Source organism: Streptomyces sp. NPDC091371 (assembly GCF_040684275.1).
Classification (GTDB): domain Bacteria; phylum Actinomycetota; class Actinomycetes; order Streptomycetales; family Streptomycetaceae; genus Streptomyces.
Genome location: NZ_JBFBFP010000014.1, coordinates 115,032 through 172,702, shown reverse-complemented (window position 1 = coordinate 172,702; position 57,671 = coordinate 115,032). Strand labels below are relative to the sequence as shown.

Genomic DNA, 57,671 nt, shown 5'->3' with positions numbered 1-57,671 from the left:
CGTGCCGGGCTGGAGCTGCTCGGAGGAGAGGTCGCGCACGTCCGTGTCGGCATCGGCGGCACGGGCGGCCGCCACCACCTCCCGTACGGCACGGTCGAGCAGCAGATCCTCCTGGCCCACCGCGAGGGTGAGCGGGGCGAGCGGATCGTCGGTTGAGTTCTTCCTGGTGGCCATCGCCTCCAGCATCCCACGCCGCACTGACAGCCCACCCCCGCACGGCCTGCCCCGACGGATCCTTGAGAATGGTCGCGTGAACGTGCGACATGTACTCGTCCTGCCCGACCGCGACGCCGCCGAGGAGGTGGCGCAGGAGGCCGTGGACCGCTTCGGCCTCCCGGAGGAGCCGCAGTTGGTCCGCGACGCCCTGGCCGGCGAGGACGATGCCGAGGACGCCCAGTGGCTGGTGGTCGTCGAGGATCCGCGCGAACGGCTCGACCCGACCGCCCTGGACTCCCTCGCCGCCGAGTACGAGGGCTGGCTGGAGGCGCCGTAGGCGCCGGGGCCCCCTCGGGCCCCTCAGGCCTTGTGGACGGCCTGGACGTCCAGCGTCACTTCCACGCTCGATCCGATCGCCGCGATCCCCTGCGCCAGCATCGACTGCCAGTTCAGGGCGAAGTCCTCGCGCTGGAGTTCGGCGGTGGCCCGGCAGGCGGCCCGCGGCTCGCCCTCCAGGCCCGTGCCGAGGCCCAGGTACCGGGTGTCGAGGGTGACGGAACGGCTCACCCCGTGGAGGGTGAGGGCGCCCGCGACGGCCCAGCGGCTGCCGCTGCGGTGGATGAACCGTTCGCTGTAGAACTCCACCGTCGGGTAGCGGACCGCGTCCAGGAAGTCCCCCGAGCGCAGGTGGTCGTCCCGCATCCGCATCCCGGTGTCGATGCTCGCCGCGTCGATGATCACGTGCATGGAGGAGTCCTCCATGCGTTCGGCGATCCGCACCGCGCCGGCGAACGTGTTGAACCGGCCGCGGATCCGGGCCATGCCGATGTGGCGGGCCGTGAAGCCGATCGTCGAATGCGTCGGGTCGAGCTCCCAGTGGCCTGGCTGCGGCAGCAGCGGCGGCTCCACCACGTCGAGGACGATCTCCCCGGTGCCGGGCTGCGCCGGGCCGCCCACCAGCGTCGCCCCGTGGAACGGCGCGTACCCCTCGGCGGTGACGGAGAGCCGGTACTCCCCTTCGGGCACGGTCGCCGTGATCCCGCCGTACGGGTCGGTCTCGCCGCTGACGATCCGTCGGCCGATCGGGTCGGTGACCTCGAACTTCGCCTGCCTGACCGGCTGGTGGACGCTGTCGAGCACACGGCAGCTGAGCAGCCGCGCCGTCGGCGGCAGGGTCAGTGTCGCGGATGTGTGCGGACTGGAACCTCCGGCCGTATCCATCCCCCGTCGACGACCGAACATGGCTGATGCACCCCCGTGCTGTGTGGACTTGGACCGTGTTGGCGAAGACGCATTCGATCATGCTGTCGGGTTGTGGGCAAACAGAATGGTCGCGCCCGGTATGCCCGCGCCGCCCGCGCCGCCGATTGGCCGGAAATGCCCGCAGCAGCGCACCGGATCCGGTGACCGCGACGGAGCCGTCGGTATCGGTGCGCAGCACGGTCGCCCCGGACTTCCGCAGCCGGGCCAACGTGCCGGGTGCGGGGTGTCCGTAGCGGTTGCCCGCGCCGACGGGGACGATCGCGAGGCGCGGCCGGATCCGGTCCTGCAGCCCGGGATCCTGGTGCGCGGAACCGTGGTGGGCCACCTTGAGGACGTCCACCGGCCCGAGCTCCGGATGGTCCCTCAGCAGCGCCTGCTGGGCGGGTGGTTCCAGGTCGCCGAGCAGGAGCAGGGTCACTCCGCCGCCGCGCACCAGCAGGGCGACGCTCGCGTCGTTGGGCCCCTCGGGCGGTGGTCCGGCGGGCGGCGGCCACAGCACCTGCCATTCCAGCGGCCCCGCCCGGCGCCGCTCCCCCGCCACCGCCCGCACCACGGGCACTCCCGCGGCGGCCGCCGTCCGGCGGACGAACTGGGCCTGCCCGGACGGCTCTTCCAGCCCGGTGGTCTGGATCACCCCGATGGACCTGCCCCGCAGCACCCCGGACAGCCCCGCCACGTGGTCGGCGTGAAAGTGCGTCAGCAGCAGCATCGGCACCCGCCGCACCCCCAGCGCCCGCAGGCAGGCGTCCACCGGGCCGGGCTCCGGGCCGGCGTCCACCACGAGGGCCTCCCCCGGGCCGACGGCGAGTACGGCGGCGTCCCCCTGCCCGACCGCGCACTGGACGTAACTCCAGTCGGGCGGAGGCCAGCCCGTGAGGGTACGGGTCAACTGCGGCGGCCGCAGCACGGCCAGGAGCAGCACCACCGCCAGGGCGGAGCAGAGCCACCGCCGGCGGCGCCCGAACCGGGCGACCAGGGCCGCCCCGGCCAGTGTCACCGCGGCCAGCAGCAGTCCGCCGCCGAGCCCGCCCGGCCAGGACAGCTCCGCCCCCGGCAGCCGCGCCCCGGCACGGGCCACGGCGGCGATCCACCCGGCCGGCACCCCCGCGCACCGGGCCAGCAGCTCCGCCGCGGGCATCCACAGCGGAGCCACCGCGAGGGCGGCGAAGCCGAGCACCGTCGCCGGACCCGCCGCCAGCTCGGCCAGCAGGTTGCACGGCACGGCCACCAGGCCGACCCGGGCCGAGAGCACGGCGACCACCGGCGCGCACACCGCCTGGGCGGCCGCGGCGGCCCCCAGCGCCTCGGCGAGCCGCGGCGGCGTCCCCCGCCGCCGCAGGGCCTCGCTCCACCGGGGTGCCAGGGTCAGCAGCGCCCCGGTGGCCAGGACGGAGAGCAGGAATCCGTAACCGCGGGCCAGCCACGGGTCGTACAGCACCAGCAGCAGGACGGCGGCGGCCAGCGCCGGGAGGAGGGACCTGCGCCGCCCCGTGGCGATGGCCAGCAAGGTCACGGCCCCGCAGGCCGCGGCCCGCAGCACGCTGGGCTCCGGCCTGCACACCACCACGAACCCCAGCGTCAGCGCGGCCCCGCACAGGGCGGTGGCCCGCAGCGAGAGCCCGAGCCGCGGCGCCAGCCCGCGCCGCTCGGCCCGCTGCGCGCGGGCCGGGGGCCCGATGAGCAGGAACAGCACCACGGTCAGGTTGGACCCCGAGACGGCCAGCAGGTGCAGCAGGTCGGTGCTCCGGAAGGCCTCCCGCAGGTCGGGCGGCACCCGGGAGGTGTCCCCGACGACCAGCCCGGGCAGCAGTGCCCTCGCATCCGGCGGCAGCCCCTCGCTCGCCTCCCGCAGCCCTGCCCGCAGCCGCCCGGCGATCCGCTGCGCGGCATCGGGGCCGCCGGTCACCCCGGGCGGGGTGTCACCGGCCGGGCGGAGCAGCGCCACGGCCCGCTCCCCGCCCCTGGCCGGGGCCAGCCGGGCGACGACCGCCACCCGGGTGGAGGGCAGCAGCCGCGCCCATCCCGGATGACCGGCCAGCACCCGTACCGGCGTCTCGACCCGGGTCCGCACCCCGTCGGGCCCGGTCACCCCCGTCACCACCGCGTCCAGCACCACCAGAGGAGGCCCGCTGCCGCCCCGGGAGACCTGCGGATCGGAGCCGACGGTCAACTCCGTGAGCACGCGGGCGTGCTCACGGGCCAGCCCCTCGACCGGCCCGGCCCGCGCCTCGGCCCGCTGCAGCCCGGCCACCCCGGCGCCGGCGGCCGCGCACAGGAGGGCGGCGGCCACGGCAGGGGCGACCCGCCACAGCGGCCCCGGGCGCCGGTACCCGGCCAGGATCAGCATCCCCGCGCCGGCCACGCCCAGCCCCACCCCGGCCGCGGTCCAGGAGCCCGGCGCGTCCAACGCCAGGGCGGCCGCCCCCCAAGCCGCCACGGCAGGCACCGCGAGGCGCAGATCGGCCGGCCCCGGATCCGCCCGCCCCGAGCCCGCGCGGCCCCCGGAGCGGCCCTCAGGGCGATCCTCGGAGCGGCCCCCGAATCGAACCTCGGGGCGGACCTCGGGGCGGTTCACGGCCGCACCAGGGCACGCAGATCGGCGAAGCGGCGCTCACCGATGCCGTTGACCTGGCGGAGGTCCTCCACGGAGCGGAAGCCCCCGCGGACGGTGCGGAAGTCCACGATGTGCTGCGCCAGCACGGGCCCCACCCCCGGCAGCCCGTCCAGCTGGTCGACCGTGGCCGAGCCGAGACTGAGCGGCGCGGACCCCCCGCCGACGCCCCCGCCCTGAGCCGCCGCCGGGGCACCCACCAGCACCTGCTCGCCGTCCACCAGCACCCGGGCCCGGTTCAGCCCGGTGGTGTCCGTACCCGGCCGCACACCCCCCGCGGCGGCCAGCGCGTCCTCGACGCGCGAGCCGGCGGGCAGCCGCCGCACTCCGGGATCCCGGACCTTCCCGCTGACGTCCACCACGATCCGCACGGCGGCCCCCACCGGAGCCGCGTCCACGGCCGCCGACGGCACCGCCCCCGGGGCGACCACCGCAGGAGCCGTCACCGCACGCGGCCGGGCGGACCAGTACTGCTGCGCCGCGAACCCGACGGCGGCGACCAGCACCACCGCGACGGCGCCCACCGCGCGCGGCTCCACCCCGCAGCGGGCCTGGAACCACACCGGCAACCGCTCCCGCACGGCGAGCCCGCGCACGGTCGCCGCGGGCAGCTCCCCGGGCGCCGCGGGCAGCTCCCCGGGCGCCGCGGGCAGCTCCTCGGGCTCCGGGGGCGGCGCCTCGGCCGGCGGCGGACCACTGCCGCCCAGCAGGGCTTCCGCCCGGCGGCGCACCGCCTCCGGATCCGCGTGCGGGGCGTGCGGAGCGTGCCGTCGGCGGTACCGCGGCTGCCCCGGCACCAGGCCGGGCCCACGGCTACGGCTGCGGCTGCGGCTGCGGCTGCGGCCACGCCCGCGGCTGTCGGAGAGACGACTACGACCCGGGCCGCTGGTGGCGCCCGACGGATGCGAGATAAGCGTTCGAAGAGTCATGCCACGACGTTAGGGGCCCGTCCGGAATCCCGTTCGGAGCCCTCAATTCCGGTGGACAGCCAGCCCGTTGTGGATATCTCCGCCACCCGTCCGAGTGAACGGACCCCGCTCAGCGCGGCGAGACGACCGCCGCCAGCAGCCCCGGCCCGGTGTGGGCCCCGATCACCGCGCCGACCTCGCTGACGTGCAGTTCGACCAGGCCCGGGATCCGCTCGCGCAGCCGCTGCGCGAGCTTCTCGGCCCGCTCCGGAGCCGCCAGGTGGTGCACCGCCACGTCGACGCTGGCCGCCCCGGCGCGCTCGACGGCCAGCTCTTCCAGCCGGGCGATGGCCTTGGAGGCCGTGCGCACCTTCTCCAGCATCTCGATCCGCCCCCCGTCCAGCGTCAGCAGCGGCTTCACGGCCAGCGCCGAGCCGAGCAGCGCCTGCGCGGCCCCGATCCGGCCGCCGCGCCGGAGGTAGTCGAGGGTGTCGACGTAGAAGTACGCGGACATGTCCGCCGCCCGCTTCTCGGCGGCGGCCACGGCCTCGTCCACGGAACCGCCCGCCTCGGCCACCTCGGCGGCGGCGAGCGCGCAGAAGCCGAGCGCCATCGCGACCATTCCGGTGTCCACGACCCGCACGGGCACGGCCGCGGTCCGCGAGGCCACCACGGCGGCGTCGTACGTGCCGGAGAACTCGGCGGACAGGTGCAGGCTGACGATGCCGGTCGCCCCGGCGTCGACGGCCGCCTGGTAGGCCCGGACGAACTCCTCCGGGCTGGGGCGCGACGTGGTCACCGAGCGGCGCTTCTGCAGGGCCAGGGCGAGGCTGCGCGCCGAGATCTCGGTGCCTTCCTCGAGCGCCTCGCCGCCCAGCACGACAGTGAGCGGGACGGAGGTGATTCCGTGCCGCGCCATGGCCGGTTGGGGCAGGTAGGCCGTGGAATCGGTGACGATGGCGACATGGCGGGACATGAGCCGGAGGGTACCGCCAGTGGGGGTGCGACGGCAGCCTGACCCCTCGCCGGGGTTGTGCGGCGTCCTTGCGGGGCACCCTGCGGGCTCGCTGCAGGCTCCCGGCGGCCCCTGCGGGGCCTCTCCCCCGACCCCGCCCCTTCCCGAAACCGGGGGCTCCGCCCCCGGCCCCCCGCGCTCAAACGCCGGCGGGGCTGAAAGCTACGTCGTGCTCTCCGGCCTGCGCGTCTTCTGCCAGGGGTACGGAGTCGCCGGCGCCGCCGGATTCAGGGCCGTGGGGGCCGGGGCCGTGGGGGTCGGGGCCGTGGGGGTCGGGGCCGTGGGGGTCGGAGCCGGAGTCGGAGTCGGAGCCTCCTGGCCGGCGGCCTGCGCCGCGTCCCAGGCCGCCGCGGTCGCCGTCAGGTCGTCCACCGGCGGCCGGGACCAGTCACGCAGCGCTCCGGACTCCACCTCGATCTGCTCCGAGAGCACGGACAGGTCGTCCTCCGCGAACCGCCGGGCCCGGTCGCGCGCCGCCCACCGCAGCGAGTCCGCGGCCTGGGTGATCTTGGCCGTGCGCTCCCGCAGATCGGGCAGGAGGTCAGCGGTCCGCTTGCGGTCGGGCTCCTGCTCCAGCCGCTTCAGCTCCTCGTCCAGCTCGCGCCCGTGCGCGCTCAGCCGCTCGAACAGACCGATCGACTCCTTCAGCGAGGCGTCCAACCGGACCCCGTCGTTCAGCGCCTGCTGCGTGGACCGCATCGACGTCCGCAGGTCGATGCGCAGCTGCGCCAGCGCCGCCGTGACCCCGACCTGGCCCAGGCTCTTGGCCCGCAGCGTGGTGTCCTCGACCGTCCGCCGCGCCTGCGTGATCGTACGGTCCACCCCGCGCTTGGCCGCCTGCACCGCCTTGACGGTCGCATACGTCCCCAGGCCCAGGAAGGCGAAAAGCACCATCAGCGCGAAGATGATCAACGCGGCCTCCATGAGTGTCCCTTCCCCAGTTCCCGCAGCTCGTTGTCCGTCACCTCAACCGTAAACGCCACGGGCAGGCCGGGGGTTCCAATCGAACCCCCAACCTGCCCGTACGGGAATACCCCGAGACGCCTCAGATGACGATGTTGACCAGCTTCGGCGCGCGCACGATCACCTTGCGGACCTCCGCGCCCGCCAGCGCCGCCACGACACCCGCATCTGTGACGGCCAGCTTCTCCAGGTCGGCGTCCGAGATCGTCGGCGCCACCTCCAGGCGCGCCTTGACCTTGCCCTTGACCTGCACCACGCACGTCACGGTCTCGTCCACGACGTACGCCGGGTCCGCGACCGGGAAGTCCTGGTGGACGACCGACTCGCCGTGGCCCAGGCGCTGCCACAGCTCCTCCGCGATGTGCGGGGCCAGCGGGGCGACCAGCAGCACCAGCGCCTCGGCCACCGAGCGCTCCAGCGGCCGGCCGGCCTTCGTCAGGAAGTTGTTCAGCTCGGTGATCTTCGCGATGGCGGTGTTGAAGCGCAGCCCCGCCATGTCCGAGCCGGCCCCGTCGATCGCCTTGTGCAGCGCGCGCAGCGTGGCCTCGTCGGGCTCGCCGTCCACGACGGTGACGGCGCCCGTGGACTCGTCGACGATGTTGCGCCACAGCCGCTGCAGCAGCCGGTACTGGCCGACGACGGCGCGGGTGTCCCACGGACGGGAGACGTCCAGCGGGCCCATCGCCATCTCGTACAGGCGCAGCGTGTCGGCGCCGTACTCCTCGCAGATCTCGTCGGGCGTGACGGCGTTCTTCAGGGACTTGCCCATCTTGCCGTGCTCGCGCTTGACCTGCCGGCCCTCGTAGAAGTAGCCGCCGTCGCGCTCCTCGACCTCGGCCGCGGGCACGTAGACGCCCCGCTCGTCGGTGTAGGCGTACGCCTGGATCATGCCCTGGTTGAACAGCTTGTGGAACGGCTCGGCCGAGGAGACGTGCCCCAGGTCGAACAGGACCTTGGACCAGAAGCGCGCGTACAGCAGGTGCAGCACCGCGTGCTCGGCGCCGCCCACGTACAGGTCGACGCCGCCGTGCGGCGCGCCCTCGCGCGGGCCCATCCAGTACTGCTCGATCTCCGGGTCGACCAGGGCCGACGCGTTGTTCGGGTCCAGGTAGCGCAGCTCGTACCAGCAGGAACCGGCCCAGTTCGGCATGGTGTTGGTCTCGCGCCGGTAGGACTTCACGCCGTCGCCCAGGTCCAGCTCGACGTTGACCCACGACTCGTTGCGGGACAGCGGGGTCTCCGGCTTGGAGGTGGCGTCGTCCGGCTCGAAGGTGCGCGGCGAGTAGTCCTCGACCTCGGGCAGTTCCAGCGGCAGCATCGACTCGGGCAGCGAGTGCGCGACGCCGTCCTCGTCGTAGACGATCGGGAAGGGCTCGCCCCAGTAGCGCTGGCGGCTGAACAGCCAGTCGCGCAGCCGGAAGTTGACGGTGCCCTCGCCGATGCCGCGCTCGGCCAGCCAGTCGGTGATCGCGGCCTTCGCCTCGACGACGCCCAGGCCGTCCAGCGAGATGCCCTCGCCCGCGGAGTTGATCAGCTTCGCCTCGTAGGAGGCGAACGCGTCGTCCCACTCGGCCGGGTCGGTGCCGCGCCCGTCCGAGGGCTGTACGACGCACCGCATCGGCAGCTCGAAGGCGCGCGCGAACTCGAAGTCACGGCTGTCGTGCGCCGGGACGGCCATGATCGCGCCGGTGCCGTAGCCCATCAGCACGTAGTCGGCGATGAAGACGGGGACCTTCTGGCCGCTGACCGGGTTGATCGCGTACTCGCCGGTGAAGACGCCGGTCTTCTCCTTGGCGTCGGCCTGCCGCTCGACGTCCGACTTGGCGGCGGAGAAGGCGCGGTACGCGGCCACGGCCTCGGCCGGGGTGGCGTGTCCGCCGGTCCACACCTCGTGGGTGCCCTCGGGCCAGGCGGCCGGGATGAACTTCTCGACCAGCGGGTGCTCGGGCGCCAGCACCATGTAGGTCGCGCCGAACAGCGTGTCCTGGCGGGTGGTGAAGACGGTGATGGCCTCGTCGCCCAGGGCGAAGTCGACGCGCGCGCCCTCGCTGCGGCCGATCCAGTTGCGCTGCTGCAGCTTGATGGCCTCGGGCCAGTCCAGCTCGTCCAGGTCGTCCAGCAGCCGGTCGGCGTACGCGGTGATCCGCATGTTCCACTGGCTCAGCCGGGACTTGAAAACGGGGAAGTTGCCGCGCTCGGACCGGCCGTCGGCGGTGACCTCCTCGTTGGCCAGGACGGTGCCCAGCCCGGGGCACCAGTTCACGGGCGCGTCCGAGGAGTACGCCAGCCGGTACTCGTTCAGTACGTCGGCCCGCTCGCCCGCGGTCAGCCCGGCCCAGGCGCGGCCGCCGGGGACCTCGCGGGAGCCGTCCTCGAAGGCGGCGACCAGCTCGGTGATCGGGCGGGCCTTCTTCGCGTCGGCGTCGTAGTAGGAGTTGTAGATCTGCAGGAAGATCCACTGGGTCCACTTGTAGTAGTCCGGGTCGATCGTCGCGAAGGACCGGCGCTTGTCGTGGCCCAGGCCCAGGCGGCGCAGCTGGACCTTCATGTTCTCGATGTTCGCCTCGGTCGACACGCGCGGGTGCGTGCCGGTCTGCACGGCGTACTGCTCGGCAGGCAGGCCGAAGGCGTCGAAGCCCAGGGTGTGCAGGACGTTGTGGCCGGTCATCCGCTGGTGGCGGGCGAAGACGTCGGTGGCGATGTACCCGAGCGGGTGACCGACGTGCAGGCCCGCGCCGGAGGGGTACGGGAACATGTCCATGATGAACTTCTTGGGCCGCGCGACCACCGAGGGGTCACCGGCCAGGTCACCGGTCGGGTTCGGGGCCTCGTAGGTGCCCTGCGCGTCCCATACGTCCTGCCAGCGTGCCTCGATGTCGGCGGCCATGGCAGCCGTGTAACGGTGCGCCTCGGCCGCCTCGGGGGCCGGGGTGTTCGTCTCGCTCATGATTCCTGAAGCTCCATCGATCGTCTCTGCCGTCTCTGCCTGCCCAAACGAAAAAACCCCTCGCACAGGAGGGGACGCCGCGCCGATGCCGACCGTCTCGTGGGTCGGCGCTGATCAGCGCGGCTCGGTAAGCAGAAGGCGTACGGCACGCATGGCGTCAGGGTACCGCAGGGCCCGCCGCCGACGCCCGGTCGTTCCACACGCCGACACGTTGGCACGTCGACACAACGAGAAGCGGGCCACCCGATCCGGGTGGCCCGCTTCTTCACTGTGGAGCTAAGGAGAATTGAACTCCTGACCTCCTGCATGCCATGCAGGCGCTCTACCAACTGAGCTATAGCCCCTTGTCCCTGCTTGCCGCTTCGGTTCCCCTTGCCGGTTTCCCTTGGCGACGTCCCAAACATTACACGGTCATGGCCCTGGTCCAAAAATCGGTTTCCACCGACCATGGACCACGCCCGATTTGACCCATTTCCTCAGGCTCTCGCGAACTGGTAGAACCGCTTGAGCGTGCAGTGCTCGTCGAGCAGCCGGCCGTAGATCGGCTCGCCCTCCAGCTCGCGGTACGTCTCGATCGGGTCGCCTTTTATGATCAGCGCCCGCGCGCATTCCTCGCACCAGTACTGGTAGTCGGGGTTGACCGGTTCCATGTCCCGCACGATCGGCGTGCCGTTGTTGCACCAGTCGCACCGCCGCCGGTGTGATCCCATCCGTCAGCGACTCCCTCCCGCGTCGGGCCGTCGACTCCCCCTCCGGCCGTCCGATTCTGCCATGCCGGTGCGCGCCTGGTCAGTAAGCGCAAAGGGTACAAAAGCAAGGATCCCGCCCCCTGTTGGGGACGGGATCCTGATTGTGGAGCTAAGGAGAATTGAACTCCTGACCTCCTGCATGCCATGCAGGCGCTCTACCAACTGAGCTATAGCCCCGCGCTCCGCTGCGCTTCCCCCCGTCTCCGGTGTTCTTCGCTGCGAACAAGAAGAACTCTAGCCTGTGACCAGCCGGAAAGTGAAATCCGGGTCGGAGCCCCGGTGGGAAGCGGCAGGGAGCCGCTCCGCCGCAGCCTCAGTCGTCGTCGCCGAGCACCGGTTCCGGCAGGGTGCCGGCGTTGTGCTCCATCAGACGCCAGCCGCGCGCGCCTTCACCGAGGACGGACCAGCAGCAGTTGGAGAGCCCGCCCAGGCCCTCCCAGTGGTACGCGTCCAGGCCCAGCAGGCGGCCGATGGTCGTACGGATGGTGCCGCCGTGGCTGACCACGACCAGCGTGCCGCCCCGCGGCAGCCGGTCGGCGTGCTCCAGCACCACCGGCGCGGCGCGGTCGGCGACCTCGGTCTCCAGCTCCCCGCCGCCGCGGCGCACGGGCTCGCCGCGCTTCCAGGCCGCGTACTGCTCGCCGTACTTCTCGAGGATCTCGTCGTGCGTGAGGCCCTGCCACTCACCGGCGTAGGTCTCGCGCAGCGCCTCGGTGCGCGCCACGGGCAGGCCCGTGACGGCGGCCAGCTCGGCGGCCGTGTCGGAGGCCCGCCGAAGGTCGGAGGCCACGATGGCGTCCGGCTTCAGCGAGGCGAGCAGCCGAGCGGCGCGGCGCGCCTGCGCCACACCCGTCTCGGTCAGCTCGATGTCCGTGGAGCCCTGGAAGCGGCGCTCCAGGTTCCACGAGGTCTGGCCGTGCCGCCAGAGGACTATCTTCCTGCCGGACTTGCCCTTGTCGGTCGTGCTCAGAACAGATCACCGTCCAGGTCGTCGTCACCGGCGGCCTCGCGCAGCTTGGCGTGCTCCTCGGCCTTGCCGATGGTGAGCTTCGCGTCCTCGGGCAGCTCGATCTCGGGGCAGTCCTTCCACAGGCGCTCCAGCGCGTAGAAGACCCGCTCCTCGCTGTGCTGCACGTGGACGACGATGTCGATGTAGTCGAGCAGGATCCAGCGGGCGTCGCGGTCGCCCTCGCGGCGCACCGGCTTGGCGCCGAGCTCCTTGAGCAGGCGCTCCTCGATCTCGTCGACGATCGACTTGACCTGGCGGTCGTTGGGCGCCGAGGCGAGCAGGAAGGCGTCGGTGATCGACAGCACGTCGCTGACGTCGTACGCGATGATGTCGTGCGCGAGCCGGTCGGCCGCCGCCTGGGCGGCGGTGGTGATGAGCTCGATGGAGCGGTCCGTGGCGGTCACTGGCCATGCTTTCGGGTTGGCGGGCAGATCCATACAAGGGTCTCACGTACCGCCGACACCGCCCGCGCGGAAGGTCCCGCGCGGGCGAAGCCCCTCCCCGACCGCGGGTCAGGACGGCTTGTAGTCCTTGCCCAGGATCACCACGACCTCGGCGTTCACCGCGTTCTCGGCCTTCTTCACGGCCGTCTCGGGCAGCCCCAGGGTCTTGGCGACCTCGATCGCCCGGTCCTTGACCGCGTCGTCCTGGTACGTGATCTGCGTGGTCGCGGCCGGCTTGTCGGCCTTGCCTCCGTCGACGAAGGTGTAGCCGCCGTTCAGCAGCGCCGCCTTCGCCGCGACCTGCGTCTTGTCGTCGCCGATGGCGTCCTTGAGGCCCACCCGTGGGGCCGCGCCGGGCTGGCCCGCGGCGACGCTGCCGCCAAGGACCTCCTTGACGACCTTCTTGTTGGCGTCGTCGGTGAGGGTGCCGTCCGCCTTCACCGCGAGGACGTCGGTCCGGTACGCGCCCACCTTGGCGTGTGCGCCGAGCCGCGACAGCAGGGCGCCGAGGGTCTGCGCGTTCAGCGCCGGGTCGAGGATCTGGCCCATGCTCTCGACGGTCACGGCCGCCGACTTCGGGTCGCCCGGGACCTTGCGCAGGACCGCGTGGAGCACCTTGCCGAAGCGCTCCAGCTGCTTGGCCTCCGGCTCCCCCTGGGCGCGGTACGTGGCGTACGCGACGGCCATCGGGCCGCTCAGGCTCTGCTTCTGGCCCTGGCCCACGGCCGGGGCCTTGGCGGCGTCGTCCGCCGGGACCGCGGTGTCGGTGTCGACCTCGATGCCGCCGACCAGGTCGACCAGGTTCTCCAGGAAGGGCGTGTCCAGCCGCCAGGTGCCGCCGATGTGGGTGCCGAGCACCGAGTCGAGGGCCTCGCGGGTGCCGAGGCCGCCCTCGTCGACCGCCTTGCCGAGCGCCGTGGGGCTGCCGTCCTGGCCGGGGACGCCGAGGGAGTTCGGCAGCAGGACGGTGGCGCCCTGCTTGGTGGTGACGTTGTCGACGAGCAGCGCCGTGGCGGTGCCGCCCTTCTTGGTGTTGTGCAGGTGGACGACGATCATGTCGCGCTTCTGCGCCCCGGCGTCGGCGGTCGCCGCGTTCTTCTGCTCCCCGGGGCCGTCCAGGAAGGGCAGCTTGCCCGCGTACCAGAGGTAGCCGATGCCGGCGACGACGAAGAGGGCGAGGACGACGATCAGCGCCACCACCCGGTTGCGGCCGCGGCGGCGGGCCTCCTCACGGCGTTCGGTCCGGCTCTCGGTGAACTTGAGCCAGTCGATGACGTCCTCGGAGTCCTCGTCCGGCTGGTCGATGAAGGCGAACATCTCCGTGCGGTAGTCCCGCCCCGCCTCGGGCTCGCTCTCGGGCCGGCGCGGCTCGGGCACCTGGACGGCCGGGCGCTCGGCGGGGGCGGGCGGTGCCTGGGGCTCCGGGGCGGCCTGCTGCGGGATCCACTGCTGCTGGACCGCCTGCGTGTCGTAGCCGTAGCCGGGCGCCTGCTGGTACTCCTGCCCGCCGTACTGCTGGGGGGCCTGCTGCTGCGGGTAGTACTGCTGGCGGCCGTAGCCCTCGTAGCCGCCGTACTGCTGCTGTTCGTACTGCGGGGCCTGCGGAGCGGGCGGAGCGGGGCGTGCGGGCGCCTGGCCGTACACCGGCCGCCCGTACGCGTCGTAGCCGATGAGCTGCTGCTCCTGGGTGCCGTACGGGTCGTACGGATCCTGTCGGTCGTTCACCGCGGGGCCCCTCTCTCCGGAAGCTCAGGCTCCCCGGTACAGCTCACGCTTGTCGATGTAACGCACGACACCATCGGGCACCAGGTACCAGACGGGATCCCCCTGGGCCACCCTCGCACGGCAGTCCGTGGACGAGATGGCCAGTGCCGGCACCTCGACGAGCGAGACGCCGCCCTCGGGCAGTCCGTCGTCGGTGAGCACGTGGCCCGGCCGGGTGACTCCGATGAAGTGGGCGAGCGAGAACAGCTCGTCGGCGTTGCGCCAGGTCAGGATCTGGGCGAGCGCGTCGGCGCCGGTGATGAAGAACAGGTCGGCGTCGTCGTTCAGCGCCTTCAGATCGCGCAGGGTGTCGATCGTGTACGTCGGCCCGCCGCGGTCGATGTCGATGCGGCTCACCGAGAACTGGGGGTTCGACGCGGTCGCGATGACCGTCATCAGGTAGCGGTCCTCGGCGGGCGAGACCGCGCGCTGCGACTTCTGCCACGGCTCGCCGGTCGGTACGAACACCACCTCGTCGAGGTGGAAAAGGGCGGCCACCTCGCTGGCGGCCACCAGGTGTCCGTGGTGGATCGGGTCGAACGTCCCGCCCATCACGCCGAGCCGGCGCTTGACCGGGCCCGTAGGCACTTCCTGCTCTCCCATGAGCGCAGAGCCTACTGGCCCGGCGGACGCACCGGGCCGGCCTCTAGCGGTCGCGGTTCAGGCGCGTGGTCACCCAGAGCATCAGCATGAGGATGACGAACGCTCCGCCGCCGGTCAGGTACGGGTTGAGGCTGTCGTGGTTGCCGCCGTTCTCGGCCCCCTCCGAGGCGAGGAGGACCAGATCGTGGGCGGTGGAGGCGAGGCTCATCAGGCAGGTACCTATCGAGTCGGGGAGCGGGCGGAGACTTCGCTCACATCGTATGCGGGGGCCTGGGGCACGCTCACGCCGACTCAGGCGTTGGAGAGGATAGACGCATCGCGAGTCGGATCGACCAGGGGAGGGCGCTATGACGGAGACAGGGATCGGACAGGCACCGGCGAGGGACCGAAGGAGGTTCCCCGGCATCTCGTCGCGGGCGTACGAGCATCCGGCGGACCGCTCGGCGCTGGTGGCGCTGCGCAAGCTGAGCGGCTTCGACACGGTCTTCAAGGCGCTGAGCGGGCTGCTGCCCGAGCGGAGCCTGCGGCTGCTGTTCCTGTCGGATTCGGTGCGGGTGGGCGAGACCCAGTTCCCCCACCTGTACGCGATGCTCCGCGACGCCTGTTACATCCTGGACCTGGAGAAGGTCCCGCAGATGTACGTCCAGCAGGAGCCGAAGCCCAACGCGATGTGCATCGGGCTCGACGAGCCGATCATCGTGGTGACCACGGGCCTCGTCGAGCTGCTCGACGAGGAGGAGATGCGGGCGGTGGTGGGCCACGAGGTGGGCCACGCGCTGTCCGGGCACTCCGTGTACCGCACGATCCTGCTCTTCCTGACGAACCTGGCGCTGAAGGTGGCGTGGATCCCACTCGGCAATGTGGCGATCACGGCTCTGGTGACCGGTCTGCGGGAGTGGTTCCGCAAGTCCGAGCTGTCGGCGGACCGGGCCGGACTGCTGGTGGGCCAGGACGTGCAGGCCTCGATGCGGGGCCTGATGAAGATCGCCGGCGGCAACCACCTGCACGAGATGAACGTGGACGCCTTCCTCGCCCAGGCCGAGGAGTACGAGGCGGGCGGGGACCTGCGCGACTCCGTGCTCAAGATCCTCAACATGCTGCCCCGTACGCACCCCTTCACCACGGTCCGGGCGGCCGAGCTGAAGAAGTGGTCCGAGAACCGCGACTTCCAGCGGATCATGGACGGCCACTACCCGCGGCGGGACGAGGACAAGGACACCTCGGTGACCGACTCCTTCCGGCAGTCCGCCTCGCACTACGCCGACTCGGTGCGCACCAGCAAGGACCCGCTGATGAAGCTGGTGGGCGACATCGCGGGCGGCGCGGGCGACCTGGGCGGCAAGCTCCGCGACAAGTTCACGGGAGCCGGTACGGGATCCGGGTCCGGGTCCGCCGGGGGCAAGGACGACCGCGGGGCTACGGACCAGGGCTGACCGCGGTGGCCGCCGGGGTCGGGGGCGGCGCCAGGACGCCGCACAGCCCGGCGGTGCGCCTCGGATGGCCGCTGGTGTACGGGTCGCTCGCGGCCGGTCCCACCGTGGTCGGGCCGGCTCCGGCCAGGACCGGGCGGAAGCCCGCCGCCGGGTCCTGGGAGCAGTCCTGCGGCCCGGCCATGACATAGGCCTGGACCAGCTCCGCCCGGCGGGCGGTGAGGTCCTCGCGGTCGAAGCGCAGCCGCAGCTCGCGCCGGACCGTGAAGAGCGAGGCGCCGTCGGCCGCTGCCGGGACTCCGGTGGCCGGTCGCACGGCGTACACGAAGGTGTGGTCGGTGAACACCTCGAGCACGCCGGGGGCCACCTCCTCGAAGGCGAGGGTTCCGCTGACCCGGACCCGGGAGTCGGCCATGACGGCCGTGCCCGGGTCGAAGCGGACCAGCCAGCCGGTGGCCGCGTGCCGGCCGTCACCGGAGGGCGAGGCCATGCTGCGGTCGAACTGGGCCAGCTGGTCCGGGTCGAGCAGCACCCGCACGGGCCGGGAGGCGGAGCCGGAGAGGATGTCGGGGTCCAGCGAGGACTGCACCAGGTAGTCCTTGGCGATGGACAGCGCGGCGACCACCTCGCCGTCGGTGAAGTGGTGCGTGCGGCGCACGGCCGGCAGGGTGATCCCGGCCGCCCCGACGCGGTAGTCGGCCGCGGGGCTGTTCGCGTACAGGTCGGCCGGACGGCCGGCGGGCACGGCCGCGGCCGGCGCGAGCGGGACGACGGTGCTGGTGAGGGCCGCGGCGGTGCCGCCGGGCGGCGGGACGTACGGATTGCGCAGCCCCATGTACACGGCGAGGGCGAACGCACTGGCGATCAGCAGCACGAGCAGCATGCCCTGTCGGGCGCCCCTGCCCGGCGTGCCGGTCCCCGGGCCGGAGCCGCCGCCCGACCAGATGGAGCGGCTGCGCACGGCCCGGGCGTGCTCGCCCATGCGCTCCTGCGCGGAGTACTCCTGGAGCCGGGCAGCCCGCACGAAGTCCTCGTCGAACACCACGGACCGGTACTCGTCGTCGCCCCCGCCGATGCCCTCGGGGGTGCCGCTGGGTGGATCTCCTGGAACGGCCATCGCTTCTCCCGCTGTTCCCGCTTCAGAGAAGCCCCCACCTCCGGCGAACGCGCGTGGGGTCGTACCTTCAGGGTTGGCGGCCGGAGGGGTACGTAAACGCGCCGACGCCGGTGACTTCCCTCAGGGGCGTGCTGGCGGGCGCCGGGGCGGGATCCGCCTCGCCCGCGGCGCTGCGGTACACGGCGCTGAAGGCGAGCGCGATCATGCCGAGGCCCATCACGAAGGCGAGCACCCAGGCGACCGGGCGCAGCCAGGGCGAGCGGCCGCGGTAGGGGCGCAGGCTGCCTCCGTAGGCCCCGTACGGGCCGTCAGGGTTGAGATGGCCGCGCTCGTGGTCCCAGCCGTGGTCGTCGGCGTCGTACCCGTCGGGGTGGCCGTAACCGTAGCCGTCGTAGTCGTCGTCGCCCGGCCGGCCGGCGGCGACGGCTCGGGCCGCTTCGGCCTCCGCGCGCGCCCGGTCGGCCGCCCGCTGGCGCTCGACGGCGCTCGGTTCATGGATCTCGGCGTTCCGGATGAAGGCCTCGTCGAACACCACGGAGGCGAAGTCCTGTTCCGCGCCTCCGCGGTCGCCTTCATGGTCTTCGGGGGTCCCGTCGTCCGGGAACGGCTTGCCCCCCACGTCGTCCGGCACGGAACCAGCGTAGACCTGGGGGGCTGCTTTGGGCAGGGTGTGCGCCGAATTCCGGCCACACCGTGTTGGCGGAACGATTACCGAACGTGACCGTCGCCGGTGACGATGTACTTGGTGGAGGTGAGCTCGGGAAGGCCCATGGGGCCCCGGGCGTGCAGCTTCTGCGTGGAGATTCCGATCTCGGCGCCGAAGCCGAACTGGCCACCATCGGTGAACCGGGTGGAGGCGTTCACGGCAACCGTGGTCGAGTCGACCAGCTGGGTGAAGCGGCGCGCGGCGGCCTGCGAGGTGGTGACGATCGCCTCGGTGTGGCCGGAGGTCCAGCGGCGGATGTGGGCGACGGCGTCGTCGAGGGAGTCCACGACAGCGGCGGCGATGTCGTAGGAGAGGTACTCCTCGGCCCAGTCCTCGTCGGTGGCGGGCACGGCGGTCGCCTTGGAGTTCTCGGCGGCGGCGAGGACCCGGTCGTCGGCGTGGACGGTGACGCCGGCGTCGGCGAGGGCGTCGAGGGCGCGCGGCAGGAAGGCGTCGGCGATGTCCCGGTGCACGAGGAGGGTCTCGGCGGCGTTGCAGACGGAGGGCCGCTGGGCCTTGGAGTTGATCAGGATGTCCACGGCCATGTCCAGGTCGGCCTGGGCGTCGACGTAGACGTGGCAGTTGCCGGTACCGGTCTCGATGACCGGGACGGTGGACTCCTCCACGACGGTCTTGATGAGGGAGGCCCCGCCGCGCGGGATGAGGACGTCGACCAGGCCGCGGGCGCGCATCAGCTCGCGGACGGAGTCGCGGGACTCGCCGGGGACGAGCTGGATCGAGTCGGCGGGCAGACCGGCGCTCTCGACGGCGTCGCGCAGGATGGCGACGAGCGCGGTGTTGGAGGCGTAGGCGGAGGAGCTGCCGCGCAGGAGAACCGCGTTGCCGGACTTCAGGCACAGGGCGGCGGCGTCGACGGTGACGTTGGGGCGGGCCTCGTAGATGATGCCGACGACGCCGAGCGGGACGCGGATCTGGCGGATGTCGATGCCGTTGGGCAGGGTGTTGCCGCGGACGACCTCGCCGACGGGGTCGGGGAGGGCGGCGACGTCGCGCACGTCGGAGGCGATGGCCGCGACCCGCTCCGGGGTGAGGGTGAGGCGGTCGATGACGGTCTCGCTGGTGCCGGCGGCGCGGGCCTTGTCGGTGTCGACGGCGTTGGCCGCGATGATCTCGGCCGTACGGGCCTCCAGCGCGTCCGCGATCGCCAGCAGGGCGGTGTCCTTGGCGGACCGCGGGAGCGGGGCGATGGCGGCGGCGGCCGTGCGGGCCGCTTGCGCGGTGGCGAGGACGGGTGAGGTGGCGGGTGCGGCATCGAGCGAGGTCATGCCGCCCAGGGTAGTCCCCGGGACGGGGCGGCCGACGGCGGTTTCCAGCCGTCGAGACGGCCCGCCGCTTCCGCCGGGGGCGGGCGTGCGGTGGGCGTCCCCCCGGGGCTCCCGGGCCGCTGCGCGGAGCTGCTCCCCGCCCCGCCCTTCCACCGTTCCCGCCTCAAGCGCCGGCGCGGCTCACTGCACGGCGCTCCGCGCCCGCGCCTCAAACGCCGGCGGGGCTGGGAAGCCCAGCCCGGGTAGGGGACGGCTCGGCGCGTCTAATAGGGGTGGACGCCCACCGGGTGGGCCGGCGGGGGGCCGTAGCCCTCTGCTACGCGTTGGTGGTAGGTGGCGCGGTCGATGACCTCCAGGCCGACGATCTCCCACGGCGGGAGCTGCGCCGAGGAGCGGTGTTCGCCCCACAGCCGCAGGGCGACGGCCGCCGCGTCGTGGAGGTCGCGGGCCTCCTCCCAGTAGCGGATCTCCGCGTGGTCGTCGGCGTAGCGGCTGGTCAGGAGGAAGGGGTGGTCGTGGGCGAGTTGTTCCAGCCCGCGCCGGACCTCGGACAGCGGCGCCGGCTTGCCGGAGACGCTCAGGGTGACGTGCCAGAGGCGGGAGGATTCGTCCCGTTCGCCCCGCCCGTTCTCCTCGCCGCCGTCACCGTCCCCCGTGCCGACGCTGGTCAGCGCTCGTCTCACCAGCCGCCTCCTGTCTCCGCTACGCGCCGCTACGCGTGTCCGCCCGGCCCCTCACAGTTGACCAGTCCACGGGCCGCCGCGCGGCGGTTTTGCCGAACCTCAGCCCTGCAGCAGGACCAGATCGTCCCGGTGGACGACCTCGCGTTCGTACTCGGGTCCGAGTTCCGCCGCGAGGTCGCGGGTGGAGCGGCCGAGGAGCTGCGGGAGCTCCTTGGCGTCGAAGTTGACCAGGCCCCGGGCGATCGGCCGGCCGTCGGCGGAGCGCAGTTCGACCGGGTCGCCCGCCGCGAAGTCGCCCTCGACGGCCGCGATGCCCGCGGGCAGCAGGGAGCTGCCGCGCTGCGTCACCGCGCGGACGGCGCCGTCGTCGAGGACCAGGTGGCCCTGGGGGGTCGACGCGTGCTGGAGCCACAGCAGCCGGTCCGCCGAGCGGCGTCCGGTGGCGTGGAAGAGGGTGCCGGTGCCCCGCCCGGCGAGGGCGTCGGCGGCCTGGCTCGCGGAGGTGAGGACGACGGGGATGCCCGCGGCGGCGGCGATCCGGGCGGCCTCGACCTTGGTGACCATGCCGCCGGTGCCCACGCCCGCCTTGCCGGCGCTGCCGATGGAGACGTGCGCGATGTCCTCGGGGCCGCGGACCTCGTCGATGCGGGTGGTGCCGGGCAGGGACGGGTCTCCGTCGTAGAGGCCGTCCACGTCCGAGAGGAGGACGAGGAGGTCCGCGCGGACGAGGTGGGCGACGAGCGCGGCCAGCCGGTCGTTGTCGCCGAAGCGGATCTCGTCCGTCGCCACGGTGTCGTTCTCGTTGACGACGGGCAGGGCGCCCATCGCGAGGAGCTGGTCGAGGGTGCGGTAGGCGTTGCGGTAGTGGGCGCGGCGGCTGGTGTCGTCGGTGGTCAGCAGCACCTGGCCGACGCGGATGCCGTAGCGGGCGAAGGAGGCGGTGTAGCGGGCGACGAGGAGGCCCTGGCCGACGCTGGCGGCGGCCTGCTGCCGGGCCAGGTCCTTGGGGCGGCGGCGCAGGCCGAGCGGCGAGAGTCCGGCGGCGATGGCGCCGCTGGAGACCAGGACGATCTCCTTCTCGCCGCCGCTGCGGGACTTGGCCAGGACGTCGACCAGCGCGTCCACCCGGTCGGCGTCGAGTCCGCCGGCCGCCGTGGTCAGGGAGGAGGAGCCGACCTTGACCACGATCCTGCGGGCGTCCACGACACCCTGCCTAGCCGCTGACACGTCTGTCCCCTTGCCCCTTGCCGAAATCCCTGACTTTGCCTGCCACCTCAATCTACGGTGCGGCGCGCGGCCGCCGCTCAGGGGTTTCAGACCGTGGACGAGGTTCCGGCCGGCTCCGGCTCGGCCGCGCGGGCGGCGGCCGGGCCCTGGACGAGGATCTTGCGGGAGATGACGAAGGTGAACGGGATGGCCACGACGGCCGCCACGAGCGGGGCGATCCGCGTGTCCATCCCGGCCCACGCCACCAGGGCGTAGAGGCCGACCGACTGGATCACGTAGTTCGTGACGTTGGTCAGCGGGAAGAGCAGGAACTTCTTCCAGGTCGGACGGGTCCGGTAGGTGAAGTAGGTGTTCATGAAGAACGAGCCGACCATGGCCAGCACGAAGGCGAGGCTGTAGGCGGCGAAGTAGGGCATCCACGGGTGCAGGAGCAGGTAGATCCCGAAGAAGGTGCCGGTGTTGACCCCGCCCACCAGGGCGAAGCGGAAGATCTGGCCGAGCTGTTCCCGTCTGCTCATCGGGCGCTGCCCTGGCCGCTGCGCTCGGGCTCGATGTCGGGCCGCTGCGCCCGCGCGAGCGGATCGGCCCCGTGCGACTCCTTCACCAGGAAGTGCGGCCGCCGCTTGGTCTCGTAGTAGATGCGCCCGATGTACTCGCCGATCAGCCCCAGCATGATCATCTGCACGCCGCCCAGGCCGGTGATGATCGCGACGAGGGTGACGTAACCGGGCGACTCGACGCCGTTGGTGATCGCCATGACCGTGATCCACAGCGCGTACAGCATGGTCAGCGCGACGAGCGAGACGCCGAGCCAGATCCCGATGCGCAGCGGCCGGTTGTTGAAGGAGATCAGGCCGTCCATGCCGTAGTTCAGCAGGGAGCCGAACTTCCACTTGGTCTCGCCGGCCTCGCGCTGGGCGTTCTGGTAGTCGAAGTGGACGGTGTCGAAACCGATCCAGGAGAAGAGGCCCTTGGAGAAGCGGTTGTACTCCGGCAGGGACAGCAGCGCGTCCACGGCCGGGCGCGACAGCATGCGGAAGTCGCCCACTCCGTCGGTGAGTTCGACGTCGACCCAGCGGTTCACGCCCCGGTAGTAGAGGCGGCTCAGCGCGCTGCGGAGCTTCTTGTCGCCCTCGCGCGTGCGGCGGGCGATGATCTGGTCGTGGCCCTGGCGGTGGTAGTCGAGCATGGTCGCGATGAGCTCCGGCGGGTGCTGGAGGTCCGCGTCCATGATCACGACGGCGTCGCCGGTGGTCTCGCGCAGGCCGGCGAGCATGCCGGCCTCCTTGCCGAAGTTGCGGCTGAAGGAGACGTACCGGGTCTGCTCGCCGTGCTCGGCGGCGATCTTCCGGAGCTTCTCGAGGGTGCCGTCGCGGCTGCCGTCGTCGACGTAACAGACCTCGTACTCGACGGGCAGGGAGTCCAGGACCCTGCGGATCTCCGAGTCGAAGCTGTCGATGACGGCTTCTTCGTTGTAGCAGGGGACAACTACGGACAGCTTCGTCATGAACACTTCCTGCTGGCTCCGAACGGGTGATTGTGGGCGACCGGACCCGCCACTCACCTCTTCCTTAGAAGTATGCACGGCGAGGGTTGGCCGGGGGTCGGCCTGCCTGGGGCGGGGGCGGCACGCGGTAGCGTGGACGAGATAAGCGGAATGAGCTGAACGAAACGCAACGAAACGAAGGGATCGAGGTGCACGTGCCCGACGTCTCCGTGGTCGTCATCGTCTACAACGACGCAGAGCGTCTGCCGACAGCAGTCCGGTCGGTTTTGGACCAGACCCTGCACGGGGTCGAAGTCGTGATCGTCGACGACTGCAGCAAGGACCGCTCGTACGCGGTCGCCCGAGAACTGGAGGCGGCGCACCCGGGGAGAGTGCGTGCCTTCCAGCTGCCGGAGAACAGCGGCGGTTGCGGCGCGCCCCGCAACCACGGCATCCAGCAGGCCACCGGCACGTACGTCATGTTCCTGGACAGCGACGACGTGCTGGAGCGCAACGCCTGCCGCAACATGCTGGACGCCGCCGAGCGGACCGGCTCCGACCTGGTCTCGGGCATGTGCGTACGCGTGCACCTCGACAACCGGTGGGGCAAGACCACCGAGTGGTACCCCTGGATCTACTCGCGCACGCGCACCCTGGAGTCGATCACCGACTTCCCCGACCTGCTGGTCTACGACACCCTCTCCACGAACAAGTGCTACCGGCGCGAGTTCCTGCTGGAGCAGGGCCTGGAGTTCCCGGTCGGGATCCACTACGAGGACCTGCTGTTCTCCGCGCAGGCCTACGTGGCCGCCCGCCGCATCACGCTGATCCCGAACCACGTGTACTTCTGGAACGTGGTCGAGAAGGCCGCGGCGAAGTCGATCAGCAACCGGCGCCACGAGATCGCGAACTTCGTCCACCGGATGGAGATCCACCGCCGCGTCGACGAGCTGCTGGCCTCGAAGGGCCACACCGACATCAAGTCCGCGAAGGACGCCAAGTTCCTCAAGCACGACCTGGTGCTGCACCTGCGCGACCTGCCCCTGCTCAGCGACGAGTACCGCCAGGAGTTCGCCCGCCTGGCCAACGGCTACCTGGCCGGCATCGACCCGGCGGCGTACGAGAACGTCACCCACCTCCAGGCGATCTGCGCGTACCTGCTGGGCAAGGAGGACTGGGACAACCTGCTCCCGGCCGCCGACGCCATGACCAACAAGGGGCGGCTCTCCTCCCCGCTGGCCGAGCGCGAGGGCCGCGTCTACTGGTGCGCCGACCACATCGACGGGGCCGACGCCGCCGAGGCCCGCCGGATACTGGACGTCACCGACCAGGGCTTCCACACCACCCCGCTCACCTCCCTCCAGCTGGGCAACCGCCTCACCTCCTACGAGGACGACGGGCGCGGCACCGTCACGCTGTCCGGCGCGGTCGTGAACCCGCTGGGGCGGATCCCGGCCGACGCGGAGCTGAAGGCCTCGCTCGAATTCCGGGCCCGCCGGCAGATCGGCGTGCGCTCCTTCAGCTTCCCGGTGGCAAGCGTCCGCCACGCGGGTGACACGATCGAGTGGACCGGCACCGCCGACATCGGCTCGACCGTCCGCCCCCTCGGCATCATCGACGCCGTCTGGGACGTCCGGCTGAAGCTGACCGCCGGAGGCGACAAGGTCACCACCCGAGTCTCCGTCGGCGGGGTCGACCTGGAGTCGGCGGCCCGGCTGCGCGTGCGGCCGCGACTGACCCGGCTGGTCTCGGACCGCTTCGAGCCGGAGGTGACCAAGAAGGGCAACCTCTCCTACGTCCTGGCCGCCGAGAGCGCCGCCACGGTCCGCACCCAGTCGCTGATCAACAACGCCATACAGGGCAAGGCGGCCAACGTGGTCAAGCGGGGCCTGCGCAAGGCCCTGCGGGTCCGCCGGAACATCGGCTCCGGCGAGCAGAAGGTGAAGGTCTACCACGAGGTCTTCTCGAAGCTGCCCGTCAAGAAGGGCACGGTCGTCTTCGAGAGCCACATGGGCAAGCAGTACAGCGACAGCCCGAAGGCGATCTACGAGGAGATGGTCCGCCAGGGCGTCCCGTTCGAGGCGGTCTGGTCGTACGCGGGCGCCAAGCCCACCGGCTTCCCCAAGGAGGCCACCCTGGTCAAGCGCTGGAGCTGGGCGTACCTGCGGGCGCTGGCCCAGGCCGAGTACTGGGTGGACAACCAGGGCTTCCCGCTGGCGCTGAGCAAGCGTGCGGGAACCACGTACATCCAGACCTGGCACGGCTCCGCACTCAAGCGGATGGGCTTCCACGAGCCGCGCACGAAGGCGCAGGGCCGGGCCGGGCAGGACCGCTTCCAGGCGGCCGTCGACCGCTTCGACCACTTCCTGATCCGCTCCGAGCACGACGCCCGCACCCTCGCCAAGGGCTTCCGGCTGCGCGACGAGGTTCTGCTGCGCAGCGGCTACCCGCGCAACGACGCGCTCGTCGAGGCGCAGCGCGGCGAGGCGCACAGCGGTGAGCGGGTGCGCGGGCCGCTGGCCGCCGAGCTCGGCATCGACCCGGAGAAGAAGGTGCTGCTGTACGCGCCGACCTTCCGGGCGGCCGCCGACGGCACGGTCGAGGGCTTCACGTTCCCGTTCGACGTGGAGGAGTTCGCGGACCGGCTCGGCGACCGCTTCACGCTGCTGGTGCGCACGCACTACCTCAACAGCGTCTCGCTGCCGCCGTCCGTCGCGGGCCGGGTCATCGACGTGTCCCGGCACCACGACATCACCCCGCTGCTGGCCCTGGCGGACGGGCTGATCACCGACTACTCGTCCGTGATGTTCGACTACGCCCTGCTGGACCGGCCGATGGTGTTCTTCGCGTACGACTACGAGAAGTACGCCACGGACATCCGGGGCACGTACTTCGACCTGAAGGAGAAGGCGCCGGGCCCGGTGGTGGCCACGGCGGACGAGCTCCTGCAGGCGCTGGCCGCCTTCGAGGAGGCGGACGCCAAGTACGCCGAGTCCCGGCAGCGTTTCCTCACCGAGTTCGGCGAGTACGACCGCGGGGACGCCGCCCGCCAGATCGTCGAGAAGTTCTTCACCAGGAGCGGCAAGTGAGCCGGGACATCTTCATCGTCTCCAACAACGTCGACGAGCTCGGCGGCGTGACCACCTGGTCCCACCAGATGGCCCGGCTGTTCACCGAGCGCGGGCACTCGGTCCACATCGTCGGCATCGCGCCGGTCGCCGAGGAGATCCGGCAGAAGCTGCCGCGGGAGCTGCCGTACGGGATGACCACCCTGTACGACGCCCACCCGCCGTCGGCGCGCAGGCTCCACGGGATCAAGGGCCGGCTCAACGCGCCGGAGCGGCGCCGGCAGGCGGCCCGGCGGGCGAAGATGCGGGTCAAGGCGGAGCGGCTGAGCGAGCTGTTCCGGGCGGCCCGCCCGGGCAGCGTGGTCATCGTCACCCAGGTCTGGGCGATGGAGTGGGTGGCCCTCGCCGACACCAAGGGGCTCACCGTCATCGGGATGAGCCACGAGTCCTTCGAGGCCAGCCAGAAGTCCACCCGCGGTGCGCGTGTGCGCCGCTACTACCCGGAGGTCGACCGGCTGCTGGTGCTGACCCCGGAGGACGCGGACCTGTGGATCCGCGCGGGCATGGAGAACGTGGGCAGCATGCCGAACCCGCTGCCCTTCATGCCGGACTCCCCCGCCCCGCGCACCGGGAAGGTCGTGGCCTGCGTCGGCCGCCTCGCCTTCGAGAAGGGCGTCGACCTGCTGCTCGACGCCTGGGCGGAAGCCTCCCCGCACCACCCCGAGTGGGTGCTGCGGATCTACGGGGCGGGCGTGGAGGAGCCAACGCTGCGGGCGCACTGCACCTCGCTGGGGCTGGACGAGTCCGTGCAGTGGATGGGCAGCACCGACGACGTGCTGGGCGTGCTGCGCGGGGCCTCGGTCTTCGCGCAGGCCTCGCGGGCCGAGGGCTTCCCGATCACCCTGCTGGAGGCGATGGCGGCGGGCCTGCCGGTCGCGGCCTTCGACTGCGCGCCCGGCGTGCGGGAGATCGTGGAGCACGGCGAGGACGGGCTGCTGGCGCGCCTGGGCAACACGATGGAGCTGGCCGGGCACCTGGACGCGCTGATGAACGACGGCGAGCTGCGCGACCGGCTCGGGGACACCGCGTTCCGTTCGGTGCAGCGCTACTCCAGCGCCGAGATCACCGACCGGTGGGAGGAGCTGTTCTCCTTCCTGGAGCGCTAGTGCTGTGACCGGCAAGGTTTGCCGGTCACAGCACTAGCACCCCCGTACGGATGAAGCCGCCCGCCCCGGAGCAGTTCCGGGGCGGGCGGCTTCGGCGTGTTTCCACGGCCGGGTCAGGGCTTGTGGACGTCCTTGTGGCGGTCCTTGTGGGCGGCCTTCGCGGCCTTGTGGGCCTCCCAGCCCGCCCAGGCGGAGGTGACCATCTCGCGGACGTCGTGCCGGGCCTTCCAGCCCAGCACGCGGGTGATCTTCTCGGCGGAGGCCACGACCTTCGCCGGGTCGCCGGGGCGCCGCGGGCTGATCACCGGCGCGTGGGTGTGCCCGGCGGCCTCGTTCAGGAGGGCGACCATCTCGGCGACGGAGACGCCCTCGCCGCGTCCGATGTTGACGGTGAGGTCCTTGTGGTCCCCGGCCGCGGCCCACTCGGCGAGCTTGCGGGCAGCCGCCACGTGGGCCTCCGCGAGGTCCTCGACGTGGATGTAGTCGCGGATGCAGGTGCCGTCCGGCGTCGGGTAGTCGTCGCCGAAGATGACCGCGCCCTCGCCCTTGTCGAACCGCTCGAAGACCATCGGGACCAGGTTGAAGACGCCCGTGTCGGCGAGCTCGGGCGTCGCGGCGCCCGCCACGTTGAAGTAGCGCAGGCAGGCGGTGGAGATGCCGTGCGCCCTGCCCGCGGCACGGACCAGCCACTCGCCGGCCAGCTTCGTCTCGCCGTAGGGGCTCAGCGGCGCGCACGGGGTGTCCTCGGTGACCAGGTCCACGTCGGGCATGCCGTACACGGAGGCGGAGGAGGAGAAGAGGAAGCTGCGCACGCCGGCTTCGGCCACGGCCTGGAGCAGGACCGTGAGGCCCTGCACGTTCTCGTGGTAGTAGTACAGCGGCTTCTCGACGGACTCGCCGACCTGCTTCTTGCCCGCGAGGTGCACCACCCCGGTGATCTTGTGCCTGCGGATGACGTCGTCCACGGCCAGGCGGTCCAGGACCGAACCGACCACCAGCGGGACGCCCTCCGGCACACGGTCCTCGTCGCCCGTGGACAGGTCGTCGAAGACGACGACCCGCTCCCCCGCGAGCACCATCGCGCGGACGACGTGCGAGCCGATGTATCCGGCGCCACCGGTGATCAGAAAGGTCATGTGCAGCTCCTGTTCCTGTCCTGGGGTCGTTCTCAGCGCAACGCGGAGCCTGCCCTGGCCCTGCCGATACGGTTCCGTACGAGGTACAGCGCGCCCGCGGCGCCGGGTGCGAGGCGCAGGGCGAGCGAGCCCGAACCCGTCCGGTACGGCTGCGTCAACAGGACACCGTACCGGCTGCTCGGCAGGGCGCGGCGCCGCAGCAGACCGCCCCGGGGGCGCAGCGAGGTGAGCAGGGAGCTCCCGTCCGCGCACTCCACGACCGCTTCCACGTGCCACGCCTGGAGCCTGCGCTGGCCCATCCTGCGGCCGGTGGCGGCCAGGTCTGCGAGGCGGAACGGCAGCTCCACCGACCAGCCGCCGTCCTCGTCCGGGGTCAGGGGCTCCGGCTTGGCGAGCACCGGGTCGCCGCCGGCGCGGGGCAGGAAACGCAGCTGGACGGTCTGCGGGCCGGCCGCGGCCAGCCGCCCGTACAGGTCGTGCAGCCTCAGCCGCACGGCCGCCTTGCCCGCGGGTTCGGCGTCCATGGTCACCGGCAGCGCGGCGGTCGGCAGCTCGCGCAGGCCGTCCAGCTCGACCGGGAGCTCCTCGCTCCACACGGGCGCCCCGTCGGCACGGGTCGCGTACGGGGGCAGCAGCCGCGGCGGCTCGGCGGCGAAGCGGGTCAGCCGCTCGACGTCGGCGGGCGGGGTGGCGGTGGCGCGCAGCACCCGTACGGCCCAGCGCGCGTGCGGGCCGGCGGCCTCGACGGCGGCCTCGTCGAACGTGTCGAGGTACTCGCGGGTCAGGGTCCACCAGGCGGCCTGATACTCGGGGTCCTTGCCGAGCTCGCGCAGGTACATGCGCAGGTCGTACTCCAGGAACTTCACCTGGCAGGCACGGCCCAGTTCCGGGGAGGCCGCGGCGAGGGTCCGGGAGGCGGTGCGGTGTGCCTCGATGCGGGCGCGCCAGTTCCCGACGTCCTTGCGGTCCAGGGAGATGGACACCTGGGCGGCGGCGCGGCGCACGTGCCAGACGTAGACGAGGTCGTCGATCACCGCGACGCGGGGAGCGGCGGCGAGGACGCGCGCGGTGAAGACGAAGTCCTCGTAGATGAAACGGCCGTCGGGAAACCGGATCGAATGCTTATCCAGGAATGACCGCTCGTACAGCTTGTTGACGCAGAGCGTGTCGCGGACCAGCTCGGGCCGGTCCGCGGGCCGCTCGATGACGTCGCCCCCGGTGTACAGCCCCGGCGCCCACGGCACGTCGTAGTGCTGGGGCAGCTCCCGGCGGACGCACGCGCCGACCGTGACCGGCGCCCCGTGCTCCTCGGCGGCCCGCACCAGGGCGTCGGCCGCGCCCGGCGGCAGCACGTCGTCGCTGTCCAGGAACAGGACGTACGGGGAGGTCGCGGCCGCGATCCCGTCGTTGCGCGGGGTGCCGCAGCCGCCGCTGTTCTCCGTGCGGTGGACGACCTTGAGGCGCGGGTGGAGGGCCGCCAGCTCGTCCAGCACCCGCGCGGTGCCGTCGGACGAGGCGTCGTTCACCGCGATGACCTCGGCGACCACCGGGCCCTGGGCGAGGGCCGACCCTACGGCCTCGCCCACGAGCCCGGCGTCGTTGTACGCGATCACCACAACGGAAACGGTGGGTGGATTCGTGCTGCTCACCCGGTGGATCCTAGGCGACCAGGGTAAACAGCACTTCAAGGCTTCACGACGTCCCGTCAACCCACGGAACCGGCCAGGTCAGAACGGCCGGAACTCGTCGTACTCCTGCTGCGCCGAGTCGCCGCGCTGGGCTTCCTTCTCCTTGCGGCGCTGCGTGGCCGGACGCGGAGCCTCCATGCGGTGGTCCTCACCGCGGCGGCCGAGCATCTCGGCGCCGGCCATCATGGTCGGCTCCCAGTCGAAGACGACCGCGTTCTCGTCGGAGCCGATGGCCACGCCGTCGCCGGCGCGGGCGCCGGCCTTCCTCAGCGCGTCCTCGACACCGAGGCGGTTGAGCCGGTCCGCGAGGTAGCCGACGGCCTCGTCGTTGTTGAAGTCGGTCTGGCGGACCCAGCGCTCCGGCTTCTCGCCGCGCACCACGTACACGTCCTCGGCCTCGTCGTAGGCGACGGTGAAGCCGGCGTCGTCCACGGCCTTCGGGCGGATGACGATGCGGGTCGCCTCCTGCTTGGGCTTGCGGGCGCGGGCCTTGGCGACGACCTCGGCGAGGAAGTAGGAGAGCTCCTTCAAGCCGGTACGGGCGACCGCGGAGACCTCGAAGACCTTGTAGCCGCGGGCCTCCAGGTCCGGGCGGACCATGTCCGCGAGGTCCTGGCCGTCCGGGATGTCGACCTTGTTGAGCACGACGAGGCGCGGGCGCTTCTCCAGGCCGCCGCCGTAGATCTTCAGCTCTTCCTCGATGACGTCGAGGTCGGCGACCGGGTCGCGGTCGGATTCGAGGGTGGCGGTGTCCAGCACGTGCACCAGAACGGAGCAGCGCTCGACGTGGCGCAGGAACTCCAGGCCGAGGCCCTTGCCCTGGCTGGCGCCCGGGATCAGGCCGGGGACGTCGGCGATCGTGTAGACGGTGGAGCCCGCGGTCACCACGCCCAGGTTCGGGACCAGCGTCGTGAACGGGTAGTCCGCGATCTTCGGCTTGGCGGCGGAGAGCACCGAGATCAGCGAGGACTTGCCGGCGCTCGGGAAGCCGACCAGCGCCACGTCGGCGACGGTCTTGAGCTCCAGGACGATGTCGCCGGTCGTGCCGGGGACACCGAGGAGCGCGAAGCCGGGCGCCTTGCGGCGGGCGGAGGCCAGCGCGGCGTTGCCGAGGCCGCCGCGGCCGCCCTCGGCGGCGACGTAGGTGGTGCCCTGGCCGACGAGGTCGGCGAGGACGTTGCCCTCCTTGTCGAGGACGACGGTGCCGTCCGGCACGGGCAGGACCAGGTCCTGGCCGTCCTTGCCGGAGCGGTTGCCGCCCTCGCCGGGCTTGCCGTTGGTGGCCTTGCGGTGCGGGCTGTGGTGGTAGTCCAGCAGGGTGGTGATCGCCTGCTCCACGACCAGGATCACGTCACCGCCGCGTCCGCCGTTGCCGCCGTCGGGACCGCCGAGCGGCTTGAACTTCTCCCGGTGAACGGAGGCGCAGCCGTGGCCCCCGTTACCCGCGGCGACGTGCAGCTCGACGCGGTCCACGAAGGTGGTCATGGTTGTTCCTCCAGATACATACGGGAATGTCCCGGGCAAGGCGGATCGCGCCCACTGCCCATTAAACGTGTCTATGTGACAACGCGCCGAGGGCGGACCTCTCTTCCCGGCTTGCGCCGGGAAGAGCTGAGATCCGCCCTCGAAGTTGTTGCGAACGCCTTAGATCAAGAAGATCAGGCGGCCGGAACGATGTTCACGACCTTGCGGCCACGGTGCGTGCCGAACTGGACCGAACCGGCCTGCAGCGCGAACAGCGTGTCGTCGCCACCACGACCGACACCCGAACCCGGGTGGAAGTGGGTGCCGCGCTGGCGGACGAGGATCTCACCAGCGGAAACGACCTGACCGCCGAAGCGCTTCACGCCGAGCCGCTGGGCATTGGAGTCGCGCCCGTTCCGGGTGGACGATGCGCCCTTCTTGTGTGCCATGTCTCAGTCCCTCTTACTTCGCAGCCGCGGGGATACCGGTGACCTTGATCGCCGTGTACTGCTGGCGGTGACCCTGGCGACGGCGGTAGCCGGTCTTGTTCTTGTAGCGCAGGATGTCGATCTTGGCGCCCTTGTGGTGGTCCACGACCTCGGCCGTGACCTTGATGCCGGCCAGGACCCACGGGTCGCTGGTCACGGCGTCGCCGTCGACAACGAGCAGGGTCGAGAGCTCGACCGTGTCGCCAACCTTGGCAGTGGAAATCTTGTCAACCTCAACGATGTCGCCGACAGCAACCTTGTGCTGGCGACCACCGCTGCGCACGATGGCGTACACGCGGATCTCTCTCTCACTCGGGACGGATGCTCCTGAAGCCAGCCGCTCAGGCGGGCCGGGGCCCGAACTGATCCGGATTGGACGAGCGGCCTCTCCCGCGTGGTGCTTCAGCGGGAGGAAGGTGCTCAGGAGCGCGACGCGTCAAAGACACGCCGACGGTCAAGACTACGGGCCCCGGCTCGACCAGGTCAAACCGGGGCCCTGTCACTCACTGTCCAGTCGCCGCGCCGCTCTCCGACGCCTCGAACCGGTCGGGATAACCGCAGGCCACGAGGTCGTCACGTTCGACCGCGACTGCCTGGTGCTCGTCGGGCCCGGATTCTGCCAGCAGCGACAAGACCGGCATCGACCGGTCGAAGCTCTCCCTGCTCAGCCGTGCGCACGCCGAGAAGAGATCGACGCAGACGAGCCGCTCCTCACGGGTTCCGCCGCGCGCGATCTCCTCGAACACCTGCAGACCGCGCTCGATCTCATTACGCAGCTTCGCCACCGATGCGGAGCCCTCCGCTTCGGCAGCCCCGTGTGCGAGCTGCACCAGCACGGCGAGCAATTCCGGCCGTGCGGCCGCGGTGGCGGTCGGGAGCTCCTGTACCAGCGCGGCAGCGGCGGTTTCCGCTACGGGCCGGAGCGACCCGTTCACCGGCACGGCCAGTTCCTCGACCTGGTACATCCAGCGCTCGGCGACGACCGCGTCCTGGGCTCGCGCCAGTGACCCGACGAGTTCTCTCACCTGTTCGTGCTCCATGGTGTCAGTTTCCCTGGAGATCGGACTGGTAGGTGGTCTCCGGGTCGGGGAACGCGCCCCTTCCGTACGTCGGCTCGCAGTAGGCCGCGCAGACGGGCTGGTCGGACGGCGGCCTGCCGGAGCCGCGCGGGCGCTGGGCCCGGGTGAAGCGGACGTCCTTGAGGTCACCACCCACGTTGCGGGCGGCACACGCCTCGGCACACTCCTTGAGCGTCTTGGAGCTGACGCCCCAGGCCGTCTTGCCCGTCTTGGCGTTGTAGGCGCCGACGACGACCGAATGCTCCGAGCGCATCCTCGACGGTCCGGCGGACAGTTCCGCCACCTTCCCGTCCCGCAGCTCATTGGCTTGTTTCAGAAGTTCGCCCTCGTCGAACTTGGGAGCCCGGCTGAGTGCCTCCTTGGCCTGCGACAGCTTGCTCTTGGCCTTGCCCATGGCGTCGGTGGCCTTCCACCAGGCCTTGGCCCCGTCGATCAGGTCGCCCGCCAGGCCGGCCAGGCGCTTGATCAGTTGGCCTGCCTTCTCCCACTTCCACGGAGCGCCGTACTTGGCCAGGACCTTGCCGGCCAAGCCGCCCGCGAAGCTGCCCGCTATGTTCAGCGCGGTTTCGCCGCAGGCGCCGAGGTCGCCGCTGGAGAAGCAGTCCAGGGCAGCGGTCACACCAAGCTCGTCCATGAGGATCTTGGTGATCTGCTTGACGGCGTTCTTGACCTTGCCCTTGGCACTGTTGAGGTTGCCCTCCGCCCGGTTCAGGTCGTCCGTGGCGTCGTTGACGTCCTGCTGCTCCGGCGTCGTGTTCGTGTTGACCTTGCCGCTGGTGCAGCTGCTCGGGTGCGACTGGCAGTACGCGCGCTCGTCCGGGTCGTACAGACCCGTCGGGTCGCTCGCCGAGACCGGGCGGTTGTGGGCGTACGCGTAGGCGTTGAGCTGCTGGGCGTCGTTCGTGTCGACGACCGGGTCCGGGGTGATGAACTTGCCCAGGAACGGGTCGTACTCACGGGCGCCGATCGTCGTCAGGCCGGTCGACGCGTCGATCGTGCCGCCGACGAAGCCCTTCTCCCCCGGCCACGTGCCCTGCGGGGTGCCGCGCTTGTTGCCGTAGGGGTCCATCCGGCGCTGCGTGACCGCACCGGTCGTCGCGTCGATCGCCAGCTCGCCCGTGCCGTGGTGGTCCGAGGCGAGGAAGGACAGCTTGTTGTCCGGGGTGCGGACCGCGACGTTCTGGCCCGCGAAGGCGTAGTAGCGCGTCGCCTTCGCCGTCGTCGTTCCCGCGTCCAGGCGCAGCTCCATGCCCGGCAGGTACACCGTGGTGCCGGTGGCGTCCTTGCGCTGGATGCGGCTGCCGTCGGCCCCGTAAAGGAAGGTCGTCTCCGACGCCTCGTTGGTGCCCGGGGTGGTGACGTCGTCCGGCCGGCTGTTCTTGACCACCTTGCCGAGCGCGTCGTAGTCCAGGGTCTGGGTGTTGCCTCCGATCGTGCGGGTCGTGGTGTTGCCCGCGGTGTCGTAGCCGTAGGTGTACTGGCGGTCGCCGGTCGGGGTGTTCTCCACGACCTTCTCGACCCGGTGCGTCCCCGCCTTGTAGGTGAAGGTGCGCTTGACGTCCTTCGACGCGTTCAGGCCGGTGTCGTGCGCCGTCTCGGTCAGGCGGTTGCCGACCGTGTCGAAGGTGTACGAGTTCCAGTACGGGGCCGGGCCGCCCAGGGCCGAGGCACCGGGAGCGGTGGTGCAGGCCGCCGGGCCCGAGCCCGAGACCGGGACCTGGCTGCCGACCGTGCCGGCCGCGGCCGCCGCGGCCTTGGTGGTCGCCGGGGTCCAGGAATCCGTCATCCGGTTCTGGTAGTCGTACGCGAAGCACTGCAGGTCAGGGGTACCCGCGCCCGCGGTGTCGGCGATCGACTTCACGTTGCCGATCTGGTCGTACGAGTAGTTCGACTCCTTGGCCGGGCCGGTGGTGGAGCCGTAGACGTCCACCTTCGACTGGATCAGGCGGTCGGTGCCGGTCTCGTACTGGAAGGTCTGCCAGGCCTTCTTCCCGCCGTTGTTCAGCTCCAGCTGCTGGAGCAGGGTGCGGCCGGACCAGATGGCGTTGGTGACGTACGGCGTCGTGCCCGTCATGGACTTCAGCCGCTGGATGTCGTCGTAGCCGTAGGCCAGGGCCTCGGCGGGAAGACCGCCCGCCGCCGGGACGCTGTCGCTCTGCTTGGTGCCGTCACGGTTGTAGGCGGTGCCGTAGACGTAGGTGCCGGCCAGGCCCGTGCCCGAGGAGGCGGGGACCGTGTAGGCCGTCTTCAGCGGCTGGTAGAACTCGTCCATGCCCTGGACGATCGTGGCGAAGTACTCCGTCGCGTTGATGTAGCGCAGCGACGCCCAGCCCTTGCCGAGCCAGCCCGCCTTGTCGTAGCGCTGCTCGGTGAGCTTGGTGCCGGTGGTCGCCGCACCGTCCCACGTCGTGACGACGCGGCCGAGCTTGTCGTAGACCGTGGAGATGGTCTTGCCACGGGCGTCCGTGACGGAGACCGGGCGGTCGACCTCGTCATACGTACTGGTCCGCTTGCCCGAGTCCGGGTCCACGGCCTCCGTCATACGGCCCAGCTGGTCGTACTTGTACGTCCAGACGTTGCCCGCGGCGTCGTCGAGCCGGGCCAGCTTGCCCGCCGGCGTGTAGGCGTACTTCGTCGCGTCGTAGCCGGACGTCGGCCCCGCCGGGACCGGAGCGGCGCCCTTGTAGTGGCGGACCTCCGTCGTGCGGTCCTGCGCGTCCTTCAGCGTGGTCGTCGGCGTGCCGCCGACCGGCGGGTCGATGTGGGTGCGGTCGCCGCCGTGGACGTACGTCGTGCGCCACTGCTCGCCGCCCGCCGCCGCGAAGATCTCGGCGGTGGTCCGGCCCAGGCCGTCGTACTCGTACAGGGTCTGCGCGCCGACATCGCCGTTGCGGACGATCAGCAGTTCGTCGGAGGCCGCGCCCGCCGCGTTGTACGTGGCGTTGACCTTCGCGACCTTGCCGGTCGGCGTGTAGAAGGTGTCGGCCACCATGCGGGTGCCGCTCGGGCCCTCGGTCTGCTTCTGCCTCGGCCGCAGCAGGCTGTCGTACAGCTGGTACTCGGTGCCGTACGAGCCGTCGATCTCGATCTTCTCCGTCTTGACGGAGACCGGCTTGTCGAGGCGGAAGTTGTAGCCGTACTTGATGCTCGGGGTCTGCGCGGCTGCCTTCGAGCGGTCCGGCAGCCAGACGGAGACAAGGCGGCCCAGCGGGTCCAGCGCGAGGTCGCTGCGCTTGCCGTTCGGGTCGGTCTGGCCGAGGGACTGGCCCCAGGCGGGGGCGTAGTCCGTGGTGGTGACGTGGCCGAGGGCGTTGGTGACCTTCACCTGCGAGATGAGGCCGTTGACGTCGGTGTACTCCGTCTTGGTCTCGGCGCCCGAAGCGTCGGTCTGGGAGGTCGGGCGGCCGAAGCCGTCGTAGGCCGTGGTGCCGGTGACCTGGTAGGTGGCGGTGGTCCCGTTGTGGGAGGTCATCCGCTCGGTCTTCGTCGCGTTGCCGACCGTGGGCGCGGCGCCGAAGGCCAGGTTGTCGTAGGAGGTGCGCTCGTCGGAGAGCACCTGGGTCTTGCGGTCGGGGGCCGTGGCGCACTTGACCAGTACGGTCTCGACCCGTGAGGTCAGGCTGAGGACGTTGGCGCCCGCGTTGTCCGCGTAGGACGTGCGGGTGCAGGTGTCGTCGGCCGCGGTGGACAGGTCGCCGAGGTCCTCCGACTCCAGGATGCGTCCGGTGCCGTTCGCCAGGTCGTACGTGGTGTTCGACTCGGTCTCGCGGCGGCCGTCGCCGCCCTCGGTCACCGTGTAGCCGCGCGTCTTGACCGTCTTGGTCAGCGAGGCGTGGCTGGTGCCCCAGGTGTTGGTGTCCGTCGCGGTGTAGTGCCGCATCGGGGTCTTGATGACCTTGGAGACGAGCTTGTCGCCGTCGTAGGTGGCGGCTTCCAGCTCGTGGCCGGTGAACTCCTTGTGGTCGGTGTGCGTACCGCCCTCGGAGTCGGTGACCGTGGCCGAACGGGCGGTGCCGTCCGGCTTCTTGTCGCCGTCCAGGCCCTGGAGGTAGGTGTAGTCGATCCGGGTCGGCTTGGTGGTCGCGCCGCCGGTGGTGACCTTGACCTTGCCGTAGCCCTGCCAGCCGCCCCAGGTGAGGTACTTGTCCTCGGTCATGCCGTCGGGCTCGGCCTTACGCCAGCCCGCGGGGCCCTGGTAGTCGTACTCGGTGACCTGCTCGGGGGCGCCGCCGGTCCGGTCGGTCTCGATGACCTGGCGGACGACGTACTTGTGGAACCAGTCGGTGATCGGGTCGAGGAAGCCCGGGGGCGACCAGACGACCGGATAGCAGCGCTTGGTGGACTCGCCCGGCTTGGGCAGGGCGTCCTTGGTGCACTCCGCCGGGGCGTAGTTGACGTCCAGCTGGGCGCCGGTCTCGCTCAGGACGGTGGAGAGGCGGAAGCGGTGGAACGGGGCGATGGACTCGCCGAGGCCGTCCACGCGGTTCGCCAGCTGGGTGCCCATCAGTTCGACCGAGGGGACCTTGGCGCTGCCGCCCTTGCGGCCCTCGTGGTCGATCTTGGAGAGCCACAGGGTCTTGGACTGGTCACCGTTGTCGGTGAACTGGTGCGTGAACGTCCAGGCGTCCACGTCGTCGTAGGTGGTGGCGTCCTTGCGGATCTGGGTGGTGACGCCCGTCAGCCGCTGCCGGGTCCAGAAGGACGCGGCGACCTGGCCGGCGTTGCACTTCGTGCTCGGCGCGCAGTACCGGTCCATCGGGACGTCCGGCCAGTAGGCGGCGTTCGCCGTCTTGAAGTCGGCCGGGAGGCACTTGAAGGTCTCCGTCGGCAGGCAGCGCTCCTGCGTGGTGAACACGACGCGGGCCGGGGCCTTCGCCGCGTAGACGCTGCCGTCGCGCTGGCCGTAGTCGATGCGCTTGACCCAGCCGCCCGAGGTGTACGGGGTGCCGTTGACGTCGGTCTTGCCGTTCAGGGCGTAGTGGTTCGTCTCCTTGCCGTAGAAGTACGACATGACGTTGCCCTGGCGGTCCTTGACGTAGTCGAGGTTCCACCGCCAGCCCTGCTGGCACGACGCGCTCGCGAAGGTCGCGTTGTAGCAGGGCTCACCGCTGTTGTTGCCGAAGACCGGGGTGGTCCAGACCGAGGAGGTCTCCTCGTTGCCGGTGGCCCAGCCGGGCAGCCGGTTCTTGCCGAAGTAGTACTCGGTGCCGTCGGTCGTGGTGATCTTCCAGTGCTCACCGTTGTTGTCGCCGTTGACGGCGCCGGTGAGCTGCTCGACCTTGGAGCCGTCATCGGCCGCGAACCGCCACTTGCCGTCGGCGTCGCCCTTGATCAGCTCGGTGGACGTGCCGTTGAGCATCACGGTGGCGTTGTCGAAGGCCCAGCACTGCTCCGCCGAGGACGTCTGGCCGTCCTTCGCGCAGGGCTTGTAGCTGCGCTCGACGTATCCGGCCTCGTACGAGAAGCCCTCGCCGAGCCAGGAGCCCTGGTTGTTGGTGTCGGAGGTGCGGCCGTCCGCGGACTGCGAGGAGTAGCCGAGGCCGACGGTGGGCACCAGGCCGCCCGGTGCGGGCGGGGTGCGCAGCGGGTACGACCAGGAGAAGCCGCCCGAGGAGGTGGCCACGCTCCACTTGGCCGACGGGGCCAGCGGGGTCGCCGCGTACGAGCCCTGCGCGGAGGAGTCGCCGGCCGCGAGGGCCACCATCGAGCCGCTCGCGGTGGGACCGGCCGCCATCGTGGACATGCCGGCGGCGCGCGCCGGGGCGGTCAGGTCCGCGGAGACCGTCTTCGTCTTCGGGTTGTTGACCGTCTTGAGCGGCTTGGGGAGTTCGGGGCAGGCCGCGGTGCCGGGGTCGGCGACCGCCGCACAGGCCGGAAGCTCGACCAGCTGGAGGCGGGATCCGTAGCTGCCGCCGAAGCCGTCGGCGAACGCCGCGTAGTCGACGTTCAGCCGGACCTGGCCCGCGTCGGCTGCCTGGTCGGCCCGCTGGACGCGCAGCAGCGCACCCGCGCCGAGCTTCGCGGCCCGCTCGGGCGCCAGCACGTCGACCTGGACCTTGCCGGGCTGCTTGGCCCCGCCGACCGCGGCGGCCTTGAAGGAGGTGGCCGGGGCCTTCGCGGGGGCTTCCTTCGCGGGGGTGACGGTGACGGGCAGGCCGCCCACCTTCACCTGGGCCGCGGCGACGCCCAGTTCGGCACTGCCGCTGCCAGGCCATACGGGCTTGTCCAGCTTCTTGACGGCCGACTTGGCCGTCGCGTTCGCCGGGCGGGGCTTGCCCTTGGCGTTGGTCCCCTTGACGGGGTCGCCGAAGTCCTGGACTCCGGGCCGCTTGGTGCCCCCGGGGGCGAGTTCCAGGGCCTGGACGGACGAGGCTGACAGGGCCAGGCTCAGGCCGATGACGACCGAGCCCAGTGTTCGCCGGGGTATGCGCCGATTCAGCAATCGGCCGCGTAGAGACATCAGTGCACTCCACAGAAAAGGGGTGGGAAGGTACTGCGAAAGGGACAGGTGTGCCCGTCCCCGGGGGGACGGGCACACCTGTCCGGCAGGAGGGACTAGCGGTCGGTCAGCTCACCGGTGCCGGCGAGCTGGATGACGGACGCCGGGTCCACGGCGCCGTTGTACGCGCGGACCTCGTCGATGGCTCCGGCGAAGTACTCGGCGTTGCCCCGGACCGAACGGCCCACCTGGAGGCCGCCGGTGGCGGCCCACGTGGTGTTCTCGACGCCCTGCGCGGAGGCCAGCTGTCCGTTGACGTACAGCTTGATCTGACCGGCGAAGGCGTCGTAGACGACGGCGAGGTGCTGGCCGATCGGGTTGTTGTCCGGCAGCGTCTGGTCGTCGGAGAAGGTCTTCACCACGGCTCCGGCCGTGTCCGTCGGCGCTACGGCCAGCTCCCAGCGCTTGGTGGCGCCCTGGTAGCGGACCTGGACCCGGTTGGCGTTCGCGCCGGGCAGCGAGAACACGGTCTGCGAGGTCGTGGAGCCGATCGAGGAGATCTGGACCCGCGCCGAGAGCGTGAAGCTCGAGGCTCCGGTGACGGGAGCGTTCAACGTCGAGGCGTAGTCACCGCTGCCGTCGAGGACCATCTGGCCGACGCCCACCATGGGGGCGGTCTGGAACTCGTCCAGGGGGTCGGAGATGTAGAGGGCGGCGTTGCCCGCCATCGTCAGCGGCTGGCCGCCGCCGGCCTCGGGAGAGTTCGCGCCCTCGACGGAGTTGAGCTGCCAGTAGCCCTTGCGCTCCGGCTTGACCGTGGTGATCTCGGCGATCTGGCCCGGTACGAGCGGCCGGCGGAAGACGCGGACCTCGGCGAGGTCGCCCGCGAAGGCGTCCTCGTAGCCCGCCTTGTCGATGTGGCGGCCGATCTGGAACGCACCGTACGACTTCCAGGTGGAGCGACGGACCGTCTCGCCCTTGAGGTCCTTGTTCACGTACAGCTGGATCTTGCCGGAGGCTCCGTCGTAGAGGCCGGTGAGCAGCACCCACTCGTCCTTGACCGGGGTGACTCCGGTGGACAGGGCCTTCCACTCGCCGAGGCTCTCCACGTCACCGACCGGGACGGAGAACTTCCAGGTCTTGGCGACGCCGTCGTACCCGAGGACGAAGCCCGGCTCGCCGGTGCCGTCCTGGCTGACGACCGTCATGTCACGGCTCAGGTCGGAGGGCTTGACCCAGGCGCTGACGGTGAAGCCCGTCAGGGTGTCCAGCACCGCGCTGCCCGCGTCGACCCAGCTGTCCTGCGTACCGTCGAAGTGCGCGGCCCGGTCGATGGCGCCGCCCGGGCCGGGGACGCCGAAGGTCACGCCGGGGCCGAAGCCCGCCGGGTACTTGCCCTGCTCCTCGTCGGCCGCGTTGGTCTCCGGGTCGTCGGCGAGGTTCCACTGCGCCGCGGCGGTCGCGCCCGAGGCTACGTAGAAGCTGTACCGGGCCAGGGCGCTGGGGTGCGCGGCCTTGTCGACCGCCACGACGTCGACCCAGTGCGGGCCGGGCCGGGTGGGTGTCCAGCTCACCGAAGCGGGCCCGCCGGCCGCGGCGTTGGCGACCTCCTTGTTGGGCTCACCGTCGAAGGAGTAGCGGTACTTGACGACGTCCGTGTCGGGCACGGCGTCGTTCGGGTTGGGCGAGAAGGTGAAGGTGCCGGGGGCTCCGACGCCGTCGTGGTACTCGTTGGTGGCCGGGTACTGCGGGGAGATCACGTTCGGCTTGCCCGGGAAGGACTTGTCGTACATGAACTCGCACTTGCCGCTCCACGGGCCCCAGCCGTCGCCGTCGTGGGCGGCGACGCTCCACGAGATGGCCGTGTTCTCGGGGATGGTCGACTGCACGGTGTGCTCGAAGGGTGTCGAGCTCGTCGGCGCCTTGTAGTTGGTGTCCGACTCGTAGGACTTGGCCGCTCCGGCCGCGTCCTTCCACTCGAGCTTGAAGCGGACCTTGACCTGCTCGCCCGCGTCGGCGTCGTTCGCGATCGCGCGGAGCGTCGGCGGCACGTCGGAGTAGGGGCGGCCCGTCCCGGTGACGCACGCGCCGCCCGGGTTGGAGGACATGGAAGAGGTGCTGATGACACCGGGCAGCGTGTTGTAGCTGATGCTCAGGTACGCGTTGCCGCACACCCGCTTCCAGCCGCCGAAGGTGCTCTCGTCCTGGGCCCGGAGGTTGAAGAGCATCGAGGGCCAGCCCTCGTTGGCCGCGGTGCGCACGCTGTTGGTCAGGCCGCCGCTCACACCCGACTTGAAGTGCATGTTGGCCTGGGACTCACAGCTCGTGGGCTGGATCTTCTGGTCCAGCGTCTCGAGCGTCGTCAGCGTGGCGGACTGGGTGTTGCTCCAGTTGCTGCCACTGTCGATGTGGGCGGTGCTTCCCCCGATCCGCTGGAGCTGGATGGGTTCGGCCCGGGCGTCGGCCCAGTACACGTGCTGGACGCGTGCGCTGAAGGTGGCGCCGAGGATCTGCTTGCCCTTGTAGAAGGACAGCGGGATCTGGAAGGCGACCCGGCGGGTGCCGACACCGGCGCAGGACGCCGCGCTGTAGTCCGTCGGGCACTTGCCCACGCCCGCGCTGCCGGAGTAGCGCCACTCGCCGATCGTCGGCTTGCCCGACATGACCGCGGTCCAGCCGGAGCGGTCGGCGGTCTTCTGGATCGGGTCGATGACCACGGGGAAGACGGTGGCCCCGTCACGCAGCAGCTTCTGGTCGGGGACCAGGGTCAGCTTGTCGTGGGACACCTCGATGCCGAGGGCAGCGGCCTTGCCTCCGCCGCCCGGGCCTTCCAGGGCCGGAGCGAGCTCCGCGGCCGCGTCCTTCCCGGTCGGGGCGTCGGCCCGGGCCGCGGACAGCGACTGGGCGACGGCCTTGGGGCCCTTGGCGCGGGCGGCTTCCTCCTGGGAGGCGGCCGAGTCCCACATGGCCGGGGCGCCGGACTGGAAGACCGTGCCGCCGACCGCGCTGTCCTCGGCGGTGACGGCGCCGTTCGCGTCCTTCTTGTACGTCAGGCCCTTGGCCTTGAGGCCCAGGTCCAGGCGGGCCAGCCGCGGATCGGCTGCGGCCTGCGGGGTCTTGACGACCAGCAGGTGGCCGAAGCCGTTGGCCTCGGCGCGGACCTTGAGGTCGACGCCCGGCAGGGCGTCGGGGTAGGTGGCCGTGTCCCCGTCCAGGACGGGCGCGGCGAGCTTGCCGTAGGGCCAGGTCAGCGACATCTCGCGGGTGCCGCGGCGCATGGTGACGAAGGGCTTGCCCGCCGCGCCGTCGGAGAAGGTCAGACCGACCGTCGCCGCCTTCGGGCCGACACTGCCGTCCGCCCGCTTGACCAGGGTCTTGTCGATGTCGACCCACTTGCCGTTCTGCACGGCGTGGACCGGCTCGGTGTACTCGCGGGCCGTGTACGTGCCGTCCGGAGCGGCGAAGATCTCCCGCTGCTCGGTGCGCATCCCGAGGACCTCGACCTGCTTGCCGCTCTTGCGGGCGGCCGCGAGGGCTTCCTTCTCGGTCTGCACGGGGGTGCCGACGGCGACCGTCTCCGGGGAGCTCGCCGCGTCGTCCCCGCCCCACAGGTCCAGGCCGAGGGTGGTGGCCACGAGGGCGCCGGCGGTCACCGCGGCGAGCGAGGCCCGCCGCAGTACCGTACGGCGCAGGCCGCGTGTGGTGTCGTACGTCATCGGGCCACCGTTCCGAAGGTGTTGGCCTCGGCGGGAATGCCGCCCTGTCCGGGCTTGAAGGTCGCGGTCGGGGCGGCGCCGCCGCCGGTGGTCCACGGGTAGACGTAGACCGCGTGGCCGTCTGCGGGCCCGTAGGGCTGGCCGACGAAGAGGCTGCCGGCCGCCGCACCGAGGCTCATGCCGGAGTACAGACGGGATCCGGCGGGCGTCGGGAGGCCGTAGCCGGGCTCCAGGAGCACGTCGCCGTCGCCGGGCGCCCCGACCATCGGGACGATGGCGACCTGGCCGCGGTCCACGAGACCGTTCGGGCCGTCCTTGCCGGGCACACCGATGGCGAGACGCGTGTTGGCGGCGGTGGTCGTGGAGGTGGGGGCGGTGTTCGAGGCGGCCAGGCGCTGGCCGAAGTAGTCGCCGGCCGCCGAGGCGTGCTCGACGTTGGTGGTGTTCTGGTCGATCCAGGTGAGCTCCGTGTACGCCCCGGCCGCGTCGAGCTTGAACACCTGGACGGCGCCCGCGTCGACGGTGGTGGACAGGTCCTCGCCCGGGCTGCCGATCGCGAGGAGCGACTCGGTGGTGCTGGTGGCGCCCGCCGCGCGGTAGGGCACGGCGGCGAGCGCCGTGCCGAAGCCGTCGCCGTTCTCACAGGCGCCGAGCACGTTCGCGGTGTCCTGGGTGATGACGTTCAGCGGCTTGGGGACACCGGTGGTCAGGGCGTGACTGAAGATCGTCACCGCGCCCGCCTCGGGGATGGCCGCCTGCGCCTCGCCCGGAGAGCTGACCGCGAAGTGGGTCGGTGTGGCCGTGACGGCCGAGCCGAACCGGTCGTACGACTCCATGACGTCGGGCACCGCGCCGGCGGTGGCGACGTCCTGGGTCACGACACCGACCGTCACCGTGGTCGCGCCGGAGATGTAGAGGAAGCCGCCCGAGTCCACCGTGGTGGCGATGTCCTCACCCGGGAGGCCGATGATCAGGAAGGGCACGCCCGCGGAGCTCTTGCCGGCTGCGAGGGCGTATCCCACCCAGTCGTAGGCCTCGGCGGCGCCGGGAATCGGGCCCGTCCCCTGGACGTAGTCGGTGGTCGCCTTGCCGGCCGCGAGGCCGGTCGGAGAGCCGTAGACGACGGTGACGCGACCGGCGTCGACGCTGCCGTTGATGTCCTCGTAGGGCGAACCGATCGCGAGATCGGCGCAGCCGTCGAGGTCGGCGTCGTAGACCGCGAGGGAGTGGCCGAAGAGGTCGCCCGCCTCGGAGGGCCCGGCTGCCGCGGCCTCCTGGGTCAGTTCCAGGTTGCCCTTGCCGCCGCCGTACACGATGTGCACGACTCCGGCCTTGGAGACGCCGTTGGCGGTCGCCTCGGGGTCGGCGATCGCCGTGTCCCGGATGCCGTCCCCGTTGAAGTCCGATTCGGCCCCGGCGCATCCGGTGGCCGCGACGGCCGTGTGCACGAGGGGTGTCGGCCCTGCGGTCAGGGCCAGGGTGAGGGCCGTGGCCGTCAGGGCCCAGGCTCCTCTGGCGGCACGCCGCCTGGCCGCGCCGTGTGGCGCGGTTGTCGTTCTGCTCACGTGGCTGTCCCGTTTTCGTTGATCTCGAAGGCTCTGAGCGGCAGCCGGAAACCAGGAAGGAACAACGGAACGTGAAAGATGTGCGACACAGAGCGACATCGGCGCCGGTCAGAACGCGGACGTCAGCCCATCCCCCCGCTCGCCATGGACTCCCACCCGTGACAAGCCGCTATACAGAAAGCGTTGAGCCACATTGGCGTGAACCTGTCCGCTATGCAAGATCAGATGTCCGACATCAGGTGAACTCGCTCCCTAACGGATTGATCACGTCCGCAAAAAGGCCCCGCCCGGCACCTTTCGGTGCCGGGCGGGGCCGGGTCAAGCAGAAACCGCTGGTCAGGCTTCGGTCGGAGCCGAGACGGACGGGAGCGTCTGCTGCTCCGCCGCCGCGGTCTTCTTCGTCGCCCGCTTCGCCACGGTCTTCTTGGTCGTGGCCGCCTTCTTGGCGGTGCTCGTAGCGGCCTTCTTCGCCGCCGTCGCCTTCTTGGCGGTGGTGGCCTTCTTCGCCGCGGCCGCCTTCTTGGCCGGAGCCTTCTTGGCGGCCTTCTTCGCCGGGGCGGCCTCCACAGCCTCCCCGGACGGGGCCGCCTCCGGCTCGGGCTCGGGCTCGGCCTCCGTCACCGGGGCCTCGACGACCACCACGGCGGCCTCGGCCGCGCCGGCCGGGGAACCGGCCGGGGCGGTGGCCTTACGGGTGGCACGCCGGCGCGGACGGGCCGGCGCGGCCTCGGCCACGGGAGCCTCGACCACCTGCTCGGCGACGGGCTCCGGCTCGGCCTCGACCACGGCCTCGACGACGACCGGCTCCGGCTCCGGCACGGCGACCGGCTCCGGGGCCACCTCGGCCGCGGGGGCCGGGGCACCCGCCGGGGCGGTGGCCTTGCGGGTCGCACGGCGACGGGTGCGGCCCTTGGGGGCCTCCTCCACCACCGGCTCCGCGACGACCTCGACCGCGGCCTCCACCTCGGCGACGACCTCGGCGGCCGGCTCCAGGACGGTGTCGGCGGGCTCGGTCACCGGCTCGGCCTCGACCTCGACCTCGACGGCCGCGGGAGCCGCAGCCGCTGCCGGGGCCGGGACGACCGCACCGCGCGGGGCGCCCGCCGGGGCGGTCGCCTTGCGGGTGGCACGGCGACGGTTGCGGCGGCCGCTCAGGCCCGCCGCGGCCTCGGCCTCGGCCGGGCTGCTGTAGAGCTCCTCGCCCGCGACGAACTCCGGCTCCGGCAGCGCCACCGGCGCCGCGATCTCCGCGGCCACCTCGGCCTCGGACTCAAAGCCCTCCGCCTCGACCGTCTCGATCTCGTGGTCGTGCTGGTCGAACTCCGCGCGGCCGCCACGGCGCTTGGCGCGCTTGCCGCCGTTGCCACCGCCGCCGATCGCCGCCGGGGTCTCCATGTGCACGATGACACCGCGGCCGTTGCAGTGGACGCAGGTCTCGGAGAAGGACTCCAGCAGACCCTGGCCCACCCGCTTGCGGGTCATCTGGACCAGGCCCAGCGAGGTGACCTCGGCGACCTGGTGCTTCGTACGGTCGCGGCCCAGGCACTCCAGCATGCGCCGCAGCACCAGGTCGCGGTTGGACTCCAGGACCATGTCGATGAAGTCGATGACGACGATGCCACCGAGGTCGCGCAGCCGCAGCTGGCGCACGATCTCCTCGGCCGCCTCCAGGTTGTTCCTGGTGACGGTCTCCTCGAGGTTGCCGCCCTGACCGGTGAACTTGCCGGTGTTGACGTCGATGACGATCATCGCCTCGGTCTTGTCGATCACAAGCGAGCCGCCCGAGGGCAGCCACACCTTGCGGTCGAGCGCCTTGGCGAGCTGCTCGTCGATCCGGTACGTCGCGAAGACGTCGACCTCGGAGGTCCAGCGCGACAGCCGGTCGGCCAGGTCCGGGGCCACGTGCGAGACGTAACCGTGGATGGTCTCCCAGGCGCCGTCACCGCTGACGATGACCTTCGAGAAATCCTCGTTGAAGATGTCGCGCACGACGCGGACCGTCATGTCCGGCTCGCCGTACAGCAGGCTCGGCGAAGAGGTCGTGATCTGCTTCGACTTCTTCTGGATGTCCTCCCACTGGGCCTGCAGACGCTCGACGTCGCGGCGCAGCTCGTCCTCGCTCGCACCCTCGGCGGCGGTGCGCACGATGACGCCCGCGTCCTCGGGGACGATCTTCTTGAGGATGGTCTTCAGACGCGCGCGCTCGGTGTCGGGCAGCTTGCGGCTGATACCGGTCATCGAGCCCTCGGGCACGTACACCAGGTAGCGGCCGGGCAGCGAGACCTGGCTGGTCAGGCGGGCGCCCTTGTGGCCGATCGGGTCCTTGGTGACCTGCACGAGGACCGACTGGCCGGACTTCAGGGCGGACTCGATGCGACGCGGCCCGTTGGCCATGCCGAGCGCCTCGAAGTTGACCTCACCGGCGTACAGGACGGCGTTGCGGCCCTTGCCGATGTCGATGAAGGCGGCCTCCATGGACGGCAGCACGTTCTGGACCTTGCCCAGGTAGACGTTGCCGACGTACGAGGTGGCCTCTTCCTTGTTGACGTAGTGCTCGACGAGCACGTTGTCTTCCAGGACGCCGATCTGGGTGCGCTCGCCGGACTGGCGGACGACCATCACGCGCTCGACGGCCTCGCGGCGGGCCAGGAACTCGGCCTCCGTGATGATCGGCACGCGGCGGCGGCCCTGCTCGCGGCCCTCGCGGCGGCGCTGCTTCTTCGCCTCCAGGCGGGTCGAGCCCTTGATGGACTGGACCTCGTCGGACGGCTCGGCCTCCTTGCGGGCCGGGCGGGGCTCGCGGACCTTGACGACCGTACGGACACCCTCCTCGTCGCCCGCTTCGGCGGTGACGTCGCCGGGCTCACCGCTGCGGCGGCGACGACGGCGGCGACGACGGCTGGAGCTGGAGCCGAGGGCGGCCTCCTCGGCCTCCTCGTCCTCTTCCTCCTCGGCCTCCTCGGCCTCCTGCTCGGCGGCCTCGGCCTCTTCCTCGGCGGACTCGTCGAGGTCTGCGGCCTCGCCGCGACGGCGGCGACGGCCACCGCGACGGCGACGGCGCGACGGGCGCTCGCCCGACTCGTCGCCCTCTTCGAACTCGGCGGCCTCTTCCTCGAGCTCGGCCTCGGGCTCTTCCTCTTCCGCGAGCACCTCGGGGAGGGAGACGGGCGCGGTCTCGGCGACGGGCGCGGCCTCGGCGGCGCCACGGCCGCGGCGGCGGCGACGGCCGGCCGGCTGCGGGGCGGGGGCGGCCTCGGCCTCGACGACCTCGGCTTCGAGCTCCTCCTCCTCGAGCTCCTCCTCCGGGGCGGCGGCGCGCGCTGCGGCCGCGGCCATGGCGGCGGTCTCCGGGGTCTGGAACATCGGCTCGGCGAAGACCGGGGCCTGGAAGGTGGCCACGGCGGGACGCGCGGCGCGGCGGGCGGCCCGGGCGGGCGCCGGGGCGGCGGGCGCCTCGGGCTCGGCGGCGGGCTGCGCGGGGGCGGCCGCGGCGGTGGAACGGGTGGCGCGACGGCGGCCGCCGCGCTTCGGGGAGTCCAGCGCGTCGGCGACGGTGAAGGTCCGGGTGGCGGCCTTGGGGGCCTCCTCCACGACGGGGGCCTCGACGGCAGGCTCTTCGACGACCGGGGCAGCCTCGGTGACCGGCGCGGCCACGGCGCGGGTGGCACGGCGACGGGCACGCGGGGCCGGAGCGGCGGGCTCCTCGGCAACCGGGGCGGCGGGCTCCTCGACGACGACCGGCGCGGCCTCGGTCACCGGCGCGGCCACGGCACGCGTCGCACGGCGACGGGCACGCGGGGCCGGAGCGGCGGGCTCCTCGGCAACCGGGGCGGCGGCCTCCTCGACAGCGACCGGCGCGGCCTCGGTCACCGGCGCGGCCACGGCACGCGTCGCACGGCGACGGGCACGCGGGGCCGGAGCGGCAGGCTCCTCGGCCACGGGCGCCTCGACGGGCGCCTCCACGACGGCCTCGGCCGCAGCGGCCTCCGCGACCGGCGCGGCCACGGCACGCGTCGCACGGCGACGGGCACGCGGGGCCGGAGCGGCGGGCTCCTCGGCAACCGGGGCGGCGGCGGCCGGAGCCTCCACCACGATGGGGGCGGCCTCGGTCACCGGCGCGGCCACGGCACGGGTCGCACGGCGGCGCGGGCGGGCGGGAGCGGCGGCGTCAGGAGCGGCCTCCGCGGCGGGCGCGGCGGCGGCCTCGGTCACCGGAGCGGTCTCGGCGGCGGTCGCACCGGGCGGACCGGCGGGGCGGGAAGCGGCGCGGCGACGCCTGCGCGGGGGCAGGTTGTCGCTCGGGCTGTTGTTGTTGGTGGGGTCGTTCTCGATGTTGGGCATTGCGGGCGGTTCTCCCGTCACGCTCCCGGGCGCCGCGGCTGACATCCGGTCCGGCGCGGCTCCGCGTGAGAACGCGAAGCCGGCCTCCGGGGCGCGTTCGCCACACGGGAGCTGTAGTCCATGGCCGCCGGTTCCGTACGTGATGTCCGTACGGCCTGGCGGAAGTCTTCAGGTCTGTGCGCGGCCCGACCCAGGTGGCTCCCGAGTACCAGGGCTGCGCGACGACGACGATCCCTACGCGGCGGGACCTTCCGGCGCCTTCGCGTCGGCGGCTACGGCGGCCGTGGGTGGGGCGGCCGTGACAGCCTCGCGGTCGGGCGCGAGCGGGTCGGTCACCGTGCCGGACTCCTCGTCGAAGAGCCCCTGCGCCAGCCTGGTCACCGCAGAGGGGACCGGCGGCGCCAGGTCGGCCACAGCTCGGAGACCGGACAGGACGTCGTCGGGTCGCACGGCAGGTGTCAAATGCCGAACAACCAGCCGCAGTATCGCACAGGCACTGTCCAGCGGCCTATCACCAGCGAAAGGAAGCGCCTCGAGGCTGACGACGGCGCCACGCGTGTCGAAGGTCCGCATGCCGTTCTTGGTCCGTCGCTGCACCTCCACCGTCTCGGCGGCGAGAAAGGCCTCCACGGCCCGCTCGGCCTCTGCGAGCTCCACGCCGTCCAGGCGCAGCTCCCACACGGAGGCGGTCAGCCGGTCCGCGAGGCCGGAGGTACGGGCCTCGACGGCGTCGATGATGTCGAGGCCGGCCGGCATCGACTCGTCGAGCAGCTCACGGAGCTTCTCGGGATCGCGGGCCTCGGCGAGACCGATCTCCAGGTACTCGGCCTCACTGCCGGTCCCGGTCGGGGCCGCGTTCGCGTACGAGACGCGCGGGTGCGGGGTGAAGCCGGCCGAGTACGCCATGGGCACCTCGGCGCGGCGCAGGGCGCGCTCGAACGCGCGCTGGAAGTCACGGTGGCTGGTGAACCGGAGGCGTCCGCGCTTGGTGTAGCGCAGTCGGATGCGCTGCACCACCGGTGCGGGAGGCGGGCCTTCGGGCTGTCGCTTGCCCAGTGGTTCTTCTCCTTGTGCGGGGCTCCGCGGCTCGCGCGTCGCCCTGAGGTCTGTCGACCCGCTCCGGCTCACCCCTGCCATTGGCGCAGGGAGATCTCGTCAGCGGGTGCCGCGTCGGCGGCTGTCGTACTACCCAGAGTACGCGCCCGTGACCTCGCCGGTTCCCGCGGAGGAGTACTGAACAGCACCTGCCGCACCTCGGCCCGAGCCTCCCGCACCGCGGCGCGGGAGGTCCGCCACACCTCGCGGACGGCGTGCCCGACAGGAGTGGCCACCTGCCGGTACACCCAGGCGGAGGGCCGCGCGACGAGCCCGCGCCACAACCACACGATCCCCCGCCCGAGCGCCCGGCTGACCCGCCCGGCAAGGTGCCACGCGCTGACCGCCAGCCGTCCGAGCGGCATGAGCACATACACGTACAGCCCCCGCCCGACCGGCACGAGCACGTACCTCCACAGCCCCACCCACGGCCACACGAACACGGCCTTGAACGCACGCGGCACGAACCACGCGACCCCACGCCCGACGGGCGTCAACACGTACGCGTACAGTCCGCGCCCGGCAGGCGCGAGCACGTACCGGTACGCGCCGACCGCCCCGGGCCGCACGACGTACCGCCACAGCGCAACCCAAGGCCAGACGGACACGGCCCGACCGAGCCACGCGGCCGCGACCCCCATTCCCCGCCCGAGCCAGGCCAGCCCGTGACCGACGGGCACGAGCACGTACCTCCACAACCCCACCCACGGCCACACGAACACGGCCGTGAACACACGCGGCACCAACCACGCCACCCCGTGCCCGACGGGAGTCAGTACGTACGCGTACACCCGGGCCGCCAGCCAGGCGACCGCCCGGGCCGGCGGAAGGATCAGGTACAGGTACGCGGCGACGACCAGCCATACGACGGCAGCCGCGACGGGCTTGAGCAGGTACCGGAGCAGCGCACTGCCTCCGGGCACCAGCACGTAGCGCCACAGGCCGACCCACGGCCACACGAACAGCGCCATGGCCAGTGCCCACCCGAGCCACGCCACCCCCTTGGCCAGCGGCAGGAGCAGGTAGCGTCCGATCCCGCGCAGGGCCCAGGCGATCCCGTCGCCCAGGGGCCGCAGCAGGTACGTCCCGACGGCCCGCCACAACCACACGACCCCGTGCCCGACAGGGCGGAGCACATACGCGCCCAAGGCCCAGCCCAACCACAGGATCCCCCGCCCGACCGGATCCAGGACGTGCGCGCGCACGGCCCGCCCCAGCCAGGCCAGCCCCTGCCCGACCGGCACGAGCACGTACCGCCACAGCCCCACCCACGGCCAGACGAACACCAGCTTCAGCAGCGCGACCGCCGCCCACCCGAGCCCGCGCAGCACCGGCCGAACGGCACGCTCGTAGAACCAGCCCAGCCCCCGCCCCACCGGCCCGACCACGCGCCGGTTCAGCATCCGCCCGAAGACGACGAGCAGGTCCCAGGCCACCCGTACGGGCAGTATGACCAGCACGGCCACGATCTTCACGGGTATCCGGACGACCCCGACGAGGCACCCCTCGCCCTGCGGCGCCGACTGCGTCTTCTCCAGGTCCATGCCGCTAGAGACACGCCGCAGCCCCGCATCGTTGCGCCCGGACCCGTTTCAGTCGGCTGACGCCCGGCGCGGGACGCGTGCCGCGACCTCGACCAGCGCCGCGTTCACCGTGTCTTCAACCGTTTGGGTGCCGAGCGCCTCGGCGGCCAACGCCAACACTTCCTCATCCACCGGCCCCGGGCTCGAAACCAACCTCTAGAAACGCCGATGCCCCCTGCCTCGGCAGGGGGCATCGGCACGATGTCACGACTTCTGGGAGTCGCCCACCACGCTCAGCGGCAGCAGCTTCTTGCCCGTCGGGCCGATCTGGATGCTCGTCGAGAGCTGCGGACACACGCCACAATCGAAGCACGGCGTCCAGCGGCAGTCGTCGACCTCGGTCTCGTCGAGGGCGTCCTGCCAGTCCTCCCAGAGCCAGTCCTTGTCGAGGCCGGAGTCCAGGTGGTCCCAGGGCAGGACCTCCTCGTACGTGCGCTCGCGGGTCGTGTACCAGGCCACGTCCACGCCGTACGCCGGCAGCGTCTTCTCCGCCGCCTCCATCCAGCGGTCGTACGAGAAGTGCTCGCGCCAGCCGTCGAAGCGGCCGCCCGACTCGTAGACCGCGCGGATCACGTCGCCGATGCGGCGGTCGCCGCGGGAGAGGAGGCCCTCGACGATGCCCGGCTTGCCGTCGTGGTAGCGGAAGCCGATGGAGCGGCCGTACTTCTTGTCGCCGCGGATCTTGTCGCGGAGCTTGCCCAGGCGGGCGTCCGTCTCCTCGGCCGACAGCTGCGGGGCCCACTGGAAGGGGGTGTGCGGCTTGGGGACGAAGCCGCCGATGGAGACGGTGCAGCGGATGTCGTTCTGGCCCGACACCTCGCGGCCCTTGGCGATGACGTTGACCGCCATGTCGCCGATCTGGAGCACGTCCTCGTCGGTCTCGGTCGGCAGGCCGCACATGAAGTACAGCTTCACCTGGCGCCAGCCGTTGCCGTACGCGGTGGCGACGGTGCGGATCAGGTCCTCTTCCGAGACCATCTTGTTGATGACCTTGCGCATGCGCTCGGAGCCGCCCTCGGGGGCGAAGGTGAGGCCCGAGCGGCGGCCGTTGCGGGTCAGCTCGTTCGCCAGGTCCACGTTGAAGGCGTCCACGCGGGTCGAGGGGAGCGAGAGGCCCACCTTGTCGTCCGTGTAGCGGTCCGCGAGGCCCTTGGCGATGTCCGCGATCTCGGTGTGGTCCGCCGAGGAGAGGGACAGGAGGCCGACCTCCTCGAAGCCCGTGGCCTTGAGCCCGCGCTCCACCATCTCGCCGATGCCGGTGATGCTTCGCTCCCGCACGGGGCGCGTGATCATGCCGGCCTGGCAGAAGCGGCAGCCGCGGGTGCAGCCGCGGAAGATCTCCACGGACATCCGCTCGTGGACGGTCTCGGCGAGCGGGACCAGGGGCTGCTTGGGGTACGGCCACTCGTCGAGGTCCATGACCGTGTGCTTGGACACCCGGTAGGGGACGCCGGACTTGTTCGGGGCGACGCGCGCGATGCGGCCGTCCGGCAGGTAGTCGACGTCGTAGAAGCCCGGCACGTAGACCTGGCCGGTCTTGGCCAGGCGGAAGAGGACTTCCTCACGCCCGCCCGGCCGCCCCTCGGCCTTCCAGGTGCGGATGATCTCGGTCATGTCGAGGACGGCCTGCTCGCCGTCGCCGATGACCGCGCAGTCGATGAAGTCCGCGATCGGCTCGGGGTTGAAGGCCGCGTGGCCGCCCGCGAGGACGATCGGGTGGTCGACCGTGCGGTCCTTGGACTCCAGCGGGATGCCCGCGAGGTCCAGGGCCGTGAGCATGTTGGTGTAGCCCAGCTCCGTGGAGAAGGACAGGCCGAACACGTCGAAGGCCGACACGGGGCGGTGGCTGTCCACGGTGAACTGCGGCACCTTGTGCTCGCGCATCAGTTCTTCGAGGTCGGGCCAGACGCTGTAGGTGCGCTCGGCGAGGACGCCCTCGCGCTCGTTGAGCACTTCGTACAGGATCATGACGCCCTGGTTGGGCAGCCCGACTTCGTACGCGTCCGGGTACATGAGAGCCCAGCGGACGTCGCAGGACTCCCACGGCTTCACGGTGGAGTTGAGCTCACCACCGACGTACTGGATGGGCTTCTGCACATGCGGAAGCAGGGCCTCAAGCTGAGGGAAGACCGACTCGGCCATCACGCGACTTTCGTGAAGCGGGCAGGGGGCAGCTATCTAGCGTACCCCGAGGCTCGGCCGCCCCCACCCACATGATCATCCCAGTGCGGTCCGCAGCTCCTGCTTCGAGGCGGCGGCCCAAATGCCCGGAAGCTCCCGTTCCCGGCACTCGGCGATGGCTTCCTCGCGGGCGTACAGCACGCCCCAGGTGAAGGCCGACTCCCCGCCGCCCGCCGCCTGGGCGCCGATGCCGCGCAGGGCTTCGCGGGCCACCACGCTGTCCTGGTGGTCGCCGAGCAGGGTCTGGACCTCCTTCATGGACTTCGCCAGGCGCTTGGCCGGCTTCCCGAGGGCGGGCACGGCCGCCTCCGCCGCGTACCGGGCGCGTTTGGCGGCCTTGCGGGCCTCGTGCAGGGCCAGGTCGCGTTCGTGCCCGGGGTCCAGGGCGAGGGCGGCGCCGACCCGGCCGGCGAGGCGCTCGTAGTCGTGGAGCACCGCCTCGGGCAGGGCCTCCCGGGCGGGGGCCGCGGCGGGCTTCAGCAGGGGCGGCTCGGCGAGCAGGGCGTCGAGGGCGTCGAGCAGGGCCAGGTAGCGCGGGCTGTCGAGCGCGGCCAGGGCGCGGCGCCTGGAGCCGGAGCGGCGTGTGGTGTTCCACACGCGCAGCCGGGCGCGGACGGGGCCGAGCTGCAGGGTGCGCGGGAGCTCGTCGAGGCGGGTGCGGATCCGCTCCAGCAGCACTTCCTGGTCGCGGTCGACGCCGAGCTCGGCGGCCAGCCAGCGCAGCTCCTCGCCGAGGGGGTCGGTGGCGGAGCGGTCGAGGAGCCCCCGGTGGGTCTTGAAGGCGCTGCGCATCCGGCGGGAGGCGACGCGCATCTGGTGGACGGAGTCGGGCAGGTCCCGGCGGACGGCCGGGTCCTGGGCGATCAGGGCGTCGAGCTGTTCGCGCAGGTACGCGAGCACGTGCGCGCCGGCAGTGCCGTCACCGGGACCGGCCGCGGGCGGCTTGGCGGGGGGCGCGGCGTCGGTCTCGACGAGGGCGCGGGCGAGCTTCGAGGGGGCGTCGGAAACCCGGAGCCCGGCCTTGCGGAAGGTCTTCTCGACGGCGTCGAGCAGTGCGGGGTCAACGCCGTCGGCGAGTTCCACCTCGACCTCGGTCCAGGCCGCGGCGGCCCCGCCCCGCTCGGCGCGGACGGTGTCGGTGCTCAGTTCGGCGAGCAGGGCTCCGTCGGCGTCGAGGAGGTGGCTGACCTTGCGTGAGGAGAGGAGCCTGACCTGCGGTTCCAGTTCCTGGTCGCGTACGCGGGAGCGCAGCAGGGCGGCCAGCGGGCGGGGGACGGTGTCGCTGAGGGGGGTGGCGATCTCGTCGCGCACGCCCGGGGAGACGGGCAGTTTGAGGTGCCAGCCCGCGTCGGCGCCGCCGGTCCGGCGGCGCAGGGTGAGCCCGTCGGCGGCGAGCCGCTGGTCGGGGGTGTCGTAGTAGACGGCGTCGAGGTCGACGGTGCCCTGGTCGGAGACGGCCGCGATCGCGGCCGTGCCCGTCAGGTCCGGTAGCCCGCGCCGTGCGCCCTTGGCCTTGATGAACTCGAATTTCCGCTCGATCTCGCGCTTCGTGTCCGCCATGGTTCGAACGTAGTCCTGAACGGATCACGTCGGCAGGGTGAACGGCGGATCAGGCCGAGATCAGGCTGACAAAGGACGCTGCACCTTGATCGACTGGAGCAGCCCGATGGCCACCCACACGGCGAACATGGACGAGCCTCCGTACGAGACGAAGGGCAGCGGAAGGCCGGCCACCGGCATGATCCCGAGGGTCATCCCGATGTTCTCGAAGGACTGGAAGGCGAACCAGGCGATGATCCCGGCGCACACGATGGTCCCGTAGAGCTCGGTGGTCTCGCGGGCGATCATGCAAGCCCGCCAGAGCACGACGCCGAGCAGGAAGAGGATCAGCCCGGCCCCGAGGAAGCCCAGCTCCTCCCCCGCGACGGTGAAGACGAAGTCGGTCTGCTGCTCGGGGACGAACTGGCCGGTGGTCTGGGAGCCCTTGAAGAGGCCCGAGCCGGTCAGGCCGCCGGAGCCGATCGCGATGCGCGCCTGGTTGGTGTTGTAGCCGACGCCGGCGGGGTCGAGCTCGGGGTTGGCGAAGGCGGCGAAGCGGTTGATCTGGTACTCGTCGAGGACGCCGAGCTGCCAGATCAGGATGGCCCCGGCCGCGCCGGAGCCGATCAGGCCGAGCACCCAGCGGTTGGATGCGCCGGAGGCCAGCAGCACGCCGAGGACGATGACGACCATGACCATGACGGAGCCGAGGTCGGGCATCAGCATGACGATGCCCATGGGGGCGGCGGCCAGGCACAGGGCCTTGACGACGGTGCGGTGGTCGGGGTGGACGAGGTCGCCCGCGTCCACCCGGGCGGCCAGCAGCATCGCCATGACCAGGATGATCGTGATCTTCACGAACTCGGAGGGCTGGAGGGAGAATCCGCCGCCGATCACGATCCACGCGTGGGCGCCGTTGATGGTCGCGCCGAGCGGGGTGAGCACGGCGATGATCAGCAGCAGGGAGAGCCCGTACAGGACCGGCACGGCGCCGCGCAGCGTGCGGTGGCCCAGCCAGATGGTGCCGATCATCAGCACGAGGCCGATGCCGGTGTTCAGGGCGTGGCGGGCCAGGAAGTAGTACGGGTCTCCCTGGTTCAGCGTGGTCCTGTTGCGGGTCGCCGACCACACCAGCAGGGCGCCGATGAAGGACAGCGCGAGGGCGGACAGGAGTATCGGCCAGTCGAGCCGGCGCACCACGGAGTCGCGGGCGGTGAGCTTGGCCATCGCCCCGCGCTCGGGCGCGTACCGGGAGACGGAGAACTTGTTGGCGGTCTGCATGTCTGTTTCGGTCCTCAGTCGTGCCATGCGGGGCGCGCGGCCGGCGGGCCGGCGAGCGCGGGCGGTGCCAGTTCCTCCGGGGACGGCGGCACGTACGGCCGGATCTCGGGGGAGTCGATGGAGCCGTCGGGGCGGATCCTGGGCAGTTTCGTCTCGGGTCCCAGCAGCAGGGCCTTCTTGACGTCCTGCTTGCCGGCCATGTCGAGGCCGTAGATGGCGTTGTAGATGTTGCGGACGGCGGGGCCGGAGGCTCCGGAGCCGGTGCCGCCCTGGGAGATCGTCATGACGATGGTGAAGTCGTCGGTGTAGGTGGCCAGCCAGGAGGTGGTCTGCTTGCCGTAGACCTGGGCGGTGCCGGTCTTGGCCCGCATCGGGATCTTGTCCAGCGGCCAGCCGCCGAACCGCCAGGCGGCGGTGCCGCCGGGCTCGACGACCATGCGCAGGCCCTTGTCGAGGTTGGCGATGGTCTGGGCGTCGATCGGCAGCCGGCCGTGGGCCTGGGGCTTGATCATCTCGATGTGCTTGCCGTCGGGGCTGATGACGGCCTTGCCGACGGTGGGGTTGAAGAGGGTGCCGCCGTTGCTGATGGCGGAGTAGGCGGTGGCCATCTGGATGGGGGTGACGAGGACGTCGCCCTGCCCGATGGCGAAGTTGATGCTGTCGAACGCCTTGAGCTGGTTGCCTTCGAGACAGCTCTCGTAGGCGATCTGCTCGACGTAGGTGCCGCCCTTCTTGCCCTGCTTGCACCAGGAGTCCTTGTTGGCCGCCCAGAAGTTCTTCTTCCACTGGCGGTCGGGGATGCGGCCGGTGACCTCGTTCGGCAGGTCGATCCCGGTCTCCGAGCCGAGCCCGAACTCGCGGGCGGTGCGGTAGAACCAGTCGTGGGCGTCCTTCTTGGGCTTGAGGCCTCCGTCGCGCTGCCACTCCTTGTGCCCGAGGGCGTAGAAGACGGTGTTGCAGGAGAACTTGAGCGCCTCGGCAAGGGTGATGGGGCCGTGCCCCTTGGACTCGAAGTTCGCGAAGCTGCGGTTGCCCATGCTGTAGGAGGCGCTGCAGTTGTACTTGTCGTCGAAGGCGTAGCCGGCGCGGACGGCCGCGCTCGCCGACACCACCTTGAAGATGGAGCCCGCGGGGGCCTGGCCCTGGATGGCCCGGTTGAGCAGCGGGTAGTTGGACTTCTGGCTGGTGAGACTGGCGTAGTCCTTGGCGGAGATGCCGCCAACCCAGGAGTTGGGGTCGTAGTCGGGCTGGGAGGCCATCGCGACGACCCGCCCGGTCTTGGCCTCCATGACGACGACGGCGCCCGAGTCGGCCTCGTACTTGCGGCCGGTGATCTTGTCGGTCTCGTTGCGGACGGTCTTCATCGCCTGCTGGAGCTCGTACTCGGCGACGGACTGGACCCGGGCGTCGATGCTGGTGACGAGCGTGGATCCGGCCACGCCCGGGTCGGACTGGGTCTGGTGCATGACCCGGCCG

40 protein-coding genes, 2 tRNA genes and 1 pseudogene (2 of these 43 cut by a window edge) are annotated in these 57,671 nt (G+C 71.7%); 4 read left to right on the top strand and 39 right to left on the bottom strand.

Annotation, left to right across the window (positions count from 1 at the left end; translation table 11 throughout):
* Positions 1-174, bottom strand: the 5' portion of a protein-coding gene (gene holA / locus AB0O21_RS18320) for a DNA polymerase III subunit delta (protein ID WP_365172156.1). 819 nt of this gene lie to the left of the window's left edge; only the first 174 of its 993 coding nucleotides appear in the window; its start codon is at positions 172-174; its stop codon lies beyond the left edge, outside the window.
* Between the two features lie 76 nt (positions 175-250).
* On the opposite strand from holA, the gene AB0O21_RS18315 reads away from it, so the two are divergent.
* Complete coding sequence (locus tag AB0O21_RS18315) at positions 251-493, top strand: hypothetical protein (protein WP_365172155.1); 243 nt, start codon at positions 251-253, stop codon at positions 491-493.
* Between the two features lie 23 nt (positions 494-516).
* Here AB0O21_RS18315 and AB0O21_RS18310 read toward each other — a convergent pair whose 3' ends face one another.
* The 14 genes and pseudogenes from AB0O21_RS18310 to AB0O21_RS18245 all read right to left on the bottom strand — a co-directional run bounded on the left by AB0O21_RS18310 (position 517) and on the right by AB0O21_RS18245 (position 14,639).
* Positions 517-1,377 (bottom strand): YceI family protein, encoded by an 861-nt coding sequence (locus AB0O21_RS18310; RefSeq protein ID WP_365172154.1) that lies wholly within the window; start codon positions 1,375-1,377, stop codon positions 517-519.
* A 157-nt stretch (positions 1,378-1,534) separates the two neighbouring features.
* Positions 1,535-3,766: pseudogene (locus AB0O21_RS18305) on the bottom strand (ComEC/Rec2 family competence protein); the annotation flags it as partial.
* Between the two features lie 224 nt (positions 3,767-3,990).
* Positions 3,991-4,827 (bottom strand): ComEA family DNA-binding protein, encoded by an 837-nt coding sequence (locus tag AB0O21_RS18300; protein WP_365172153.1) that lies wholly within the window; start codon positions 4,825-4,827, stop codon positions 3,991-3,993.
* 241 nt (positions 4,828-5,068) lie between these two features.
* Positions 5,069-5,914: a DegV family protein gene (locus AB0O21_RS18295; protein ID WP_365172152.1), complete on the bottom strand. Its 846-nt coding sequence runs from the start codon at positions 5,912-5,914 to the stop codon at positions 5,069-5,071.
* 201 nt (positions 5,915-6,115) lie between these two features.
* Positions 6,116-6,877 carry a hypothetical protein gene (locus AB0O21_RS18290; RefSeq protein WP_365172151.1) on the bottom strand — a complete coding sequence of 254 codons (762 nt, stop codon included), beginning with the start codon at positions 6,875-6,877 and terminating at the stop codon, positions 6,116-6,118.
* A gap of 121 nt (positions 6,878-6,998) precedes the next feature.
* Positions 6,999-9,863 carry a leucine--tRNA ligase gene (gene leuS / locus AB0O21_RS18285; protein ID WP_365172150.1) on the bottom strand — a complete coding sequence of 955 codons (2,865 nt, stop codon included), beginning with the start codon at positions 9,861-9,863 and terminating at the stop codon, positions 6,999-7,001.
* 271 nt (positions 9,864-10,134) lie between these two features.
* Positions 10,135-10,207 (bottom strand) — tRNA-Ala (locus tag AB0O21_RS18280).
* A gap of 132 nt (positions 10,208-10,339) precedes the next feature.
* Entirely contained in the window at positions 10,340-10,573 is a 234-nt protein-coding gene (locus AB0O21_RS18275; RefSeq protein ID WP_365172149.1) for a hypothetical protein, read from the bottom strand.
* A 143-nt stretch (positions 10,574-10,716) separates the two neighbouring features.
* Positions 10,717-10,789, bottom strand: a tRNA-Ala gene (locus AB0O21_RS18270).
* A 136-nt stretch (positions 10,790-10,925) separates the two neighbouring features.
* On the bottom strand, positions 10,926-11,582 hold the full coding sequence (locus AB0O21_RS18265; RefSeq protein ID WP_365172162.1) for a histidine phosphatase family protein: 657 nt from the start codon (positions 11,580-11,582) through the stop codon (positions 10,926-10,928).
* Positions 11,579-12,025 (bottom strand): ribosome silencing factor, encoded by a 447-nt coding sequence (gene rsfS, locus AB0O21_RS18260; protein WP_365172148.1) that lies wholly within the window; start codon positions 12,023-12,025, stop codon positions 11,579-11,581. The genes AB0O21_RS18265 and rsfS overlap by 4 nt, the downstream gene beginning before the upstream one ends.
* Positions 12,026-12,133: 108 nt before the next feature.
* The gene (locus tag AB0O21_RS18255) at positions 12,134-13,789 is read right to left on the bottom strand and encodes an LCP family protein (RefSeq protein ID WP_365172147.1); all 1,656 of its coding nucleotides are present in this window, start codon (positions 13,787-13,789) and stop codon (positions 12,134-12,136) included.
* A 24-nt stretch (positions 13,790-13,813) separates the two neighbouring features.
* Positions 13,814-14,431 carry a nicotinate-nucleotide adenylyltransferase gene (gene nadD / locus AB0O21_RS18250; protein WP_365172146.1) on the bottom strand — a complete coding sequence of 206 codons (618 nt, stop codon included), beginning with the start codon at positions 14,429-14,431 and terminating at the stop codon, positions 13,814-13,816.
* A gap of 43 nt (positions 14,432-14,474) precedes the next feature.
* Positions 14,475-14,639, bottom strand: coding sequence for a hypothetical protein (locus tag AB0O21_RS18245; RefSeq protein WP_365172145.1), 165 nt, complete (start codon positions 14,637-14,639; stop codon positions 14,475-14,477).
* 139 nt (positions 14,640-14,778) lie between these two features.
* Between AB0O21_RS18245 and AB0O21_RS18240 the strand changes: the two genes are divergently transcribed.
* A complete protein-coding gene (locus AB0O21_RS18240) occupies positions 14,779-15,864 on the top strand; it encodes a M48 family metallopeptidase (RefSeq protein WP_365172144.1) in 1,086 nt (361 codons plus the stop codon).
* Here AB0O21_RS18240 and AB0O21_RS18235 read toward each other — a convergent pair.
* From AB0O21_RS18235 to AB0O21_RS18205, 7 genes are all read right to left on the bottom strand, one after another.
* The gene (locus AB0O21_RS18235; protein ID WP_365172143.1) at positions 15,848-16,978 is read right to left on the bottom strand and encodes a hypothetical protein; all 1,131 of its coding nucleotides are present in this window, start codon (positions 16,976-16,978) and stop codon (positions 15,848-15,850) included. The two genes, AB0O21_RS18240 and AB0O21_RS18235, sit on opposite strands and share 17 nt — an antisense overlap.
* Positions 16,979-17,045: 67 nt before the next feature.
* Positions 17,046-17,609, bottom strand: a complete 564-nt coding sequence (locus AB0O21_RS18230; protein ID WP_365172142.1) for a hypothetical protein — start codon at positions 17,607-17,609, stop codon at positions 17,046-17,048.
* Between the two features lie 77 nt (positions 17,610-17,686).
* A complete protein-coding gene (locus AB0O21_RS18225) occupies positions 17,687-18,970 on the bottom strand; it encodes a glutamate-5-semialdehyde dehydrogenase (protein WP_365172141.1) in 1,284 nt (427 codons plus the stop codon).
* A gap of 263 nt (positions 18,971-19,233) precedes the next feature.
* Positions 19,234-19,641: a hypothetical protein gene (locus tag AB0O21_RS18220; RefSeq protein WP_365172161.1), complete on the bottom strand. Its 408-nt coding sequence runs from the start codon at positions 19,639-19,641 to the stop codon at positions 19,234-19,236.
* A gap of 111 nt (positions 19,642-19,752) precedes the next feature.
* On the bottom strand, positions 19,753-20,880 hold the full coding sequence (gene proB / locus AB0O21_RS18215; protein WP_365172140.1) for a glutamate 5-kinase: 1,128 nt from the start codon (positions 20,878-20,880) through the stop codon (positions 19,753-19,755).
* Positions 20,881-20,966: 86 nt separating this feature from the next.
* Positions 20,967-21,398: a GtrA family protein gene (locus AB0O21_RS18210; RefSeq protein WP_365172139.1), complete on the bottom strand. Its 432-nt coding sequence runs from the start codon at positions 21,396-21,398 to the stop codon at positions 20,967-20,969.
* Positions 21,395-22,387, bottom strand: coding sequence for a glycosyltransferase family 2 protein (locus AB0O21_RS18205; RefSeq protein ID WP_365172138.1), 993 nt, complete (start codon positions 22,385-22,387; stop codon positions 21,395-21,397). Before AB0O21_RS18205 ends, AB0O21_RS18210 begins: the two co-directional genes overlap by 4 nt.
* A 188-nt stretch (positions 22,388-22,575) precedes the next feature.
* Between AB0O21_RS18205 and AB0O21_RS18200 the strand changes: the two genes are divergently transcribed.
* Positions 22,576-25,455: a CDP-glycerol glycerophosphotransferase family protein gene (locus AB0O21_RS18200; RefSeq protein ID WP_365172137.1), complete on the top strand. Its 2,880-nt coding sequence runs from the start codon at positions 22,576-22,578 to the stop codon at positions 25,453-25,455.
* Positions 25,452-26,600 carry a glycosyltransferase gene (locus AB0O21_RS18195; protein WP_365172136.1) on the top strand — a complete coding sequence of 383 codons (1,149 nt, stop codon included), beginning with the start codon at positions 25,452-25,454 and terminating at the stop codon, positions 26,598-26,600. Before AB0O21_RS18200 ends, AB0O21_RS18195 begins: the two co-directional genes overlap by 4 nt.
* Before the next feature lie 113 nt (positions 26,601-26,713).
* Here AB0O21_RS18195 and galE read toward each other — a convergent pair whose 3' ends face one another.
* The 17 genes from galE to mrdA form a co-directional block, all read right to left on the bottom strand.
* Positions 26,714-27,736 carry a UDP-glucose 4-epimerase GalE gene (gene galE / locus AB0O21_RS18190; protein WP_365172135.1) on the bottom strand — a complete coding sequence of 341 codons (1,023 nt, stop codon included), beginning with the start codon at positions 27,734-27,736 and terminating at the stop codon, positions 26,714-26,716.
* 32 nt (positions 27,737-27,768) lie between these two features.
* Positions 27,769-29,385 (bottom strand): glycosyltransferase family 2 protein, encoded by a 1,617-nt coding sequence (locus AB0O21_RS18185; protein ID WP_365172134.1) that lies wholly within the window; start codon positions 29,383-29,385, stop codon positions 27,769-27,771.
* A gap of 78 nt (positions 29,386-29,463) precedes the next feature.
* Positions 29,464-30,909 carry a GTPase ObgE gene (gene obgE, locus AB0O21_RS18180; protein WP_365172133.1) on the bottom strand — a complete coding sequence of 482 codons (1,446 nt, stop codon included), beginning with the start codon at positions 30,907-30,909 and terminating at the stop codon, positions 29,464-29,466.
* 173 nt (positions 30,910-31,082) lie between these two features.
* Positions 31,083-31,337: a 50S ribosomal protein L27 gene (rpmA, locus tag AB0O21_RS18175; protein WP_030840805.1), complete on the bottom strand. Its 255-nt coding sequence runs from the start codon at positions 31,335-31,337 to the stop codon at positions 31,083-31,085.
* A 13-nt stretch (positions 31,338-31,350) separates the two neighbouring features.
* Entirely contained in the window at positions 31,351-31,671 is a 321-nt protein-coding gene (rplU, locus tag AB0O21_RS18170) for a 50S ribosomal protein L21 (protein WP_015033583.1), read from the bottom strand.
* 208 nt (positions 31,672-31,879) lie between these two features.
* Positions 31,880-32,416 carry a hypothetical protein gene (locus tag AB0O21_RS18165; RefSeq protein ID WP_365172132.1) on the bottom strand — a complete coding sequence of 179 codons (537 nt, stop codon included), beginning with the start codon at positions 32,414-32,416 and terminating at the stop codon, positions 31,880-31,882.
* Positions 32,417-32,420: 4 nt separating this feature from the next.
* Positions 32,421-38,915 carry an RHS repeat-associated core domain-containing protein gene (locus AB0O21_RS18160; RefSeq protein WP_365172131.1) on the bottom strand — a complete coding sequence of 2,165 codons (6,495 nt, stop codon included), beginning with the start codon at positions 38,913-38,915 and terminating at the stop codon, positions 32,421-32,423.
* A 95-nt stretch (positions 38,916-39,010) separates the two neighbouring features.
* The gene (locus tag AB0O21_RS18155) at positions 39,011-42,610 is read right to left on the bottom strand and encodes a LamG domain-containing protein (protein ID WP_365172130.1); all 3,600 of its coding nucleotides are present in this window, start codon (positions 42,608-42,610) and stop codon (positions 39,011-39,013) included.
* Positions 42,607-44,175 (bottom strand): VCBS repeat-containing protein, encoded by a 1,569-nt coding sequence (locus AB0O21_RS18150; RefSeq protein WP_365172129.1) that lies wholly within the window; start codon positions 44,173-44,175, stop codon positions 42,607-42,609. The genes AB0O21_RS18155 and AB0O21_RS18150 overlap by 4 nt, the downstream gene beginning before the upstream one ends.
* 336 nt (positions 44,176-44,511) lie before the next feature.
* Entirely contained in the window at positions 44,512-48,516 is a 4,005-nt protein-coding gene (locus tag AB0O21_RS18145) for an Rne/Rng family ribonuclease (protein ID WP_365172128.1), read from the bottom strand.
* Positions 48,517-48,750: 234 nt separating this feature from the next.
* Entirely contained in the window at positions 48,751-49,530 is a 780-nt protein-coding gene (locus tag AB0O21_RS18140; protein WP_365172127.1) for a TIGR03936 family radical SAM-associated protein, read from the bottom strand.
* Between the two features lie 110 nt (positions 49,531-49,640).
* Positions 49,641-51,155: a hypothetical protein gene (locus AB0O21_RS18135; RefSeq protein ID WP_365172126.1), complete on the bottom strand. Its 1,515-nt coding sequence runs from the start codon at positions 51,153-51,155 to the stop codon at positions 49,641-49,643.
* A 48-nt stretch (positions 51,156-51,203) separates the two neighbouring features.
* The gene (locus AB0O21_RS18130) at positions 51,204-51,326 is read right to left on the bottom strand and encodes a hypothetical protein (RefSeq protein WP_365172125.1); all 123 of its coding nucleotides are present in this window, start codon (positions 51,324-51,326) and stop codon (positions 51,204-51,206) included.
* 72 nt (positions 51,327-51,398) lie between these two features.
* Positions 51,399-53,339 (bottom strand): TIGR03960 family B12-binding radical SAM protein, encoded by a 1,941-nt coding sequence (locus AB0O21_RS18125; protein ID WP_365172124.1) that lies wholly within the window; start codon positions 53,337-53,339, stop codon positions 51,399-51,401.
* A 72-nt stretch (positions 53,340-53,411) separates the two neighbouring features.
* Positions 53,412-54,935 (bottom strand): CYTH and CHAD domain-containing protein, encoded by a 1,524-nt coding sequence (locus AB0O21_RS18120; protein ID WP_365172123.1) that lies wholly within the window; start codon positions 54,933-54,935, stop codon positions 53,412-53,414.
* A gap of 60 nt (positions 54,936-54,995) precedes the next feature.
* The gene (gene rodA, locus AB0O21_RS18115) at positions 54,996-56,195 is read right to left on the bottom strand and encodes a rod shape-determining protein RodA (protein WP_365172122.1); all 1,200 of its coding nucleotides are present in this window, start codon (positions 56,193-56,195) and stop codon (positions 54,996-54,998) included.
* A gap of 14 nt (positions 56,196-56,209) precedes the next feature.
* Positions 56,210-57,671, bottom strand: partial view of a penicillin-binding protein 2 gene (gene mrdA, locus AB0O21_RS18110; protein WP_365172121.1) — the 3' portion only. The gene runs 719 nt beyond the window's last position; only the last 1,462 of its 2,181 coding nucleotides appear in the window; its start codon lies off the right edge, out of view; its stop codon occupies positions 56,210-56,212.

Bases quoted from the DNA above. Each gene is read 5' to 3' on its own strand.
- AB0O21_RS18165 (WP_365172132.1), bottom strand. From the start codon at position 32,416: ATGGAGCACGAACAGGTGAGAGAACTCGTCGGGTCACTGGCGCGAGCC.
- galE (WP_365172135.1), bottom strand. From the start codon at position 27,736: ATGACCTTTCTGATCACCGGTGGCGCCGGATACATCGGCTCGCACGTC.
- AB0O21_RS18235 (WP_365172143.1), bottom strand. From the start codon at position 16,978: ATGGCCGTTCCAGGAGATCCACCCAGCGGCACCCCCGAGGGCATCGGC.
- leuS (WP_365172150.1), bottom strand. From the start codon at position 9,863: ATGAGCGAGACGAACACCCCGGCCCCCGAGGCGGCCGAGGCGCACCGT.
- AB0O21_RS18310 (WP_365172154.1), bottom strand. From the start codon at position 1,377: ATGGATACGGCCGGAGGTTCCAGTCCGCACACATCCGCGACACTGACC.
- AB0O21_RS18245 (WP_365172145.1), bottom strand. From the start codon at position 14,639: ATGAGCCTCGCCTCCACCGCCCACGATCTGGTCCTCCTCGCCTCGGAG.
- obgE (WP_365172133.1), bottom strand. From the start codon at position 30,909: ATGACCACCTTCGTGGACCGCGTCGAGCTGCACGTCGCCGCGGGTAAC.
- AB0O21_RS18160 (WP_365172131.1), bottom strand. From the start codon at position 38,915: ATGTCTCTACGCGGCCGATTGCTGAATCGGCGCATACCCCGGCGAACA.
- AB0O21_RS18210 (WP_365172139.1), bottom strand. From the start codon at position 21,398: ATGAGCAGACGGGAACAGCTCGGCCAGATCTTCCGCTTCGCCCTGGTG.
- AB0O21_RS18145 (WP_365172128.1), bottom strand. From the start codon at position 48,516: ATGCCCAACATCGAGAACGACCCCACCAACAACAACAGCCCGAGCGAC.
- AB0O21_RS18275 (WP_365172149.1), bottom strand. From the start codon at position 10,573: ATGGGATCACACCGGCGGCGGTGCGACTGGTGCAACAACGGCACGCCG.
- AB0O21_RS18205 (WP_365172138.1), bottom strand. From the start codon at position 22,387: ATGACGAAGCTGTCCGTAGTTGTCCCCTGCTACAACGAAGAAGCCGTC.
- AB0O21_RS18290 (WP_365172151.1), bottom strand. From the start codon at position 6,877: ATGGAGGCCGCGTTGATCATCTTCGCGCTGATGGTGCTTTTCGCCTTC.
- AB0O21_RS18240 (WP_365172144.1), top strand. From the start codon at position 14,779: ATGACGGAGACAGGGATCGGACAGGCACCGGCGAGGGACCGAAGGAGG.
- AB0O21_RS18295 (WP_365172152.1), bottom strand. From the start codon at position 5,914: ATGTCCCGCCATGTCGCCATCGTCACCGATTCCACGGCCTACCTGCCC.
- AB0O21_RS18155 (WP_365172130.1), bottom strand. From the start codon at position 42,610: ATGACGTACGACACCACACGCGGCCTGCGCCGTACGGTACTGCGGCGG.
- AB0O21_RS18135 (WP_365172126.1), bottom strand. From the start codon at position 51,155: ATGGACCTGGAGAAGACGCAGTCGGCGCCGCAGGGCGAGGGGTGCCTC.
- rpmA (WP_030840805.1), bottom strand. From the start codon at position 31,337: ATGGCACACAAGAAGGGCGCATCGTCCACCCGGAACGGGCGCGACTCC.
- AB0O21_RS18225 (WP_365172141.1), bottom strand. From the start codon at position 18,970: ATGACCTCGCTCGATGCCGCACCCGCCACCTCACCCGTCCTCGCCACC.
- AB0O21_RS18120 (WP_365172123.1), bottom strand. From the start codon at position 54,935: ATGGCGGACACGAAGCGCGAGATCGAGCGGAAATTCGAGTTCATCAAG.
- nadD (WP_365172146.1), bottom strand. From the start codon at position 14,431: ATGGGAGAGCAGGAAGTGCCTACGGGCCCGGTCAAGCGCCGGCTCGGC.
- rodA (WP_365172122.1), bottom strand. From the start codon at position 56,195: ATGCAGACCGCCAACAAGTTCTCCGTCTCCCGGTACGCGCCCGAGCGC.